Origin of the sequence: Pseudoalteromonas ulvae UL12, assembly GCF_014925405.1 — a bacterium.
GTDB classification, from domain to species: domain Bacteria; phylum Pseudomonadota; class Gammaproteobacteria; order Enterobacterales; family Alteromonadaceae; genus Pseudoalteromonas; species Pseudoalteromonas ulvae.
The window spans coordinates 1-57,671 of record NZ_AQHJ01000034.1 but is presented as its reverse complement, the minus strand read 5'-3'; the positions used below and the strand labels follow the sequence as shown (position 1 = coordinate 57,671).

The window sequence follows — 57,671 nt, the reverse complement described above, 5'->3', positions numbered from 1 at the left end:
GTTACATAAAGTTTCAACGATCAAAGTCGGTAACATTGATCAAATAACTCAAACAGTTAAAGATGCTAAACACGTTGCAATTGCAGGTATTGAGCACGCAAAAACCATTGAAAACAATGCTGATTTAGTCATCATTAAACCTTCTCAAGAGTCACAACAACTCGCATTAGCAGTCACTACAGCTAATAAATTCTCTTTGCAACATCAAGCAATTCAGCTTCTTAGCTATATTGCAGATGAAGTAAAATTACAAACAGGTGAAAGCTTAGAGCAAGTTGAAGGTTATTAACTATCAAGATGTAAATCATGTAAGAGTCAATGCTATAATCGCAGCATCAATATTATGAGCCTGACTATGTACACACCTGATTTTCCCTCTCACACTCTTGATACATTACTGGATCAAATCGAACAACATGGGTTGGCCGTTATCGATAACGCCATCCCCTGTGAGCTTACCGAAAGTTTATTAACTGAGTGCTTAACACAGCAATCGTTATTTAAACCTGCAGGCATAGGCCGAGAAGCCGACAAGCAACTTGATGCAAGTATTCGCTCCGATAAAACACGCTGGTTTGATAGTCAGACTTTAGTGCAACAGCAGTATCTATCGCTAATGGAGCAGCTCAGAAATATCATTAACCAACATTTTTATCTTGGGTTATTCGATTACGAAGCTCATTATGCTACGTATCAAGTCGGTGATTTTTATAAAAAACATCTTGATGCTTTTAAAGGCCGTTCGAACCGAGTCTTTACCACTGTATTTTACCTCAATAGCCCTGAAGGCGGAGAGTTAGTAATATACAAACCAAAAAGTAAAGAGGTGCTCACAACCATAAAACCGAAAGCAGGCACTTTGGTCTTATTTGTCAGTGAAGAGTTTGCACATGAGGTCTTACCAGCATTAGGCCCTCGTCACTCGATAGCGGGTTGGTTTAGAAAAAACACCTCATCACACAGTTATATCGACCCTGCTAATTAACTATAAGAGACAACTATCGCTAACCAGACCGCAATACCAACATAGTTATTGTGTAAAAATGCTTTAAAGCATAATTCACGTTGGCGATCTCGAATCAAATATTGTTGGTAACTAAACAGTACCACCAACACCAAAGATAAAATAACGAATAAACCGTATGACCAAGCATGCAGTGATGCGATAAATAACAACATCAAAATCGTGGCAAGTTGTAGTAAGCTCACAATAAGCTTATCAAATCGCCCAAATAAAATAGCGGTCGATTTGACCCCAATCTTAAGATCATCATCTCTATCTACCATGCCATACATGGTATCATACGCAACAGTCCAGACTAAGTTAGCGCCGTACAGTAACCAAGCTTCTGTGGGAATCGTATTTAATGTGGCCATATACGCCATTGGAATGGACCAACTAAATGCAGCGCCCAGAACGACTTGTGGTAAATGAGTATACCGCTTCATAAATGGGTAACAAAACGCGAGTCCGAGCGCAGCAAAAGACAACAGCACAGTATTAAGATTGAGATACAAAACTAGAAGAAAGGCTGCGAAAATTAATACAAAAAATAAAACCAATGCTTCTTTCGCACTAACATGCCCAGCAGCGAGTGGCCGCTGTTCAGTGCGTTTCACTTTTCCATCTACTTTTCTATCAGCGAAGTCATTGATCACACACCCTGCTGAGCGCATTACAAAGACACCTAAACTAAATATGAGCAATAAATGCCACTGAGGGAATCCATCAGCAGCTAACCAAAGCGCCCAATATGTTGGCCATAACAATAATAAAGTGCCAATAGGTTTATCAGTGCGCATTAACTGTAAATAATAGCGCCAATTTTTTTGGATTAGTTTAAGCATTCGCATCAATAAAGCACCGACTGAGGAAGAAAAACTTCACACACCATTACCTGATAACCAAATAAGCTAAAAATACTGCGACGGCCTAAGCATGGCTGTTTGGATAAATGAAGCGAGCAAGCAAGATCAATAATGGGATGAGATTCATCAAATTGAGCAACTTGTATTTCGTTTCTCATCAACTCAGGGTGACGAAACAAATACTCACCTAATGGCTTAGATCCCAATTGTGCAAGTTGCGCATCAGTCGAAAAAAGTGCATCAGGAATCCAACTTTGCGCATATATTTGCGCCTGATTGTCACAGCGTAAAATCACTTCCCTAAAGGTGTACATTCCTTGTTGATGTGGCTTCATAAAACTGGCTTGTTCAAGGGTTAACTCTTGTTTTTTTTCACTTAAGATCTCAACACTAAAATCAACAAATGATGACTTTAGCTTTGCAGTGAGTGAGCCTTCACTTAATAGCCAGTTTTGCTGCTTTAAGTTAAGCTCAAATGCTGTTTTAGGCAGCCAATTATTTGTTAAAGGGAGAGGAAATTCGAACACAACACGATACCTGAACAATAGAAGCCGTATCATAGCACTTCAAATCCAGCTGAAAAAGTCAGGTTAAGCATTGTATAATATTAAACACCCCCATTAATCAAAGTAGATAAAGTTAAAGAAAGAATGATCTTGCTATAAATGCTGGACTATAATTTGCTAAAACAGATATCATAACACTGTTAAATCACACATTTACGTCATCAAACTTTATTAAAAGAGAAATAAGCATGCGATTTTTAGCCGTTTTAATTTGCGCTATTGGGCTCCAATTTACCAGCTTAAACAGCTATGCAGCTTCAAACATAGGCTACTATGGCTTTGAGCCTGACGTCATAACTAACTATATTGGCACTTCAGCTAAAAAAATGGGTTATGTTCGTGTCACTGTAGAACTGATGATCCAAGATATGGGCAACTTAGCTGTCGTTGAGCACCATGATCCATTACTGCGTGATGCCATTGTTGAAATTTTAAGTAAAGAGCCTGAGGAAAAGGTGAAATCATTAACTGGCCGTGAAGAAATTCGCAAAAAATGCGTTGCCGAAGTAAAGAAATTACTAAAACAAGAGACCGGCAACGAAATTATTAAAGATATTTTGTTTACTAAGTATTTGTATCATTAGCCTTTAGTTTGGCTGGTTTTGTTGTCGATAGAAACCAGCCATAAAACCCACCCGAAACAAGTCCTAATAAGTGTGCCCAATTGGCCATACTAACAAATAACACATCAGCAAACCCTAATACTAACCAGACAAGCATAAAACCAACTATCGGTTTATCGACTTTAATTACCGAATCCCCAGTTAAATAGCCATAAATCCAACAAAAGCCCAACAGACCATAGACCACACCAGATAACCCACCAAAGTTATCTCCGACCATTAAAAACTGCACCCAATTACTAAATAGTGCCGTAATAATAAAAATAAACACCAATTGTGTGGCGCCTAAGCGTTTTTCGACTTTTGCACCTAAACTCATCCACCACATTAAATTAAAAATTAAGTGGATAGCAGAAAAATGGATTACTGCTGGCGTAAACCATTGAATAGGGTTGCTTGGATCAAATTTCAAAATAGCAAATAAGCTATTAAAACCACCTAGTACAAACAAACAATATAAAACAACACACACTAAACTGACCGCTTGATTAAGCCAGCTCAACGCTTTAAAGCGACTAATTAGATTGAATGATGAACCCTGATAGCTCAATGCAGAATCCGTAGTGCCCACTTGCCACGAGGCCTGCCAATACTTTTCATCATTCGGGTGTTGTTCAAATTCATGCCATAAGCGCTGTGCTTTTTCTAACTTAGCCCCATCAACCAATATTGCGACTTGATCGGCAGCTTCCACCGCTAACTGAGCTTCTATTTGCTGGTTTTTTAAATAATCAACAAACGCTTGAGCTGCACGGGGATTGTTCAAAGAGGCTAAGTTCACCATTATCTTTCAATTTCATCCATAAATTGTTTAGACCAAGCATCAAAGCCACCATCCATGCTGTAAACCTCTTCAAAGCCTTGTTCAATCAGATAATTAGCCGCACCTTGAGAACTAATTCCATGATAACAAACGACTATTATTGGCTGTTCAAAATCCCTTTCAATCATAAATTGACCAATATTTGCGTTAGATAAGTGAACAGCTTGTGGCATGTGCCCTTGCGCAAACGAGTTTTCATCTCGAATATCCGCCACCACAGTCGTGTCGCCCGCCATAAGTTCTTTCGCTTGCGCCGCTGATAAATGTTTAAATGCCATAACTACCTCAAAATGAAATGATAAAAAAAGGGGCCAATGCCCCTTAATATTAACGTGTTAACTAATCAATTAACACCAGTCTAAAATAACTTTACCTGATTGGCCCGACAACATAGTGTCAAAGCCTTGCTGGAATTCATCGATTGGGAATTGGTGCGTGATAATCGGTGATAAATCTAATCCAGATTGGATTAAACTGGCCATTTTATACCAAGTTTCGAACATTTCACGTCCGTAAATTCCTTTAATGACCAAACCTTTGAAGATCACTTGATTCCAATCGACCGCCATATCTGAAGGAGGAATACCGAGCATAGCGATTTTACCGCCATGATTCATATTACTAAGCATATTTGTAAAAGCAGATGGGACCCCAGACATCTCTAAGCCCACATCAAACCCTTCAGTCATGCCAAGCTCTTTCATCACATCTTCAAGCTTTTCATTGGCCACGTTAACAGCACGCGTAGCGCCCATTTTACGAGCAAGTTCAAGGCGATACTCATTCACATCAGTAATAACTACATAACGTGCACCCACATGTTTTGCAACCGCAGCAGCCATAATACCAATCGGACCTGCACCTGTGATAAGGACATCTTCACCCACTAAATCAAACGATAAGGCAGTGTGAACAGCATTACCAAACGGGTCAAAAATAGAGGCTAATTCATCTGAGATATTATCTGGAATCTTAAACGCGTTATAAGCGGGTATCACAAGGTATTCTGCGAAAGAGCCTTCACGATTAACACCAACACCTATGGTATTACGACACAAGTGCACACGACCTGCACGACAATTACGACAATGCCCACAAGTAATGTGTCCTTCACCAGAGACGCGGTCACCAACGTTAAATCCACGAACTTCTTGACCCATATCAACGACTTCGCCCACATATTCATGGCCGACAACCATAGGTACTGGAATGGTTTTTTGCGCCCATTCGTCCCATTTGTAAATATGCACATCTGTTCCACAGATCGCCGTTTTACGAATTTTGATTAATAAGTCATTGTGGCCAACTTCTGGTTTTGGCGCATCTGTCATCCAAATGCCTGTTTCGGCTTTTAATTTAGATAATGCTTTCATTTATTGTTCACCTTCAAAAACAGCCTCAAAAAAGAGGCTGTTTGTTCAATATCGATTAACTATAGATCAGATAATTTGCATGTCTTTACCAATGCGCGTGAAAGCATCAATTGCTTTATCTAATTGCGCTTGGGTATGAGCTGCAGAAATTTGAGTACGAATACGCGCTTGACCTTTAGGTACAACCGGGAAAGAAAAGCCAGTGACATAAATCCCTTCTGCTAACAATCTATCTGCCATTTCAGCTGCGACTTTTGCATCCCCTAACATCACAGGAATAATTGCATGGTCTTTACCCGCACAAGTAAAACCAGCGGCTTCCATTTTTTCACGGAAATACGCTACGTTACTCCACAATATATTGCGCAGTGCTTCACCCTCTGCAAGCATATCCAATACTTTTAATGAAGCCGTAACGATTGAAGGCGCCAGAGAATTCGAAAATAAATAAGGACGTGAACGTTGACGTAACCATTCAACAATTTCTGCGCGGCCTGACGTATAACCACCTGATGCACCGCCCAGCGCTTTGCCAAGTGTACCCGTAATGATATCAACACGATCCATGACATTACAATACTCAGCAGTACCACGGCCATTTTCGCCAACAAAGCCCACTGCATGAGAATCATCAACCATGACCAAAGCGTTATATTTATCGGCTAAATCACACACCGCTTCTAAATTACAAATCACGCCATCCATTGAAAAAACACCATCGGTGGCAATGAGTTTAGTTTTAACACCTGCGGCATCGGCTGCAATAAGTTGCTGTTCAAGATCGGCCATATCATTGTTTGCGTAACGAAAGCGTTTCGCTTTACATAAACGTACACCATCAATAATCGAAGCATGATTAAGTGAATCTGAGATGATTGCATCTTCAGCACCTAAAATAGTTTCAAATAACCCGGCATTGGCATCAAAGCACGACGAATACAAAATAGTGTCTTCAGTTTGTAAAAACTCACTAACTTTGGCTTCTAATTGCTTATGAATATCTTGTGTGCCACAAATAAAACGCACTGATGCCACACCAAAACCATGCTGATCTAAGCCGTTTTTTGCAGCATCAATTAACTCTGGGTGATTAGCTAAACCTAAATAGTTGTTGGCACAAAAGTTTATTACTTTATCACCTGAGGCAACTTGAATTTCAGCTTGTTGTTGTGAAGTGATAATACGCTCACTTTTATACAAACCTTCCGCTTTTACTTCATTAATTTGCTGCTTTAGCTGCTCATAAAACGCAGATGCTCTCATCTGTTTTCTCCAAAGTATTTGAACGAGTAAACCATAACCAAAAATCAAAGTTATGCTTAAAAACTGACGCGCATTGTAAAAGTTTCAACATACAATTGCACTGTTTAGTTAGCGATCGGACCACTCCAACCGTTTAAATAATTACCTTTTGAATCGCATCCGCTAATGATGGCCATATTTCAAATTCAGCCAACTCTTGCGCTGTCGCTGCACTTAAGTCTTTGATATAGACACAACGAGCCACGCCAGCGGCTTTTCCTGCTGCTATATCAGAGGGTTTGTCACCAATCATGATACTTTTGCTCGCATCAATATTAAATTGCGCAATACCTTGCAATAACATCCCTGGAGCTGGCTTACGGCAGTCGCAGTCCTGTTGGTACTGCGCTAATGCATTGGTCGGATGGTGAGGACAAAAATACACCTCAGACAGCGGCGCTCCTTGCGCTATAAATTGGGCTTTCATCCATTGGGTTAAGTGCGCAAAATCAACTTCTGTATAATATCCTCGCCCAATCCCCGATTGATTGGTAACCACTATAAGCTTGTAACCTAACTGAACAAAGTGGCGACAAGCTTCAAACACACCCGCGACAAATTCAAACTCTTCAATTTTATAAACATACGCATGGTCGACATTGATCACACCATCGCGATCGAGAAAAACGGCCTTATTCATTTAAAAGTTGCTCTTTTTGTACAACATGTTCAAACATAGATAACACCGACTCAACCGTTATTTGTTCCATTAAATCTGCACCTTTTGCTCGCTTGCCCCAAGGCAATTGGGCCGCAGGCTTGCCACACTGTTGCTCAATATTTTGATGGTACACTTCAACCACATATTCTTGATATAGGTAAGGGCCAGTTCGTTTGGGGTTAGAGTGTGCATACAACCCAATCACAGGTGTCCCAACTGTAACTGCCATATGTGCAGGACCAGTATCCGGCGCTAACACTAAATCAGCGTGTTTGAGTACACATAACAGTTGCTTAAGAGTCGTATGGCCGACCAAATTAAGAATATCAGCTTGACTATGTTCGATAATTTGCGCGGCTAACTCTTGCTCCATTTGAGTTGGCCCGCCACTGAGCACAACTTTAAACCCTTTTGTTTGGGCATAATCCGCTAAAACAGCATAACGCTCGGGTAACCAGTTACGCTCTTTTTTACTCGCAGCGGGTGCAATTACAAATACTTTTGACCATTCACTTAATTGCTGCTTAGCCCAAGCTTCATCAGTGTCTTGATAAGGCATTTGCCATTCTACAGCAGATTGTGTCACACCAAGACAATGAGCAAAGGCAAAAAAGCCATCTAATACATGAGGCTCATGCTGCGGTTTAATTTTTTTGTTAATAAATAAACTATGTGCTTCTTTTGCACGATGCCAGTCAAAACCTACCTTCACTTTTGCTGGGATACATGCTGCAGCAAAATTCGCTCTTAATGCGACTTGCATGTGTAAAAGTACATCGAATTGGCGCCCTTTAAAGCGTTGCTTAAGCTGCTGGTAGGCTAATTTACCTTGTTTCTTATCAAATATGACCAATTCAACTCCAGGTAAGTCAGCCAGTAGCATTGCTTCAACCTTACCAATAACCCAAGTAATAGCAGCTTTAGGGTGCTGACGTTGAATAGCTTGAACCGCAGCCACCGCATGGCACACATCACCAATGGCTGACAAACGAAGAATACAAATCTCTTTAAGGTTTAGTTTAGCGCTCACAACAATCCTGTAGTTGATTAACAACATAAGTCATGATCTTAATGTAAATAGACCCACAAACCAAATGTTCACTGTGGCAAACTTATTGTAAACTACGTTTTCTATTCGTTTTTGGTGCTTAAGTTTGATGATTCAAGTAAAACAATCTGAACAATCGACCCTTCTTTTAACACCATCAAGCCCGACTGACGTCTGTGAAAATTGGTTTTCCGCAGATTTTTGGCATCAGCAAAATAAGGTTTATGCACAAAAAACCGGCCGAGCCAGTACGTGGTTTTTTGAACACCACGGACTCAAAGCAGTTATTCGTCACTATTGGCGCGGTGGCCTGGTTGGCAAAATAGTGACTGATCAATACTTTAATTTGGGCCTAAAAAAATCGCGAGTGTACCAAGAGTTTGCCTTGTTGGCGCATTTATCAGAGCAAGGTTTCAATGTGCCAAAACCAATAGCTGCGCAATTTATACCAAGTGGACTGATTTATCGTGGCGATATCATCACTCAAGCGATAGAAGGAGCGCAAAGTGTGCTCGACATTTTACAAAGTCGCTCATTAACCCAGATAGAAATCGAACAAGTGGCACATGGCATCGCTAAGTTTCATAATGAAGGGGTGTTTCATGCCGATTTAAATATTAATAATATTCTGTTTGATCACCAAGGTGAGGTGTATTTAATTGATTTTGATCGCGGGCAGCTGAAAACCCCTGCACACGATTGGCAACACGCCAACATGACGCGTTTGCAACGCTCTTTCAATAAGCAGCAGGCCAAACATCCTGTATTTTATTGGCAACACAGTGATTGGCAAACACTGCATTCTCATTACCTTTGTGCCATAAAAAAAGCCTGATGCATCAGGCTTTTCATCAAAATAACCGCTTAATGTGTTTTAATTTTTTTAATCACATTCGATGTGGAACAACCATTTAAAAACTCAAGCACTTCGACCCGTCCACCTTGAGCTAATACAAACTCAGCCCCAGCGATTTGATCAACAGTATAGTCGCCGCCTTTTACCAGAATATCGGGATTTACTTGTTCTATTAGTTGCGCAGGTGTGTCATTTTGATCTTCTTGACCAAAAGGGATCACCCAATCAACTGACGACAATGCCGATAACACCATTGCACGCTCTTCAAGCGGGTTAATGGGACGCTCTGGACCTTTTAATCGCGCGATGGACTCATCATTATTAAGTCCAACCACCAACCTATGCCCCATCGCTTTGGCTTGGGCTAAATACCGTACATGGCCGGCATGTAAAATATCAAAACAACCATTGGTAAATACAATGGTTTCACCCGCATTTTTAGCCAGTTCAATATGCTGTAGCACATCAGTAAACGGTGTTTGATAATGTTCGCCAGTGTCGAGTAAGTATTGGTTTAACTTACGAGTTAACTCCTCCGGGCGAACAGTTGCAGCACCTAGCTTAGCAACAACTAAACCTGCGGCTAGATTGGCAACCTCAACAGCATCTTTAGCGGGCATACCGGCAGCTAACATCACAGTTAACGTGGCGATAACGGTATCTCCTGCGCCGGTCACATCAGATACTTCTCGAACTTGGGCTGGGAAATCATATTTTTCATCTGGCGTTATTAACGACATACCCTGCTCTGAGCGCGTCAATAACATGGCATTGATGCCACATTCATGAATTATTTTACGAGCCGAGTCTGTAATAATTTGCTCTGAACCCACTTCCCCACCTGCCGCTTTAAACTCACTTAAATTAGGGGTAATGAAATCCGCTCCTCGATAACGAGAGAGATCTTTCGCTTTTGGATCAACAAGCACTATTTTATCCGCACTTTTGACCAGAGAAATCATCTGTTCAATAAGTGCTAACGAACCTTTGTTATAATCTGAAAATAATACAAAGTCATAATCAGAAACGACATCCCGTAAACGGTCGAGTAAAAGTTGGCTGTGTGCGGCTGTAAAGTTTTCTTCTAAATCAAGACGAACAATTTGTTGGTGACGGCTAATTACCCGCATTTTTGCAATCGTTGGATGATCATTTTGGATAACTAACTCAGAGGCAATATGCTCATGATTAAGTAGTTTTTGTAATGTCTCACCACTTTCATCGTCACCAATAATACCGAGCAAGCTCACTTTTCCATCTAAATGCGCAATATTTTTGGCCACATTAGCCGCTCCACCAGCCTTATCCTCTAACTGACTGACTTTCACAACTGGCACTGGGGCTTCGGGTGAAATTCGACCTGAATCGCCATGCCAATAACGGTCCAGCATCACATCACCTACCACTAATACCTTGGCATTTGATAAATGTTTAAACAGAGATAAATCCATTATGCTTCGTCCTGCCAACTCAAATCGAGTGCTTCACATAACCAATGACCAATAAACATATGCGCTTCTTGAATGCGCGCCGTCTCATCATTGTTAATAATAATTGGCAGGTTGGCGATATTTTTAACTTCTCCACCATCTCGGCCAGTTAAAGCAACAGTAAATGCTCCTAACTGATTAGCCGCTGCCAGCGCGAGGTTGATATTTTTACTCGTTCCTGATGTGGTGAGTCCAATCACTAAATCTTGTGGTTTACACAGCGCCTGTACTTGACGCTCAAATACAGTATCAAATGTATAGTCATTAGAGTGAGCGGTTAAAATAGAGGTATCCGTGGTTAACGCAATTGACGCTAAAGGTCCGCGTTCTTTTTTATATCGCACGACAAACTCTGCAGCTAAATGCTGGGCATCAGCGGCACTACCACCATTACCAAACCAGATCACTTTTCCACCCGCTTTTAAGGTTTCAAGACACTGCGCTAATAACGTTAATGCTGCCACTTGATGATTTTCAAGGGTTGCAAATGCGGTTCTGTGGCGTGTTAAGCTAGCAGCATAACTCTTTTCGATTTCTGGGTTATTCATAATTTTTCCTATCCAGCTTAAGCTTTAAAGAGCTCAAACTATAAATTGAGCGTGGTTTTACCAAAACCAAGTCACCGATAAATGACCATATTTTTCATCAAATACATCTGTTCCGTAAGTAATTTGACTCTCTATACGATATTCTTGCCACTTACGGCTATTGCTCAACTGTAACTCTAACGAGCGTTGATAATCAGTGGCAGAATCAAGGTTATCTATGGTGGTTAATTTAACATGCCATGACGAGTTGATATCTTCGTTATACCCAATATCAATGAGATGGATATCTGATGGCGTAGCATCACTAAAGGTGCGCTGATCCCCTGCAAAATGGCCATAAATGGCACCATCATTGGTATTTCCATATTTATAAATGGAGTTCACGTACCACAATGAGTGCCAGCTAGTATATTCATAACGAATAGACCAATTTGACGTGAGTTTAGGTAAATATACTCCCCCTGCAAAAACACCGTTACCAAACTCATAGTTATTATATTCTTTGGTATCTTCGCCGCCATATTCGAAATAAAGCTCTGCAGGTGTCCCCCAGTTAAAATTAAACACATTGGTTATCGAACCGAGTTGATCTCCCAATTCCTCATCGTCACCATTTTTATTATCATTACTAGCCGGATCAAAATACGCTTTAAAAATATCTTTAACACTGACTTCTCGTGGTCCACCACCAAAATGCAATATACGGTTTAGACCTATTTTCCATCCGGAAATAGGCTCTATACTTAAATGTGTACCAGCAACCAATGGCCGACCATCATGCCACTCACCTTGATAACCAATGCCTTTTTCAACATTTTCTAATTTAGAATAATACAGTTCGAAATCAAGGTTCCACCAATCAGCAATTGGTTGAGTGAGACCTAAAGAAATCGAAGGTGATGTTTTGGCATTAGTCGAGATCATTTGCGCTGAATGCTTAAAAGGTGAAAACCAATGCTCTTTATAACCGACATCAAGTTGTAACGACTCACCCGCCAAACTAACAAAGGTGTTATACGCAACTAAATCACCTGAAGAAAACCGATAATCTAGGCCCACTTGAACCAGAGTTGATTCACTTGGGCGCCATATTCCTTCAAAAAAACCTTGTCCCCATTCATCTGACTGTAAACCGCGCTGATTTGGGATAGCAATCGTTTTTTCATATTTAGCCGTTGCTCTTATTCCTGAGCGGCTGATCTGATCTTGGCCTCGATAAGGCTTAAGAGCTACACGAATGGCATCATAAAGTGCTTTATCGACCGTACGTAATTGTCGTAATGCAATATCAATTTCATTAAATGCATACGGCTTACTCATGGGGGTGCCCGTTGTAAGCACAAACATTGTATCTACTTGCCGCTCTAAATGACTATCAATATGAATAGGTAAATATGCAGTGGGCTTGGCTAATAACGGCGAGCTGCACAGAGCGAGAAGTAACGTTGATAAATATTTTAATTTCATAAATTTGGTGCACTGATTTTAAGGCTGATTGATGGTACCAAATCTACTTTAAAGATGACACTGAGGGCTTGTTTAAAATTGTTATCTTTAATGTTTTAATCGCGGTTACAGGTGTTGTTCTGCTTGAAAAAAAGCTACCATATTGCCTATCAGACCTCATTGTTGCTATTTATGGCCCGCATTGTTTATAGCTTAATTTTATACATTCTTAGCCCTTTAATTTTTGCTCACCTTTGGCGACGCGGAAAAAAAAACCTAGGCTATCGACAGCATTTAGCCCAGCGATTCGGATTTTATCGTCAAGCAAAGCAACAAGATACTATCGTGTTCCATTGTGCTTCATTGGGTGAAGTCATCGCTGCTACGCCGTTGATAAAACGCTATCTCGCTATGTCTCATCTTCCGGTTGTGATCACCTGTAATACCCCTACAGGGAGAGAGCAAATAAAACAAACGTTTGCCGATACAGTCAGTCATGTTTATTTACCACTGGATTTACCTTTTGCTGTCAAACGCTTTTACCGTCATTTTAATCCCAAATTAGTGGTTATCTTAGAGACTGAACTTTGGCCCAATTTAATCCATTACGGGACTCACTATCACAGTCAAACTTTATTACTCAACGCTCGTTTGTCTGAAAAATCAGCACAAGGCTATCAAAAAGTAGCGTTTTTCACTGAGAGTATTTTCAAAGGATTGAGATATGTTGCAGCGCATAGTCAGCAAGATGCTGAGCGGTTCATCAAACTTGGCGTAGCGCCTGAAGATATCTGTGTTACCGGTTCAATCAAGTTTGACATCCAACTCAATGAACTGATAAAACAGAAAGCCTCAGAACTAAAAGCCTCCCTCAGTGCCCATCCATTTATTTGGATTGCGGGTTCAACTCATGAAGGAGAAGATGAACTCATTCTTCGCGCCCATCAAGCACTCTTGGCTCAGCAACCACATGCCTTACTTATTTTGGTGCCACGCCACCCTGAACGCTTTGACAGTGTTGCACAATTAATTGCGGAGCAGAAGTTAAGCTATCGTAGACGAAGCCAGCCAACTTCACCTGCTCATGATGACAAAGTTTCAGTGTTATTGGGTGATACTATGGGAGAGCTACAAACCTTGTATGGCAGTGCGGATGTCGCATTTATTGGCGGTAGTTTAATCCAGCGAGGTGGGCATAACCCACTCGAAGCTGCAGCATTTAGCTGCGCACTTATCACTGGGCTGCATACGTTTAATTTTCAACAGGTTTATCAGGGTTTATACAATCACCAAGCTTGCTTGGGATGCGAAAACGAATCAGAGCTCAGCAACCACTTAATTGAGCTGCATAATCAGCCCGAATACAGACAGCAACTCGGTGGTGCAGCACAACAATTTGTACTCGCCAATCAAGGTGCCTTGTCACATTCGGTGGATCTTATTTATAAATTTTTGGACTAATATTATGTCTCAACATCCTGCCATCATACAAACACAACTCTGGGTGAATGATGTAATTGTTAAATATAACTTTTGCCCATTTGCCCGAGCGGAAGTTGCCAGCAACAAGATTCAATACACGCTTTGTGAGCAAAATACGGCTGAAGATGCTGTTATGAGTATGCTAGATGGCTGCTTTGAACTTGAGCAACACCCAGAAATAGAAACCACCCTGCTCATATACCCTGAAGGCTTTTCGGACTTTGATGACTTTTTGGCGCTAGTCGATTTGGCGAACGTCATGTTAGCAGTGCAAGGGTTTGAAGGAACATATCAGCTTGCAAATTTTCACCCTGACTACGTCTTTGCTGACAGTGAACCCGATGATGCTGCCAACTATACCAATCGCTCTCCTTATCCGACGCTGCATCTTATCCGTGAGCACAGTATGAGTATGGCTTTAGATGACTATGACCAACCTGAATCTATTCCAGAACACAATATAAAACTCGCCAGGCGTAAAGGCCGTGATTTTTGGCAGCAGTTGCTAGAGAACTGTATCAATAAACCTACAAAACAATAATCTCTTAGTGCGCTCTATTTTGTGCTAATCCACTCATTTACATGACAAAAATATTTATATGCCAGCCTGATACACGATAAATATTTTTGTTCTTTCCGATAAAAAAATTATGTTTTACCAAATCCCAATCCTGATTCATATTTAGCTCGTAAATCAGTCTTGCGGAGAAATGTATGCGTACCGGTCAATTTGAGTTTTTTGATGATATAAACTTCCCGATGGGGTTCCGCCGTTCAGGTTCTTTTTCGATTAGCGAAGCTGAACTACTAAGTAGCTACGGTGATACCTTAATCAAATTACAAAACAAAGTATTGCAACCTGAACTACCTGACGAGTATGACTTTATGATGGTATGTGATGGCGCAAAAGATGCACAAACCAGTTTAGAAAAAGTATGGGTAAAATATAAGAAAGAGATTTCACGCAAAGACACGTTTTTTAGTGCTTTTGGCAAAAAAGAGACCACTCGCCCAACCGTTGATTTTTCTAACGCCTAATTCAAGCAATTGAACGAATGCGCTCAGTGAGTAGAATTATAATATTCTCCTTGCTGAGCGTATTTTTTATTACTCAGATTGAGCAAGCTCTTGATAATGCTGCTGTAGTTTAGCTATTTTATCTTTACCAGTCCCATAACTATATGGTTTAAAAAGCAATAAGACTTTCAGCAAGCCTTTATAAATATCTGTTTTTAATAAACTTGAATCAAACTTATGGATCTTCAAGTATGGCGTCCAAAAGCTCACCATGATCTTAATGCTGTGAGCCAAGTCTAAAATATCTTCTTCTTCGATATCGATAATTTCTGCCAATTTCATACCCCGAACAACATCTGCGATTTGCTCGAGCAAGTTTGCCTGCATGGCGTGATATTCTTTTTTAAGCGTCTCGTCTCGAGACAAAATATCGCCAAGGTTATCGTAAAAAAAGTGGAACTTCCACATCAGCTCAAATAAAGAGTCTAGATATCCAATTAATTGTTCTAGTTGATCTTTATTAGGGTTAATTGGTGTGAAATGAGTGTGTAAATGTTCACGATATAAGGCAAAAATGTGCCTTAAAATATCTTCTTTATTTTTGAAGTGATAATACAAGTTGCCAGGACTAATTCCCAAATGGGCCGCAATGTGGTTGGTGCTTACAGCACGCTCACCTTGTTCATTAAACAAAGCAATACTGGCCTGAATTATTTTATCCTTGGTCCTCATAATATTCTGATTCCATACAATAATTAAGCACGCATTATAAACAATGTTCCATTGAAGCTAAAGGCTGCTATTGAGAACAAACACTGATAAACTAAAGCTAAATCTTATATCATTACGACTCTCGAGTGAATTAAACGCATTATGAATGTAAAAGCAATTTATCCTGGCACGTTTGATCCCCTTACCAATGGCCATTCAGATTTAGTAGAGCGCGCAGCTAAAATGTTTGACCATGTCACATTTGCGATTGCTTTCAATCCCAATAAACAGCCTTTTTTTACCCTTGATGAGCGTGTCGCTTTAGCCAACACAGTGTTAGGTCATATCCCTAATGTAGACGTGATTGGTTTTTCAGGTCTGTTAGCCGATTTAGCGAAAGAGCAACACGCAAACTTGCTTGTACGTGGCCTTCGGGCTGTATCTGATTTTGAATTTGAATTGCAACTAGCTAACATGAATCGTAGTTTAAACCCCGATTTAGAAAGCATCTTCTTAACTCCCTCTGTTGAGAACTCTTTCATCTCATCCTCTTTAGTGAAAGAAGTCGCCCTGCACCAAGGTGATATCAGTCGGTTTGTTCACCCTGCAGTTGAACAAGCATTAAAGGAAAAAATTAACGGATGATGTTACGTCGTACCCTGATTGCATCTGCTCTATTGACTTGTATAAGCATAGAGGCTGAACCATGGATTGATACAACGGATCCATATTTACGCCAATCAATAGAGCAACTGGTTAGTTACGGCGTAATAAAACGCCCAATTAATAACTATCCTTTAATGTGGCAAGGCATTGCGCAAGATCTCAGTCAAGCAAAACGAAATCAATTACCCAAAGAAGCTGAATTTGCCTTTAACCATGTACGCCATGCCTTACGCTTTGCACAAAAAGGCAGCCGCTCTGGAGTGAAGGTCAAACTCAATAGCCGTCCCTCGCAGACTCAAAGTTTTGCTGAGCGTTACCAAGAAGAAGCCGCAATCCAAGGCTACAGCGTATTAATGGGCAATAACGTGACAGCTAAAGTGAGCGTTCAAGCTGCCAATAACGCAAATAATGAAAAAACGCTGTCGTATGATGATAGTTATTTAGCGGTTTTGATGGGAAATTGGGTCATTAGTGCTGAGCAAGTAAATCGTTGGTGGGGGCCGGCAAACGACAATGCACTGATGTTGTCAAACAATGCCACTCCAATGAAAGCTGTACGACTGAGTCGCTTTAACAGCGACTACTTTGGCCCTAATTTATTATCATTTGTCGGTAACTGGCAATTTACCGCCTTAATTGGCGAACAAAAACACCCCGGGCAAACACCTATCACGAATAAGTTTTGGGGTGCACGCCTTGCAGCAACGCCACTTACAGGTCTTGAAATAGCCTATAGTCAAACGGCGCAATTTGATGCCAGCAATCAAGCAGATGATTTGGGTGATTTAGGCAATGTCATGCTCGGTAAAAACAAAATCGATCCGAAGACCGGCCTCAATTATTACAACCAATTAAGTTCGCTTGATATTAAATACTCAACAGTGTTGTTTAATCACAGTGCTGCATTGTATGGGGAGTGGGCTGGTGATAAGCAAAGCAGTTTGTTACCTGAGTCAACTAACTACACACTAGGTGCTGAACTTTTTTTAGGTGATGTTGATTATGTTATCAAAAGCTACATTGAACACAGTAATACCAAGCAAACTTGCACAAGCTTAACTGAGCCGTTTCATTGTGGCTACCAACACCCAGCTTTTAGTGATGGTTATCAGCATTACCAACAAATGATTGGAGCAAGTATCGGGGCTTTTGCCACCAGCAATACGCTCGGATTACAATACCATCAAACCAACGGAATAGCCGCTTACACTAAACTTCGTCATATCGAATTTGATCTCCCTACGAGTCAACTTAACGAAACGACGGCCAGTGATCAATTGCAGCTAGAAGTTGGTTATCAACAAGGTGTGTTTAAGGGATTATTTAAAGTCTCGGCGAGTGCTTGGCGCGAAAAAAATCAGTTAGACAACCAATCCAAGAACTACAGCGCAATTAGAATGAGTTGGGAATATCGCTTTTAATCAGGCAGCCCAATATTTAAATACAAAAAAAGCGCTAGTTAAGCGCTTTTTTTGTATTTATTTGCAATTGGTTTTTTAACTTAATGAGTCCCAAAATATCACGATCCGTTATCAAAGCTACAATCATTGTAAAATCAGCGATATTTACGCCTGCAGTGTATATGTCCCATAAAATCCATTGTTCTTTATTTTCAAAAATAACGATATCTAGATGCATTAAACCAAATAAGATAGTGTTAATAGAAAGCCCTAAATATACGTAAAATACTCCGGGAGATGCCTTCGTTCTTAGTAAGAAATGAAAAAACGCAATTAAAACTAGAGTCACTATGTCATATAAAAACCAAGTTTTATAAACTTCTGTTTTGTCAAAAAGCTCGTAAAAATGATCACTGATAAAATATGATAAAAAAATTACAAACGAGCATAAAACTAGTAAGTTATCTTTTTTTACTGAAATGCATCTAAAGAAAAGATTTAAAAAAAACGACATTAGGAACCCCCAAACGATAAAGGTTCCTAAATATAAAGATAGATTACTCGTTAACATTGCATCTCTTTATTAAACTTTGATGACTCCACCGCCACGTTGTAGCTGAGCACCACCCATTTCCATGGCCTGCTGAGAAAAGGTCACTTTATCAGACTGTAGGGTGTTTGTACCAGTGCTTTGCGTTTGAGCTGGTTGAGTATTTTGGTTTTGAGTATAAGCTAGGGCTGAAACACCGCTATTTGCGTTAATTTGCATGTTAATTTCCTTGTAAATTAATTAAATAAATAGATTCAGCAGTCTGGTGGCTCATTTCACAATAGACACGAAACTGACAGGTTGAAGTATCTAATTTCAATTTTTTGACACATCACTTAAGTTGTAGCAAATTTGAGGCCAAGTTTAATTTAATTATCATTAACCCTATAAAAAATCATAAAAAAACACGCGCAAGGCGTGTTTTTCATATGTTTAGCAATAGTTTCCGCTTTAAGCTTTAAAAAGCTCACTTTACTTGGCAAAGGTAATGGCCGATTTGACCTGTTCTAGTGATGTCCCACCGAGTGCCACTCGAGCATTAATACAGGCATCAAGTTCTAATACCGGATAAACATCTTGTTCAATTACCGCACTGATCTGCTGAAATTGCGCCAGCTCTAATTGTTCTAAGCTTTTGCCTTCAGCGATCGCTATTTGCACAAGCTGACCCACAATATGATGCCCTTCTCGAAATGGAATTCCTTTTTTTACCAAGTAATCGGCCAATTCAGTCGCATTGGCATGACCGCCACGAGCAGCCTGCTCCGTTCGCTCTCCATTGACCTTCACTCCAGTAATACATGCTTGTGCCATATGAATACACGCAAGCCAAGTAGGCATCGCATCAAACAACCCTTCTTTATCTTCTTGCATATCTTTGTTGTAAGCCAAAGGTAATGCTTTTAAGGTCATCATCATTGCACTAAAAGCGCCAAATACTCGGCCTGTTTTACCACGAATTAATTCCAGTGCGTCAGGGTTTTTCTTTTGCGGCATTAAAGAAGAACCCGATGTGACATTATCTGCCAGCTCGATAAACCCAGCCTCGCCAGAATTGTAAAAAATCATATCTTCGGCAAGACGAGACAAATGCATCATGGAAATCGACGCGCAGCTGAGTAACTCGACGACAAAATCACGGTCTGATACCGCATCAAGGCTATTTCGACTGGCTGCGCTAAACCCTAAATTAACGGCAAGTTGTTGCCGATCAATCGGGTACGCGGTTCCAGCTAAGGCTCCCGAGCCTAATGGGCACACGTTTAACCGCACCAGCGCATCTTGCAAACGGCTTTCATCACGGCAGATCATTTCGTAATAAGCCATACACCAATGACTAAACAACACAGGTTGTGCACGTTGTAAATGCGTATAACCGGGCAAAATAGTACCAAGCTCACGCTCAGCAAGGATAACAAAACTCTTTTTGAGCTCCGCTAACGCCTGCAATAACTGCTCTGCAGTTTGACGGCTCCACAACCTAAAATCAGTAGCAACTTGATCATTTCGACTGCGCCCGGTGTGCAATTTTTTGCCTAAGTCACCCACTTTTTTGATCAATGCCTCTTCCACAAATGAGTGAATATCTTCCGCATCTGATTGTTGCAATAGCTCTGGTTTTGCAATGACTTCGTTTAACAACGCTTCCAATGCTGCAACCAAGTTTTGATGCTCTGTTTGAGTCAAAATATTGACTTGCAATAATGCACCAGCCCAAGCGATTGAGCCTACAATATCTTGCTCTGCTAATTGATAATCAAATGGTAATGAATCATTAAATTGCTTAAATGCTTGATCTGGCCCAGTTGAAAAACGCCCGCCCCATAATGCCATGTTTTATTCCTCATAAACCCAGTGAAAAAAGGGCCGCTAGGCCCTTTTAAAAAAAACTCGCCGTTAATTATTTCGCTTTATTTAAGGCAGAAATTCGACTCGCTAATGAATACAAACGAATAAATCCTTCGGCATGTGATTGGTCATAAACATCATCAGCACCAAACGTCGCAAAGTCCTCACTATATAAACTATTTGGTGATTGCTTTTGCACAGCCGTCACTTGGCCTTTATACATTTTTAACACCACTTCGCCTGTCGCGACAGCGCTTAGCGCTTCAGCACCCGCTAAAATAGAATCCTTAAGCGGGGTAAACCAACGGCCATCATAAACCAAGTGAGAAAACTCACCGCCCAGCGTCGCTTTCCATTTACGGCTGGCTTTATCATGAACTAATTCATCAATTGCTTGTAAAGCAGCCATCATCACCGTTCCGCCCGGCGTTTCATAACAGCCTCGAGACTTCATGCCTACTAAGCGATTTTCTACAATATCAATTCGACCGATACCATGAACCGACGCTAATGTATTTAGTTTCACTAAACAGTCATAAGGCGATAAGGTTTCACCATTTACCGCAACGACTTCACCTTGTTTTACAGATAAGGTCACTAACTCAGCGCGATCTGGTGCTTGCTCTGGTGAGTTTGTCCACGTCCACACTTGCTCACTTGGCTGGCACCAAGGATTTTCAAGCTCGCCACCTTCATGAGAAATATGCCAAGCATTAGCATCTCGGCTATAAATTTTGGTCGCTGAAGCCGAACATGGAATATCACGTTCCGCTAAATAATCAAGCAACGACTCTCGGCTGGTTAAATCCCATTCGCGCCAAGGTGCAATGACTTTAAGATCCGGGGCAAGTGCTGCAAAACAGCCTTCAAAGCGCACTTGATCGTTGCCTTTACCTGTACAACCATGTGAAAGTGCATCTGCACCAACTTTTCGGGCTATTTCTACTTGTGCTTTAGCTATTATCGGGCGTGCCATAGAAGTCCCCAGTAAATAGGTGCCTTCGTAGATAGCCCCTGTTTTAAGGGTTGGATAAATATACTCGGCAACCATCGCCTCTTTGAGATCTACGATATGACATTCTGACGCACCAGAAGCCAGCGCTTTGGCTTCAACACCTTCAAGCTCTTCGGCGCCCTGACCCACATCGGCAACAAAGGCAACTACTTCACAGCCATAATTCTCTTTTAACCAAGGCACAATGGCTGAGGTATCCAATCCACCTGAATAGGCTAAAACGACTTTTTTAATTGAACTCATGTTGATCTCTTAAACAAAATTTGGATTTAATAAAGTAACAAGCAAGGCATTTTGCGCATGCATGCGATTTTCTGCTTGTTGAATAATTTTTGATGCTGGGCCATCCATAACTTGCGAAGTGATTTCTATTTCACGATGCGCTGGTTGGCAATGAAGTACACTGCTTGCTCCAGTTAAATCAACAAGTTCTTGATTGACCTGATATGGCATGTACTTATCTTTAACCACTTTGAGTGGCGTATTATCGCCCATCGAAACCCATGTATCTGTGTACACTGCATTGGCACCTACAGCCGCTTCAATGCGATCGCTCACTTGAATAGACGCACCGTTTGCAGAAGCAATCAATTCAGCTTGTTTGACTATTTGTGCATCAGGTGAATGCCCTTTTGGACACACTGCAACAAAATCAGTTCCGAGTGTGGCCGCTAATAACATCAATGAATGCGTTACGTTATTGCCTTCACCGAAATAAGCTAACTTTAGCTCACTCACATCACCATGCACTTCTTGGAGTGTCAAAAAGTCAGCTAACGCTTGGCAAGGGTGATATAAATCACACAAGCTATTGACGACCGGTACATTGGCATATTCAGCTAAATCTTTTAATGTCACATGCTCATTCACGCGCGCAACAATACAATCTGCCCAAGTGGAAATATTTAGTGCGAAATCTTTGACAGATTCACGACTACCCATTCCACCATTTTGCTGATCAAGATACACAGCATGGCCGCCCAATTTATTAATGCCAATATCAAACGACAAACGTGTTCGTAAACTCGGCTTTTCAAACAATGTCACCACTGACTTGCCAGCGAGTGCTTGATTAAAATCTTGTGGATGCGCTTTAATTTTTTGCGCAAGGCTCAGTAAAGTTAATAATTGCTGTTTGTTCAGCTCTAATCCGTGTAAATAATGCTGTAACATATTCATTCCTATGGGACGATTTTGGTTCCTACGTGCTCTTGATTAAGCAGAGCGTTTAAGTTTTCAGGCTTTTGCCAACTCGAAATATAAACACCTCGTCGTAAATGTTGGGCAGCGAGTAAGCTAGTCTCTACTTTGACTTGCATCCCACCCTGAATCACTCCTGAATTAATTAGTTCACTAATTTGCAGCGCATCTAATTGATGTAATGGCTGTTTATTTGCATCCAGTACTGCTTCTACGTCCGTCATAAAAATAAGCTCTGCATCTAAACTTTTTGCAATCGCTGCAGCAGCTTCATCGGCATTGACGTTGTACCAAGTTCCGTCGCTATCAAAGCCAATTGAACTAATAATCGGTAACATGTTTTTTTCTAACAACGTGGGCACCAAATTAATGCAGCCTTCACTACAGGTTCCCACTAACCCAAGCGCTTTTAGCTTTTGAGTGCTCGTTATGCCCGCTTCAAATAAGCTAATCCCAATAGGTATCATTTTTGAAGCGATAGCTTGTGCCATCAATTGCTTATTTGCGCAACCAGCCAACGCACCAACAATATAAGGCATTTGCTCACGGGGGCTAATGCGCAACCCTTCGTGCTTACTGCTTACAAAACCGGCATCTTGTAACCAGGTATCAACCAACGAACCGCCGCCATGCACAATAATAAATTGTGCATCTTTCTGCTCACTCATTACCTTAAATAACGCTGCGGCTGCATCTTCACAGTTTAAGACTGCACCACCGAGTTTAATCACCCACTTAGTCATGTTGACCTCCAACTAAAGTGAAGTGTGCGGGAAGCCCCATAGCAATATTCATACACTGTAACGCCTGCCCAGCCGCACCTTTTAGGAGGTTATCTATTGCACTCATCACTATCAGCATATTGCCTTGCTGCTGCCAACCAATATCTACAAACGCTTGATTGACCACACCATTAATCGATGGGATCTTGTCACCTAATAATCTAATCAAAGGTTCTTGAGCCAAACACTGGTAAGCATCCGTCACTTGCTCAGAGCTCACCCCTTCCTTTAGATGAACATAAATAGTCTCTAAAATTCCGCGAGGAAAATTACCTAGATGCGGTGTAAACAGCACGTCATGATTTAAATAGCGAGCAATTTCTGGGCTATGCCTGTGATTAAACAAACCATAGGCTTTTAGACTGACTTCACAAAACCCAGTGGCAATGTTTGCTTTACGCCCAGCGCCACTGACACCTGATACTGCGTTAATAATAATCGGAAAATCACTCACTAACCCAGCATTCACTAGAGGCTTTAAAGCATTAAGTGCCGCGGTTGGATAACACCCAGCAACAGCAACTAACTGTGCTTTTGCAATGGCATGCGCATTCCATTCTGCTAAACCATAAGCCGCCTGTGCTAATAACTCTGGTTGTGAATGACTAAAACCATAATAACGTTGATAATCTTCATCACTGCTTAAACGAAATCCGCCTGATAGATCAAAGACTCGTTTTCCCATTTCAAGAAACTGTGGAGCTAAATCAACACTGACTTTATGCTCTGTGCATAAACAAACATAATCTGCGTGCTGTGCAATAAACTGCAAAGCACTTGAATTTAATGGCTGAAGTGGTAAGTCAATCAAGCCGGTATATTGAGGATATAAATCACTGAGCGCTTTGCCTTGATCTAAGCTTTGCTCAGACACAAATAGACCCGCTAAGATTAATTTAGGATGACTTGCGACTAACCTCGCCAACTCAGCCCCACTATAACCACTTGCACCAACAATAATGACGTTCATGACACCTCAAAAAAACAGCTCTCACTGCACTAATTTTACTTTGCTAATAATAGAAAACTGCTATCGTCACAGTGCATAAAATTTATGACAAAAAAACGATGCTGCTTACTAAAATGAATTGATATGCAGCATAAATAGATTTAAATTAATATGCAACAATCTTGCATAATTATTTTGGGGTTTTTATGGCTCAGCCAACGTTTCTTGATATGTACCAACAACTCATTGCATCACCCTCGATCAGCGCCACTGTCGAGCATCTCAATTTAAGCAATCGTGGTGTCATTGACTTAATTGCGACTTGGGCTGAATCGCTAGGATTCCAGTGCGAGATATCAGAACTCAGTGATGCTCCTGGAAAATTCAATCTGATCGCTAAGTTAGGTGATGGTGATGGCGGTTTAATGCTCGCAGGCCACACAGATACTGTGCCTTTTGATGACAGCCGCTGGCAAGTCGACCCATTTCAGTTAACGTTAAGGGAAGATAAACTTTACGGTTTAGGCAGCATCGATATGAAAGGTTTTTTTGCTTTTATTTTTGATGCACTTCAATCAATTGATTTAACGAAACAAAAAAAGCCTTTAATCATTCTTGCAACCGCAGATGAAGAAACCACTATGGCTGGGGCACAGCAAATAGCCAAGCACGACAACTTAAAACCTGAGCGGTGCATTATTGGCGAACCGACTGATATGGTTCCCGTTTTTATGCACAAGGGCCATATGTCTGCAGCCATTAGAGTGATAGGTAAAGCGGGTCATAGCTCCGATCCTGATGCAGGGCTCAACGCGATTGAAATCATGCATCTAGTCACCGCAAACTTGCTCAAGCTTAAAGAGCAATTAAAGAATAACTATTCAATTAGTCACTTTGCAGTTCCATATCCAACGCTCAACTTAGGTCACATTCATGGTGGTGACAATGCCAATAGAATTTGTGGCTGCTGCGAGCTGCATATTGATATCCGCCCACTCCCTGGCATTAGCATCCCAGAACTACAGGCTTTGCTTCTTAATGCCGTACAAAGTATTAATGAGCGCTATCCAAATTCTGTTGAGGTGATTGATTTACATGATCCTATCCCAGCATTCACTGGCACAACCGACAGTAGTTTAGTGAAACTCGCTGAAGCTATTTCGGGGCAGCCTGCACAGGCCGTTAATTACTGTACTGAAGCGCCTTTTATTCAGCAGTTAGGATGTCAAACTATTGTGATGGGACCAGGATCTATTCGACAAGCTCACCAGCCTGATGAGTTTTTAGCTGTCGAAAAAATAAAGCCTACTCAGGCAATGATTAAAGAGTTAATTTTACAAAGCTGTTTTTAATTAAACGGAAAGATTAAGAATTGCTGCAGGCAACATTCAATACACTCAAGTGGATTTTGCCTGCTTAGCTCAAGTTTTTATTCAGCATCACTACTAAGCGCAATCAGCGTCCCTTCGATTGAGCGAACATACGCAACTGTTTGCCCCCATGGTTTTTCTACAGGAGGCGCAAGTGGCTCAGCTCCCGCTTGAATGGCTTTGTCGTATGCTGCAATAACATTGTCACTTTGGAACACAATTTCAAATCCTAATGCGGGTTGTTTTGGCTGCGCCCGAATATAACTTTGTTTGAAATGAGATTGCGCTAAGGGATGAGCAGCAAAGCCTAATTTCACTGCGCCAGTATCTAGCTCACCATATTGACCGGATTCATCAAGCACCAGTGCAACAATGCCAAATGCTTGATAATAAAAGTCGAGGGTTTCTTCGACATCATCAACGTAAATGATTGTTTTTAAATACTCCATTTGCACCTCAGCTCATCACACCATAATGTTAATAAAGCATAAATAACAGACAATTTCTAGCCATGATTAGCTAAGTTGTTATTCAAATGCACAGGTGAGATAAGCAGACGAAATAGACGAATAACGCGACAAAGAAATAAACTACCTCGACACATTTATTCTCGATATAAATAATCAACTCTGGGGGTAATATTACACAGCAGTTCATACGGGATCGTTCCTGCATGCTGCGCAACGATTTCGACCGGCAATTCAGGTCCCCATAAAATCGCTTCGTCCCCTATTTTAGCCTCGGTAACGGGGCCTAAATCGACAGTAATCATATCCATAGAGACTCGACCAACCAAAGGTACTTGCTGGCCATTCACTATTATTGGTGTGCCTGTTGGCGCATGACGAGGGTACCCATCACCGTAGCCGATGGCGATGACGCCAATAGTGGTGTCTCGTGGACTTTGCCAAGTCGAACCATAGCCTATCGCATCGCCTTTTTTAATTTGACGTATTGAGATAACTCGGGTTTTTAAACGCATAACAGGTTGTAATTGATGATCCGCGCCAACACAGTTCAGCATCGGAGATACGCCATACACCATCAAACCAGGACGCACCCACTCACCGTGGCTATCAGGCCAGCCCACAATAGCGGCAGAGTTCGCTAAGCAATGCTGCTGAGCTTTCCCCTGTACTAATTGTTTGAAAAGTTCGAGTTGCTGTTGAGTTTTACTGTTATTCAAATCATCCGCACACGCAAAGTGAGTCATTAAACGAATCGCGGGATGCACATTCTGACACGCCAATAAATCCTGATACACATCATCAAATTCTTCGGGGGTCACACCTAAACGATGCATCCCCGTATCGACTTTGAGCCAAGTAATAAGCTGGCCATCGAGCTCACTAGCCAAAAGAGCTTCTAGTTGTGAGCGATCATGAATAATCGTTTGAAAGTTATTGGCCAATAATATAGGTAAGTCTTGAGGCTCAAAAAAACCTTCGAGTAACACGATAGGCTTAACCAAGCCACCTGCTCGCAGTGCAAGTGCTTCATCAATACGAGCGACCGCAAATGCATCAGCTTGATCTAAACGCTGTGCGATACGCACTAAGCCATGACCATACGCATTAGCCTTTAAAACGGCCATGATCTGACTATTGGGAGCAAATTGCTTTACTTTATTAAAGTTGTGCGCCAAGGCGCTAAAGCTGATTTCGGCTGTCGCCAAACGCATTATTTAGTACTCATCGTCGATGGCTGGGCCAGTATAATTATCAAAGCGCGAAAATTGACCTTGGAACGTTAAGCGTATTTTTCCGATCGGGCCATTACGCTGTTTACCAATGATAATCTCAGCCACCCCTTTATCCATGCTGTCTTCGTTATAGACTTCATCACGATAAATAAACATGATTAAATCCGCATCCTGCTCGATAGATCCTGACTCACGTAAATCGGAGTTGATTGGACGTTTATCGGCACGTTGCTCAAGGGTACGATTGAGCTGAGACAGCGCAATCACCGGACACTCTAATTCTTTAGCAAGGGCTTTTAAGGAGCGAGATATTTCAGCAATCTCTAAAGTACGATTATCGGATAAACTCGGCACACGCATCAACTGCAAGTAATCGACCATGATCATACTAATGCCACCATTGTCTCGGGCAATCCGGCGTGCACGTGAGCGTAACTCTGTCGGGGTCAGGCCTGACGAATCATCGACGAACATTTTACCTTTTTCAATCAATAACCCCATAGTCGACGATAATCGAGCCCAATCATCATCATCAAGTTGCCCTGTTCTGACTTTGGTTTGATTAATGCGTCCTAATGATGCAAGCATACGCATCATGATTTGTTCTGAGGGCATCTCAAGTGAAAAAATCACCACAGGTTTATCTTGTGTCATGGCAGCATGTTCTGCCAAGTTCATTGCAAACGTGGTTTTACCCATCGATGGTCGCGCTGCAACAATAATTAAATCAGACGGTTGCATCCCAGCGGTCATTTTATCTAAATCAGAATAACCAGAGCTCACCCCGGTAATACCATCTTGTGGTGATTGATATAACTCTTCAATCTTATCAATGGTTTTTTCTAAAATGGTATGAATATTTTGCGGACCTTCCGAGCTCTTGGTACGTTTTTCGGCAATTTTAAACACTTTGCTTTCAGCTAAATCGAGCAACTCGTGACTAGCCCGACCTTCTGGGTTGAAGCCCGCTTCGGCGATTTCATTGGCCACTGAGATCATTTCTCGTACCACAGCTCGTTCACGCACTATCTCGGCATAAGCGTTGATATTGGCCGCACTCGGGGTGTTTTTCGCTATTTCACCTAGATACGAAAACCCACCAATACTGTCGAGCTGATTGTTTTTTTCGAGGGTTTCAGAAATAGTAATTAAATCGATGGGCTGACCTTGCTCGGCCAACTTTTCCATCGCTTCAAAAATAAAACGGTGTGTACGAGTGTAAAAATCTTGCGCAACAACACGTTCCGCAACCCGATCCCATGCTTCATTATCGAGCATAAGCCCGCCTAAAACAGACTGCTCCGCTTCAATTGAATGGGGAGCCATTTTAATGGTATCAACTTGTTTATCTGGTTTAGCCATGAGGTTTCTAATTACACGAACAATGGCTCTATTCTATCGGCTCTGTTCAGGTGTGGAAACACTAATTAGAAAAAGATTTCACCTTATCGGCAAGGCAACAAGGTGAGGAAGAGAGTGAAAAAACGCGTTACTTAGTTCTTTTTCAGACGGATATGACCATTAATAGTGTCAATTTCAATATCAGCTTGTGCCGAACCCATATCAAATTTTAAGCTGCTCGATGGGCCGTATTTTGCTTTTTTCACTTTGTCGGTGGTTAAGCTATTGCTAATTTTCCCTCCGGCATGTGCTTGTACTTCAACTTTCGCTGATAACGACTCAGGTAAACTTAATGTCACACTGCCACTCACTGTTTCGATCTCTATTTGCGCATCAGGTAACAGAGCCCCGACCTCTACATTCGCTTGTCCATTCACTGTGTTAATTTGCACTCGTTGAGTATTGGCTAAGGTAAAGTTGATTTCTCCGTTAACGCTCTCTGCACGCAACGATGATGCCTCGGTATCAGTGGTTAAATCACCATTGACGGCTTCAAAACGCAGTGCGCCCCTTGAATCTCGATCATCAATATTACCGTTTACTGCACTGTAACGAATATCCCCATTGAGCTTTGAGCCTTTAATCCGTCCATTAACAGTATTAAGACGAATATCGCCGCTTAGATCACTGGCTTCAATCGCACCATTAACGGTTTCAATATCACTGCCGCCTTGCACGCCCGATATCACCACTTCGGTATTAATCCCTCCGAAATGAACTTGGCTGTTTGTTGGCACAAAAAATGTGAGTTGTGATCCGTTACGATTTTGGCTGTTTGAGCGCCTTGGCATTTTCACTTCAAACACAACCTCGCCATCGTGCACGACAAGCTCATAACTGAGCGCTTCATCATCTAATTCGCCTTGAACTGAAAACTCATTTTTTTCCCACGTTTTAATTTCAGATAAACCCGTCGGACTTTCTATTTTAATTTGCGCATCACCTTGGATTACGCGGGTTTGATTAATCGGCTCACCAGCCAATAAATTCAATGGCAATAACGCCAATACAGACAAACTTCTTAGTAACTTATACATCTCATTCAACCTTAAATATGCTGTAAACTCGGTTTGTGAACACGGTTAATTAAATCTAATTGCTGCTGATAGACTTGCGATAACATACGTAGCAACGTCGGGTTTTTCGAATCATTTTCCAGTGCGAGCTTAATTGCCGCTTCTGCACTTTCTAATTCGGCTAATTGGACCTGCCAATCTTCAGTCAATGCAGGTTGAGTTTGGTACTGCACTAACAAAGCCGACTTTTCTGCTTCATATAGATTTGTCATGGCGACAATAGGATCAACCTGAGCGCTGCTTTTAAGAGAGATATTGACCAATAAAGCGAATGCACAAACACTAGCTGCAACAGCTAAATATTTCACTTTTGAATGTTTGATAGTGCTCACAGAAACAGTTTGTTGCTGGCCTTGCCCATCTATCGCTCGCTCTATCCCTCGCCACAAATCCGCTTTTGGCGCAATCTCATGATTAAGCTCACCCAATGATTGAGTTAAATACGCATCAAAATCTTTATTTTTCGACTGATTACTGTTGCTCATTCTGATACCACTCCTGTAATAACTGCCTTGCGCGGTGATACTGTGACTTACTAGAACCCACCGCCATGTTAAGCATGCTACCAATTTCTTCATGGCGGTAGCCTTCTACCGCGTGCAATACAAACACTAAGCGAGCACGCTCGGGTAAACGTACAATGAGTTTATCCAACCCTTCTATACCATGACATTGCTCAACTGCTTGTTCAGGCATGCCATCGGTTTCAAAGCTGACCACTTTTTGTAACCAACTGGTTTGTTTGCGCATATAACTAATTGCCACGTTGGCTGTGACACTATGTAACCATGTCGAAAACTTTGCTTTGCCATCAAAGCTACTAATTTTTTGCCATAACTGCACAAACACTTCTTGTGCCGCCTCTTGTGCAAAGGCTTCATTAGCCGTTAAGCGCAGGCATAAGCCATAGACTTTATTTACATGCAACTGATATAAACCCGCAAAAGCTGTTTGGCAACCTTGCTGAGTTTGCATGATCAGTCGCTCTTCATCGTCAGAGCTGTCATGTAAGTCATTGGCAAAACGCTGTTTTGCATCAATCAACATCCGTATCCCAGTTTAATTTTATTTTGTAATACTCTATTAGACGCAAAGGGTCATTGAAAAGGTTTAAATCAAAAGACATAAATTTAATTTGGTTATTTGGGTTTAAGTTTCACACTATTGACGGCACATTGTTATACGCCTTCCCTGCAGATAAAAATGCGTTTAGTCGCCAGAGTTTGCAGTAAATGACTTCTCTATACTTTTTTGAAAATACAAACGGCGCTTAATGCGCCGTTTGTATTATTAATTGTGATTGCTTTTATTTTGATAACGGCTCTTCTTGCGCCTCTGATTCAGCATGATAACGCCAGCCTTTGAAAACAAGCTGGGGAGTGGTCGCTTTGCTGTTATCATTGCCTACTTTTGCGTTTTTCAGTGCTGAATCATAATGGAACGCACCTGCTCCAGTAATGGCCACTTTTTTGCCCACTAATGCCCCTTTAAAATCAGAGCTAGAAGCGATTTCAACATCGGTTAAAGGCGCATAAACAACGGCATATATTTCTTCTGTGCCACCCGTTATTTTTATACCAGTTCCACTATAAGAACTATAAATGCTGAATATTGGAACACCTTCATCAGTCAGTCCTTTTGCTGGAGTGTATATTTGCGCTCCCGCTCCAATATCGAGCGCTCCTTTCATAATGAGCGTTAAGCTGCTTGTATCAGGAATAGTTAGGCTTGAACTGCCTGACATCTTAAAGTTTCCTTTAACATACATGACGACATCACTATTTTCTGCAATTTTTAGCGTCCCTTTTATTTCTAGATTATCGAACATTAAAATATCCGCGCTGTTACCTAAAAAGCTACTTTTTGTCGCCACTAAAGTCTTTACAGGACTACTGTCACTGCCATTACTATTTGTAAATAAGCTCGTTGTTTCGCCAAAAGAATAAGTAGAATTACTGTGAACAAACAAATCCTTCACATCTATTGCTTTAATATCAACAGTTTCGATTTCAGTTTTGATATTTAAAGGATCGCAGGTTCTATCTTGTGGGTTACTAGGGTCGAGTAATCCATCATCTTCAGGTAATTTTTCAATGATTTCAGCTTCTGGGATCGATACAAAATTCACTTTAAATGGCGCTGTATTAAAGCGTGCAGTGTTACTGTTTGAGTGAAAAGCCCCCATATACCGCAAGCTATCATTAGCAAACGTTTTATCTCCATGCCAACTGCTCATATCGACATTTCCTTTCACCTTGGTAGCGCCTAAGTTACCTGCTAAAAATGTCAGATTACCATGCGTTGAAACTGTGCCAGTAACATTAGATGCCTGTATATACAAATCACTTCCAGCAAGAACATTTCCACCAACTGGGCTGACACCAGTTAGGCTAATTGTATCTCGAGTGAGAATATCACCTCCAACTGACATGTTGAGCAATTTAATGTATCCATTTGATTTAATTGAACCGCCGATTTGATTGTTTTTCTTATAGATATATTCATAGGCGATTAAATCACCACCTATTTTGATATCACTGGAATTATAAAAATACCCATTTGTATGAACTGTGCCTGATACGCTAGCGCCACCATTAAACTCAATTTGACCCGGAGTGATTAAATCGCCTTCAATCTGCGCCGATCCTCTTACAATGACTTTACTCCCCCCAGTTAAAGTGCGGACAGTAACAACGTCACCTTTATTAATCAGTGTTTGGCCATTTTGAATGTAACTGGCGCCATACTCACCCAAGCTGGAATCATAGCTATCGGCCTTACCACTACCTGTTAAAGTGACGCCTTCACAGCCAATTAAACCATCATGATAAGGTGACTTTAAAGATTGCCCCGTTCCTGGCACTAACTCATATAATGCTCTGACTTTCTTTTCACCTTCATGGCGTTTACCGCCGCTGGCCACACTGAGTAACCCATCACTGGTTTTTGATAACTCTATATTAGCCAGCATGCCTTCAAGCGAGTTGTTTGCAACGTAAGTTTTTAAGCCGCCTTCACCAATATTATTGATTAAATCTTCTAACGTAGATGTAGGGAGCTCAGCCAGCTGCCCTTGAAGGTAAGTATGTGTAGAAAAGAGCCCCGATTCTGCAGCTAAACGTGCATTGGTTTGCTTTTCAAAGTTACCACTTAGGCGTTCTTGCATAGTGGTATCTTTTAGCGAACTAATCACCACGACACTTGCCATCATACTCAAAAGCAACACCACTACGATGGTGAAACCTTGCTGTTTTTTCATCTGTTTCATCATCTCAGCCTTAATTAAGAATATCTGCAGTCAAAGAAGTATCGATTGCCACACCGTTTCCTAAATAATCAGGTAAACCAATTGGCTTTACTGTGGTAGTCACAAGTTGGCCATTGAGCGCAAAACTTAAACTTTCTACTCCTGTAATCAACGTCTGAGCGGCACCCGCATTAATAGCGCAAACTAAATTTGGCGAGGTAAAGGTATATACTTCGGTATAACCTGCAGCAGCTAGTTGACCTAAGCAATTAATAGTATTGGCATCTTGAGTGATTGTCAGTGTATCCGCCACGGTTGTCGTGGTTGTTACAGCAGGCACAACTAAGGTTTGTTTGAGCGCCCGAGTCATGACATCTGCAGTAGATCGGATCACTTCTTGCGAATTTTCTAATGCTTCTGTACTACTGATAGTGGTTTTAATGGACACAAATGCCATTGAAACACCGCTTAATAAAAACATGCTCGCGGCAAGTGCCACCATCAATTCAATCAGTGTATAACCATTTTGGGAAAGATTACTCGGGCGCATTATAAACGACACCCCGCATTTAAATTCGGATACTCAGGACTTAGGGTCACGGAGTTGGCTAGTTGATCGGTCATTCTGTCATCGTTCCAACTCACATTAACTGATAGATTATTATTAAATGCTGCCGGTGCTGCTGGCGTAATGGTCAGATCATAACGCGCCAGCGCAGGATCAAGTTGCGCTTCAAACGCAGCATCATAAGCCACAACGCCATGTTGCAACCCACATAAATTCGCCCATACCCGCTCAACTGCGTTATTTGCTTGTATAATTGAAACTGTATAATCGAGGCTATTCGATGCAAATTGCAATGACTTTGCCTGACCGGAGGCCAGTCCTAGTAATGCAATACTCGCCACCAACATAGCGATTACAACTTCTAGCAAACTAAAGCCTTGTTGTGTTTTGTTTATTTTTAAGGGCATGCGGCATCCTTACTGAGCATACTTTGACCACTGACATAAGTGCAGAGTAAATAATCTTGTGTGGTTGAATCACCATCTCTGACTGTAAATTGTTTCGCAAGGGTACTGCCGTATTGGCTGATGGTTAAATCTTCTAATCCAGTCACTGACACACTACTATGGGTAGAGTTGAATTCAGCGAGCACTTCAATCGGCGCGATAGTCGTTTTCACTTGCCATTTACCTGATTCAACTTTGAGTAAAATAGGTTTTTCACGCTTAACAGCCTCAGCACGTGCGTATTTGTAAACGCTGTGTAGCTGGTTGGCATTGGTCACTAAACGGTCTTGCTTTATCTGTTGATAGAAATTAGGCAAGGCAACCAATGCTAAAATAGCGATAATACTGACCACCACCATTAACTCAAGTAACGTAAACCCCTGATTACGCTGAATCATTTCCAACACCCTGATGTATTAGGTGTTTTGACTCCTTGATGGTTAATCGTCAGAGTCCCACAGCTATCCGAACTTTGGTCGCCAGTCGGGGCTGCAGTAAGTGTAAAGGCACTATTTGACCCTTTACTGTAACTAAATCGATAAAACTCTAACGCCGTGACATTAAATGCAGCTGGATACTGCCCTTGGCGAGAATATTGACGCTCTAATAACGCCGCATTTTGCAGTAACATTTGCTGAGCATCCGCTCGGCGGGCTTTTTTTACATGATCGGAATAAGCAGGCAGTGCAATCGCACTTAAAATGCCAATAATACTGACCACTATCATCATTTCTATGAGTGTAAAACCCAGTTTTAAACGCGATGCTTTCAATGTAATACCTTGAGTAATGTAAACAAATGAAAATGACAGCGATGTCATTTGTTACATAGATATTACCGAAAAAAGTATGGGACAGTAAAGCTGGTGAGTATATTTAACTGAGTAATACTAGAATATTTTTTAAGCAATCATACTTTTTTTGAATATGCTTATTTTTCCTAGTCTTAGGACCCTATTGGGGTAAATAAATCGTAAGCAGATGTTGAGGTATTACAGCATATATGTATGAAATTTGTACTCAAGTTGTGAAACTGTAAAGTTTACAAAACAAAAAACCGCGCAAAGCGCGGTTTTTATAGTTAATTAATACAAGTATTAATTAAGCTTCAGCAATAACAACAACAGTGATAGTCGTTGTAACTTCTGCGTGTAATTGAATTGCAACTTCAAATTCACCTAATTCACGGATAGTACCGTTAGGTAGACGAACTTCTGATTTAGCAACTTCAATACCAACTGCTGAGATAGCATCAGCGATATCGCGAGTACCGATAGAACCGAATAATTTACCTTCGTCACCAGCTTTAGATACTAAAGTAACTTCAGCTAATGCAGTTAGTTTGTCAGCGCGCGCTTGAGCTGCAGTTAAACCTTCAGCGATTTTCGCTTCAAGTTCTGCACGGCGTGCGTCGAATGATTCAATGTTAGCAGCTGTTGCAGGAACGGCTTTACCTTTAGGGAAAAGGAAGTTACGCGCGTAACCTGATTTTACTGCAACTTGATCACCTAGAGTACCTAGGTTAGCGATCTTGTCTAGTAGAATAACTTGCATGTCTCTACACCTTTTAAAAACTGTTAGTCCGCTGCTTACTTATGTAAGTCAGTGTATGGAAGAAGGGCTAAGTAGCGAGCGCGTTTGATTGCTGCTGCTAATTGACGCTGATATTTAGCGCTAGTACCTGTGATACGGCTAGGTACGATTTTGCCACTTTCTGTAACGTAGTTTCTAAGAGTAGCTAGATCTTTATAATCAATTTGTTGTACGCCTTCCGCTTTGAAGCGGCAGAACTTACGACGTCTGAAGTAACGTGCCATGAGATAAATCTCCTAAAATAATTCTTTCTATTTGATGGGCATGTAATACCAATTGACTTAAACCATTTCGGCCTTCGTGACGATTTAAAAAACCATACACAGTCAATTGTGACCCAATCTGTAAGCCTTGAGTAGCCTCTTGTATTGCTTCGCCACTGGCAACAACTTGCATCCGAACATAACTATTACGGTTTAATCCGGCTTCAATTTGTTGTGAACGGTGTTCCAACACAAATATACAGTGAGGAATGCCCGCAGGGCTTTGACTAAACTTAGGTGTTTTACACACCGTGCCAGATAAAACAAGCTGGTTATTAGTCATACAAGTACTCAAAACGATTAAGCTTCAGTAGCTTCTCTTTTCTCTTCTCTTACAAGAGGAGATGCTTCAGTTACAGCCGTTTTAGTACGCATAACTAAGTTACGTAGTACTGCATCGTTATAACGGAAAGAAGTTTCAAGCTCGTTGATTACTTCAGATGTAGCTTCAACGTTCATTAGAACATAGTGGGCTTTATGAAGTTTATCGATTGGGTATGCCAATTGACGACGACCCCAGTCTTCTAAACGGTGGATAGTGCCACCAGCTTCAGTGATAGAACCAGTATAACGCTCGATCATGCCTGGTACTTGCTCACTTTGATCTGGATGAACCATGAATACGATTTCGTAATGACGCATGGGTATTCCTTACGGTTAGTTAGCCTTTTACCGTTTCAGCCGGTCGGTTTAAGGCAAGGAACTGATATTTGTTTGGCTGAAAAGAGCGCGTATTTTACGTCTTCATTAATGATTAAGCAATAAACAAATCAAAAAATAACGAGGTTAAGTCAAAATCAAAAAAGGCGACCTTAAGTCGCCTTTTAACACAATGATTTAACTATCATTTTCTTTGGCGTAAAATCTCAAATAAACAAATACCAGTTGCCACAGAGACATTCAAACTAGAGACAGTACCTACCATTGGGATTTTGACTAACTCATCACAATGTTCACGCGTTAAACGGCGCATTCCTGTGCCTTCTGCCCCCATCACCAACGCAACAGGGCCGGTCAGTTTAGCATCAAAGACATGGGTATCTGTTTCACCTGCTGTGCCCACGACCCAGACTCCTGCTTCTTTGATTTCACGTAATGTCCGCGCTAAATTAGTCACCTGCACTAAAGGAACCGTTTCTGCTGCACCACACGCAACTTTTCGAGCCACACCATTTAATTTGGCAGAGTTATCTTTAGGAACGATAACTGCATGCACACCGGCGGCATCTGCACTGCGTAAACAGGCGCCTAAATTATGTGGATCGGTCACGCCGTCAAGCACTAAGAAAAACGGCATATCATGACGCGCGATGATTTCATCGAGATCTTTTTCGCTGTAGCTTTTACCCGCTTTCACTTTGGCAATTAAACCTTGATGTTGCTCGCCTTGTGCTTTTTCATCTAAGGTTTTACGGTGCATATATTGTACGGAAACACCAAACTGCTGTGCTAACTCAAGCACTGGCGCTAAACGTTTATCTTCACGCCCTTTTAAGACATAAATTTCAATAAAACGCTCTGGTTCTTTGGCCAAAATAGCTTCCACAGAATGGAAACCAAAAATTAATTCATTACTCACTGATTATTTTGCTCCTAAATCACGGCCTGTACCGTTGCGTTTACGGGCATTTTTGCCTGGTCGTTTACGCTTAACCACTTTCTTTTTTGCCTTCTTCTTTTTCGCACTATCTTGCAGTGATTTTACTTCTGCTTTTACAGCTGACTTCGTTGAAGACTTAGACTTTTTACCTGACACTCCAGCTTTTGCTGAGGACTTTTCTCCCTTAGCTTTACCAGCATGACCGGGCTTGTCTTGATGTTTATCTTTTCCTGGAATTTTGCCTGATTGAAGTTGCTGACGAACGCTAATTTTATCTTCGATGGCTTTATTATTTCGGCGTCTTGAATAACGGTCATTAGCATGTTCAGATTGCAACCCCAAATGGATACGGCGCTCATCTAAACTGACTGATATCACAGTGACTGAGATTTTATCGCCTAAACGATAGACTTGTTTGGTGTTTTCACCCACTAAACAATGACGCGCCCCATCAAAATGGAAATAGTCATTACCGAGCGCAGTCACATGCACCAACCCGTCAATAAACAAATCATCCAAACGCACAAATAAACCAAAGTTTGTCACCGAAGAAATTACACCAGTAAAATGCTGCCCAACGCGATCTTGCATAAACTCACACTTGAGCCAATCTGCAACTTCTCTAGTCGCATCATCTGCACGGCGCTCGGTGGTCGAACACTGCTCACCTAACTGATCAACTTCATCTGGTGTGTAGACATATTCGCCTGATGTTTTTTGGCCTTGCGCTTGGATCACCCCTTTAATTGCTCGGTGAACAACTAAATCAGGGTAACGTCTAATGGGTGATGTAAAGTGCGCATAAGCGGGTAATGAGAGCCCAAAATGACCTATGTTATCAGCTTGATAAATTGCTTGTTTCATCGAACGCAGTAACATTGTTTGAATTAATTCAATTTCTGGTCGTTGGCCTAAACGGCTTAAACTATCGGTAATATCTTTAGGTGTCGGCTCTGCTGGAATAGTATTTTCAATCCCGAGTTCGCTTAAAAACGCCCTAAAGTGAGTGAGCTTTTCATTATCGGGTTCGTCATGGACACGATATAAGGCACTTGCTTCGTGTTTTTCGAGTAGCCGTGCTGCCGATACATTGGCGAGGATCATGCACTCTTCAATCAGTTTATGTGCATCATTGCGCTGTAAGGTTGTAATCGTCTCTATTTTTCGGTGAGCATCAAAAATAAATTTAGCTTCGAGAGTTTCAAATTCAATAGCACCGCGCTCTAGACGCGCGCCTTTGAGAGCCATGTACATTTGATACAAATCTTGTAAATGTGGCACCAGAGCTTGATGTTCGGGCTCTGCGGTTTCGCCCGCTAAAATTGCGGCGACTTGAGTGTAAGTGAAACGAGCATGAGAATTCATCACCGCTTCGTAAAAACGATAGCCAGATAAACGTCCGGCATCAGATACCGTCATCTCTGCAACCATACACAAGCGGTCAACTTTTGGATTGAGCGAACACAACCCATTTGAGAGTACTTTTGGCAACATCGGAATAACTTGTTCAGGAAAGTACACTGAGTTACCACGATTTATTGCTTCTTGATCAAGCGCTGTATTTTTACCGACATAATGTGCAACGTCTGCAATGGCCACCCATAAACGCCAACCACCACTTTTCTTTCGCTCGCAATAAACCGCATCATCAAAATCTCGCGCATCTTCACCATCAATAGTGACAAGCGGCAACTGACGTAGGTCAACTCGTCCTTCTTTGTCTTTCTCTAATACATTGGTAGTTAAATGAGCGACTTGCTCAGTGACAGCATCGGGCCAAACATGGGGGATATCGTGATTACGCAGTGCAACCTCAATTTCCATACCAGGAGCCAGATGCTCACCTAAAACATCCAATACTTTACCAACGGCATTCATACGCTGGCTTGGACGTTGCGTAATTTCTATTTGCACCATCTGATTATGGCGAGCGCCATTTTCGTTGCCGGGTAAAACGATGATATCTTGATTAATACGTGGATCTTCAGGCACCACAACTGCCATACCATGCTCAACAAAGTAACGCCCAATAATTGGCGCGCGTTCACCTTCTAGTACTCGGACAATGCGCGCATCACACTTGCCACCTTTTCCTCGTGAGGCTGGTTTTGCTAGCACACGATCGCCATGGAGCACACCCGCCATTTGATGCTTTGGAATAAACCAATCTTTTCCGCCTTCATCGAGCACTAAAAAGCCAAACCCATCTCGATGGCCAATAACTTTACCTTTTACAAGACCAACTTTGTCAGGAATGCAATAACACTTCAGTTTATTAAATAACACCTGACCATCACGTTCCATGGCTCGTAAGCGACGTTTTAACGCAATAATGCGCTCTTCGTCGAGTACCAATAACTCAGCACATAGATCATCAAAAGAGGCTGGTTTCTGTCGGGTTTGTAGGTGAGTGAGAATAAATTCTCGGCTGGGAACTGGGTTATCGTACTTGTCTTGCTCGCGGCTTAAAAAGGGGTCTTGATTAGACATTAAGTGGCTTTATAAATTATTTATGCTGTTATTTTAAACCAAAAGCCACTAATGAAACAGGTTAAATTATTTTTACAGTGATTCAATCATATTAAATGGGCTTTCTCGCCCGTTCAATAACACTTGCTGGCATTTTTTGTGCTAATAATGCCAGTGCAGTTTGAGCTTGTTGATGCACTTTTTTATCTGCAATGATCGAATGAAACAACCAACGGTAAGCATCTTCGTAATCAGCCGGGCTGCCAATTCCTTGATTAAATAAATCAACGAGTCTGAGCTGGGCATTTAAATTGCCAAGTGCTGCTGCTTCTCTTAAAAACACAATGGCTTGCGTTAAATCTCTTTGCACAAATCGCCCAAGGTGATAATAACGTCCCATTTGCTCAAGGGCTTCTGCCAAACCTTGTTCAGCAGCCAAGCGCATGTAATAAATACCGCGCTCAGCATCTTTATCGATACAGACGCCAAAAGCTAACATATCACCAAATAAAAATTGATATGCCGGAATGCCCATTTTTATTGCGCGCGCTTCAATATCCTGAACCAATTGGCAATCATCTAGTTTTACACGGCTCAGATGCGCATTTTTTTTGATCAGTGCCAGCAATTCATCTTGAGTATAAAGCTGAACGGCTTCAAGGGGCGCAGCTGCTTTTGCGAACAACGGCCATAAACAGCAAAATAATAAAGCAAATTTTTTCATAGTCAGTTTTACGTCTTATTGATTCCACATTCGATGCACACGAAATATTATTCAAGAAATGAGCCAGCCTGCAGTTTATTTATGTATGAACATCAAAATCCAACCGATAGAAGTTCTAACACGCTTATTTACAATATGACAGGCAATAAAAAAGCTGCCAAAAGGCAGCTTTTTTTACAACATAAAACCTATTAGCTATTATGCACTAAATGGATTACGTAAAATCATTGTTTCAACACGATCTGGACCTGTTGAAATGATATCAACTGGAACACCAGTGATTTCTTCAATACGCTTGATGTAATCAATCGCCGCTTTTGGCAATTGTTCAACCGTTGTTGCACCAAAAGTGTTTTCAGTCCAGCCAGGCATCTCTTCATATACTGGTGTTACTTTCTCATAACCTTCAGCAGCAAGAGGAGTTACATCTGTAACTGTGCCATCTTCTAACTGATAACCTGTACAGATCTTAATTGTTTCTAAGCCATCTAACACATCTAACTTAGTTAAACAAAACCCTGACACACTGTTGATTTGTACTGCACGACGCATTGCAACAGCATCGAACCAACCTGTACGACGTAAACGCCCAGTTGTTGCACCAAATTCATGGCCTTTTTCACCTAAGTGCTTACCGACTGGATCTTGCTTATCAAGGCCATCATAAAGCTCTGTAGGAAATGGGCCAGAACCAACACGAGTCGCATAAGCTTTAGCAATACCTAACACATAATCTAAGTGCAACGGTCCAAAACCAGCACCTGTAGCAACACCGCCAGCAGTTGTATTTGAAGACGTTACATATGGATATGTACCGTGATCGATGTCAAGTAATGTACCTTGCGCACCTTCAAATAAAATACTTTCGCCTGCTTTACGCGTTTGATCAAGCAACTCAGTAACATCAACAACCATAGCTTTTAAGATGTCAGCAACGGCCATCGCATCGTCATACGTTTTTTGGAAATCAACAGGCTCAACTTTGTAATAATGCTCAAGCGTAAAGTTATGGTATTCCAAAACTTCTTTAAGCTTGTCAGAAAATTGTTGAGGGTTGAATAAATCACCAACACGTAAGCCACGACGAGCAACTTTATCTTCGTACGCAGGACCAATACCACGACCTGTTGTGCCGATTGGCTTATCACCACGCGCTTTCTCACGAGCAACATCAAGCGCTACATGGAAAGGAAGAATTAATGGGCAAGCTTCACTGATTAGCAAGCGTTCACGAACTGGAACACCACGCTCTTCTAACATGCCGATTTCTTTCATTAACGCATCAGGTGCTAATACAACACCATTACCGATAACACATTTCACGTTATCGCGTAAAACACCTGATGGAATTAGATGTAATACTGTTTTTTCACCGTTAATTACCAGTGTGTGACCTGCATTGTGACCACCTTGATAACGAACAACCAAAGATGCTTTGTCTGTCAGTAAGTCTACAACCTTACCTTTACCTTCATCACCCCATTGGGTGCCTAATACAACGACGTTTTTACCCATTGTAAATTCACTTAGAAAAAATTAGGGGCAGATTTTACCAGAAATCATAGGTAAAGATCACCCTGTTTTGGCGCTTTTTTCATCTTTAAGCTAAAAACTATTGATTCAAGGGCAATTTAAAAAAATCATCTCTTTTTATCAGACTGATTTGTTCATTTTTTCACAAAGAGGAATATCAATTCTTTATTTGCAAAACAAAAAACAATCAACCGCTCGAGGATTTATCTACACAAAAAATCCGACCTCATCGTAAAACATTCTGCTCTTACAATAATTCAGGATTGATTAACCTACCCCTTGATCAACAAAGCCACAAATACATTGATTTAATAACATAACAATTGAAAAGCTCTTCAGTCGAAGAGTTTTAGAGAAAACAAGGCAAGCTTCACGTCAATTCAACATATCTATCGTTTCGTTGTAAAAGCCAATGTAAATAGATTTATTATCTTGAGTTCAGGTTGATGAGCATTATCTGCTCAAAAAAAAGCCCCGCTAATGCGAGGCTCTAATTTGTTATCTGCGACTACTGAGTTTTAGTGCTCTTCATTGCATCGAAGAATTCACTTTCAGTGCCAAGCACCATCACATCATTCTTACTATTGAATGTTGCTTTGTATGCATCGAGGCTTCGTAAGAAGCTATAAAATTCAGCATCTTTAGAGTATGCAGAAGCATAAATATTCGCGGCTTCAGCATCACCTTCACCACGAACAATACGCGCATTACGCTCAGCTTCAGCAAGTAAAACGGTCACTCTGCGATCTACGCCTGCACGGATAGTCTCAGCTTTCTCTTTACCTTCAGAGCGATGCTCTTTTGCCACAGCAGTACGTTCAGCACGCATACGTTGGTAAATCGAGTTACTGACTTCTGTCGGTAAGTTGATTTGCTTCACTCGCACATCGAGCACTTCAATACCCAACTCACTGGCACTTTCAGACGCTTGAACCAATGCATCTTTCATTAATGCACTGCGCTCTCCAGAGACAATTTCTTTAATAGTACGCGAACCAAAATTAGTTCTTAAACCATTATTTACTTTTTGCTTTAGGAGTGTTTCTGCGTACTGCAAGTCACCACGTGTTCTTAAGTAAAAAGAGCTAAAATCATTAATGCGCCACTTAACAAATGAATCAACGATTAAGTCTTTTTTCTCGCTGGTCACGAAACGATCAGGTGCACCATCTAACGTTTGAATACGCGCATCTAATTTTCTCACTTCAGTAATAAAAGGAACTTTGAAGTGCAGACCAGGACCATAAACCACGGCCGTATCATCACTGTCTTTCTTCACTTTACTGAACTGAAGTACAATCGCTTGTTGGCCTTCAAACACCACGAAAACAGCAGAAAAAGACAGAATAACGCACGTAAATAATGCAACTAAGCTAAAATTTTTCATCTATTCTTATCTCCCATTTGAATAGCGATCAGATTTAAAACGATCGATAGTGCTATTCACTTGGCTGTTACCTAACGTGTTATTCATTTGTGTTCTCAAATTTTGAATATCCGTTGAACTAGGCAACTGCGCTGGCGTATTTGTTGAGCTTTGAGTTTGCTGCATGATTTTATCTAGTGGCAAATACATCATGTTATTGCCTCCTTCAACATCAATAAGCACTTTTGAGCTGTTGCCTAAAACAGATTCCATCGCTTCGATATATAAACGTTTACGAGTGACTTCTTTAGCAGCTTGATACTGAGGCAATAATTTCTCAAAACGAGCTATTTCACCTTGTGCTTCGAGTGTCACACGCTCTTTATAACCTTCAGCTTCTTGAGTCATACGAGTCACCTGACCGCGCGCACGTGGTTCGATTTCTCTTGCATAAGCCTCAGCTTCACGGATAAAGCGCTGTTCATCTTCTTGCGCCGCAATTGCATCATCAAATGCATCTTTCACTTCAAGAGGTGGACGAGCATCTTTAAAGTTAACGTCAGTAAGTACGAGACCTAAATTATAAGGCTCGATAATCTTATTAAGCTCATCCCACGTTTGTTGACGAATCACTTCACGACCGCGCGTTAGAATTTGATCCATGCGGGCATGACCAACAACATAACGTAGCGCACTATCAAGTGCTTGCTGAAGACTATGATCGGCATCGGTTACACTGAACAAGTAATTGCGCGGTTCGGTCACTCGGTACTGCACCACAAACTCGACACTCACCACATTTTCATCTTCAGTTAACATGAAACCAGAGGCAGATAAAGAGCGCACAGCTTCAACATCAACAGGAATAATGCGGTCGATAAAAGTCATTTTCCAACGTAAACCAGGCAGTGCTACATCATGGAATTGACCAAAACGAAGGACAACACCACGCTCTGCTTCCTTGACGGTATAAATACCACTTAAAGCCCACACTACAATCGCAATAATCAGTACAAACCCAATTGCGGCACCACTTAAGTTACCATTTGAGTTGCTTGATTTCTTGCCACCACCAAATAAACCGTTGAACTTATCACCATATTTACGAAATACTTCATCTAAATCTGGTGGTCCTTGATCTTTGCCCCCTTTGTTCTTCCAAGGGTCTTTCTCGTTGCCATTGTTACCCGGCTCGTTCCAGGCCATAGCCATACTCCATTGTTATTAAAATGAATTCAGTTAAACTTATCAAACTAACGCCCATTATCATACCTAAATGCGTTAAAATTATGCTAATGAGTCAGTCATAATAAAGCTCTCTATCTCAGTGCCATTATCTTTAAGTAAACGATTCCAATCTGTCATCGGTAATCGAATTTGTAATAAACAATTACCCAAATCATCATATTGTTCATCGTGAATACAATTCAATTTATATAATGCACCCCGTAAAGAACCAAATCGAGCAGGGACTCGTAATCGGCACTTTAACATTTTTTCAGCTAAACATTCACTAACTGCTTGTAAAAGAAGCTCACACCCTTGCCCTGACTGTGCAGAAAGCCAAACACTGACAGGCTGCCCTTCGTCATTACGAACAATACGCGGAACGAGTTCTTCAACTAAATCAATTTTGTTATAAACGAGTAACTGCGGGACTTCATCAGCGTCTATTTCATGTAAGACATCATTGACTTGGTCAATATTTTCTTCGCGGCGCTCATCTGCAACATCAATAACATGTATTTGCAGATCCGCTTCTCGCGTTTCGACCAAAGTCGCTTTAAATGCAGCAACCAAGTCATGAGGTAGATGACGAATAAAACCAACGGTATCAGCCATAATGACTTTACCCACATCCACAACATCAATTTTTCGTAGTGTCGGGTCTAATGTCGCAAAGAGTTGATCTGCAGCATAAACATCTGAATTAGTCACTCGATTAAACAAGGTTGATTTACCCGCATTGGTATACCCGACAAGCGAAACCGTCGGCACTTCATTGCGACTGCGCGCTCTTCGGCCCTGTTCTCGTTGCTTTGATACTTTATCTAAGCGCTTTAAAATACTTTTGATTTTTTCTCGAATCAAACGACGGTCGGTTTCAAGTTGGGTTTCACCAGGGCCACGTAAGCCAATCCCGCCTTTCTGACGCTCTAAATGCGTCCAGCCACGAATCAAACGAGTCGAAATATGACGCAACTGTGCCAATTCAACTTGAAGTTTACCTTCATGGGTTCGAGCTCGTTGAGCAAAAATATCCAAAATAAGTGTTGTTCTGTCGAGTACACGACACTGACAAATTCGCTCTAAATTTCGTTCTTGAGAGGGTGAAAGTTCGTGATTAAATATTACAACATCAGCTTGGTTGATTTGGACAATCTCAGCAATCTCTTCAGCTTTACCTGTTCCGACAAAAAACTTCGGATGAGGCGATTGACGGCTGCCTTGCACAACCGCCAAACTACTTACACCTGCAGAAGAAACTAACATTTCGAGTTCTTGAAGATCTTCACGATCTCCTTCTTTTGGAAACTCTATATGGACTAAGACAGCCTGCTCACCAGTTTCATAACGGTCAAACAAGCATTATGCTCCTAAATTAAAAATTGCCGTCATCTTCACTATCAGTTGACGCAGCATCCTCAGGTTGAGCGTGAAAATTAATCGCTCGAGCTGGTACAACTGTAGAGATGGCATGTTTGTAAACCATTTGGTTTACCGTGTTTTCAAGCAAAATTACAAACTGATCAAAAGACTGAATTTTACCTTGTAGTTTAATACCATTAACTAAGTAAATTGAGACAGGAATACGCTCGCGACGTAGCGCATTCAAAAATGGGTCTTGTAGAGATTGGCCCTTTGCCATTGTTATTTTCCTTCGATTTAGGTGTTTTTATATAATTATTAATCTGTAAAGATTTCAACTAGTTTTACTACAATCTCTTTATTAGCTTAGCGAACTTAACACACGTTGCAAGTTTTCTTCAGCTCCAGAATCAAGCCAAGTTACGTCTTGCCAACTGCGTAACCAAGTTAGCTGTCTTTTTGCTAATTGACGGGTCGCTGCGATGCCACGAAATACCATATCATCGTACTCAACTAAGCCGTCTAGGTAATCCCACATTTGACGATAACCAACACAACGAATTGATGGCAAAGTAGTTGTCAGGTCACCTCTTTGATATAAGGCTTTTACTTCAGATTCAAAGCCCTGATCGAGCATCATTTTAAATCTTTTTTCAATTCGCTGATGCAATACACTGCGATCTTTAGGGGCTATCGCAAATTGGAAAACATCAAAAGGCAGAGGCGCAGACTTCACTTTTTGTAACTCAGTCATTGGCTTACCCGTTATACGATACACTTCTAAAGCGCGATTAATTCGCTGTGAATCATTAGGCTTAATTCGCTCAGCAGCCACAGGGTCAATTTCTTGTAATTGCTGATGCAGCGCAGGCCAGCCTTCTTTTTGGGCTTCTTGCTCCAGCTGGGCACGAATCTCAGGATCTGCTTCAGGTAACGGTGAAATTCCCTCTAATAAAGCCTTAAAGTACATCATAGTGCCGCCCACCAACACTGGGATTTTTCCTTGTTGGTGCAATTGTTCTATATGATTCAGAGCATCTTGCCTAAAGTCAGCCACCGAATAGCTTTCTTTCGCATCTAAAATATCAATTAAGCGGTGTGGCGCTACAGCAAGTTCTTGCTGAGTTGGCTTAGCTGTACCGATATCCATGTTACGGTAAATCAACGCAGAATCAACACTGATGATTTCAGTATTTAAATGTTGACATAAACTAATGGCTAAATCAGTTTTTCCTGCGGCCGTTGGGCCCATTAAAAAAATGACTGGTAAACGCTTCAATTGATGCTGTTCCGCTCTAATTGCTCTATAAAATCAGTAAGATCTATTTTAACGGCTTTTTCAAAAAGAAGCGCGTTCATTTGTGGTTTATTAATAAGAAATTGGTATAAGGAAGCATTTTGCTGCCCATTAAAGAACCTTGGGTGACACCAGCTTGCTTGCCACGTTAACCACTGTTCGATATTTGTTAACTTTTGTTGGCAAATAAGAATCAATTTATCAGCGACTTGGTTAACATCCACTGAATATACGCAAGGTGGTAATTTTTTGATCATCACATAGTGCGTTTGAATAATGAGTTCATAGCCTAAAATTGTCAGCCAAGATAAATTATTAGCTAATAACGTAGCGTTATCTTCAGACACGCTCACGCGAACGGGAAGCAGCAGCGACTTCCCCTCCAACTCTCCTTTTTGCTCTAACTCAGCCTGCCAATAATCAGGCAAAATATTTCTTAAATGAGACAAGTACACATCACCTTGGTGCTTCAAAACACATCGGCCCTGCTCCAAAGTTAAATATTGCACTTCTTTACTCGAGCAAGGAGCCTCAGGCGAATCTTCATTTGTCACCACGATTGGTTGATCAAAATGTTGGGCGCGTTGCTCTGCCACCCCTTGATAAAAAGCATTCGCAGTATACTGCTGAACTTTTGCATCTTGTGAGATGCTTCTCGGTTGATAACTTGCACCCGAAGATTGTGGGCGTGGCTGGTAGGAGCCTTGACTCACTTGATGATTAGGCTCACAAAGCGCAAGGCTGTCAGAATGACTCTGTCGGTATTCATCAATAGCCACATCATCAGGTAGCGCAATATTCAGTCCAGTTATTGTTGGCTCTGCAGCTTGTTTGACTGCTTGTAAAATAAAATCGTGAATCAACCTTGCTTGATGAAAACGCACTTCATGCTTTGCCGGATGAACATTCACATCCACTTGACGCGGATCGATTGTCAGGTATAAAACAAAAGCTGGTATAGATTGATTGGGGCATACTTCTTCAAAAGCTTGTCGGATTGCGTGCAAAATAAGCTTATCACGCATCATTCGTCCATTTACGTATGTGTACTGTGGCTCAGTCGCCATCCCTGAGGGTAAAATCCAACCGTGAATATTTAATTGCTCATCACCAGATTCAAGAAAAGATGCATGCGCTAAAAAGTCTTTCCCCGCTACTTGTGCAACACGTTTTATCGTATCGTTTTCATTCTGTACGGGTCGATACTGGCGAACCATTTTGCCATTATGTTTCAAGCTAATTGACACATCAAAACGACTCAATGCAATTCGTTTTAATAATTCATCAATATGATTAAATTCTGTTTTTTCAGTTCTTAAAAACTTTCGTCGAGCTGGGGTATTAAAAAAGAGATCCACCACTTCAATGGTTGTGCCATTCGGATGCGCGACAGGTTTGACTGTGACAGCCATATCTCGACCTTCAGCTTGCGCTTGCCACGCATCTTCTTGATGCGCTGGTTTTGAGCTTAAACTTAAACGTGATACTGAACTAATCGAAGCTAACGCCTCACCACGAAATCCTAAAGAACAAATGTTTTCAAGGTCATCAAGGGTTTTTAGTTTACTCGTTGCATGACGTGATAACGCCAAAGTAAGTTCATCTTTATCGATACCAGAGCCATTATCACGAATACGGATGAGCTTATGCCCTCCCCGCTCAATATCAATTTGGATACGAGTCGCACCGGCATCTAAACTATTTTCAACCAACTCTTTGACAACCGAAGCTGGTCGCTCAACCACTTCACCCGCAGCGATTTGGTTTGCCAAGCGTGCGGGTAATATTTGAATGCTCATTTTAATTAATTTAGCTTCTTGGAATAGTGAGAGTTTGGCCGATTAACAGGCGGTTCGTTTTCAAGTTATTCGCTTGCTTAATTTGCGCCACAGAAACACCATATTGATTGGCAAGCACGCTAAGAGATTCTCCTGAACGTACTTTGTGAACACTGTTTTCTCTAGGTTTTTGCGCTTTGAGTTTTGCAAACAATGAATCATCTGGAGGATTTTTCTCAAAGTGAGAGCGCACCGCTTTAAACACGGCTTTGGCTAATTTATCTTGATGCTCTCGCGTCTTCAACAGCCGCTCTTCTTGAGGGTTAGAAATAAACCCAGTCTCAACCAAAATAGAGGGGATATCGGGAGACTTAAGCACCGCAAGGCTTGCTGCTTGTGGCCTTTTTTTATGCATTTTAGTGACTTTAGCAAGCTCTTTGGTCACTTCATCAGCGACTTGCATCCCAGTTCTCATGGAGTGATCCATCGACATATCAAGCAAGGCTTGCGCTAAATACTTTTCATTTTGAGTATCTTTTATTACATCAGCTGCACCACCGAGTAACTCAGATTGTTTTTCGCTATCCTCAATCCATTTCGCTGTTTCAGTATTAGCCCGACGAAGAGATAATACGAACACTGACGCACCACTTGGCTGAGGCGTCACAAATGCATCAGCGTGGATAGAAATTAAAAAATCAGCTTTGTGCTGCCTAGCACGCTCAGAACGAGTATTGAGTTTGACATAATAATCACCGGTTCGAGGCAACACCGCTTTCATACCGGGTTGTTTGTCGATAAGCGCAGCCAACCGCTTTGCTATTTGTAAGGTAATGGTTTTCTCATACGTGCCAGACGGACCGATAGAACCCGGATCTTCACCACCATGGCCAGCAACAACAGCAATAACAATGTCACGATCGCCACTAATATCACGATTTTTAGCTATTGCTGGTGTGGTTTTTTTCTCTGGGTTTTTACCATATAAATCAACAACCAATCTGTCGGTATACGGCTCTGTTGGCGCGAGGGCAAATAAGACTGGTTTTACCGACTGATTGAGCTCTAATACAATCCGCACCCAACCCTTTTTCTTCGGTTTACTATATCTAATTTTTGAAATGACCGAGTGCTCCCCCGTTACCTGAGGCAATACTTGGTCTTGTTTTGTTTCTTTAAAATCGACAACCAACCGTAACGGGTTTTTTAGCATGAAATAGCTAAATTCAGGCTTTTGTTGAAGATCAAAGACAACTCGGGTACTTTGTGGAGAAGGCCAGACTCGAACACTGGTGATCTCATTTTGTTTTGTTGCATGCGCAGGAAAACTGCAAACAAACAGTAAGCAAAGGCACGAAATAATTATTTTTAGTATGTTAACTTGCATATGTTTTTAGTTTAGCAACAATAGATTGACCTTTCTCTGTACTACCCATGATACTGATTTTTCGTTGTTCATCAACATACTCAAGGGTGATCTGTAAATCAGGTTCAGCAAGCAATAAGCCACCTTTTTCAGGCCATTCAATCAAACATATAGCTGAGCTTGCAAAATAATCTCTAATTCCCATGAATTCGAGCTCTTCCGGATCCGCTAATCGATACAAATCAAAGTGATAAATATTATGCTCTGCTAACTCGTAAGGCTCAACAATCGTATATGTTGGACTTTTAACTTTTCCCTGATGCCCAAAGCCTTGAATAATGCCACGGGTTAGCGTTGTTTTTCCGGCACCTAAATCACCATGTAAGAACACAACCGCACCATCACCCAACACATTGGCAAGCATTGCGCCCATAGCAACAGTGGCTTCTTCGTTTTTGAGGCCACATTCAAATTTATACATGTTCATCTCTCTAGCCAATCAGGCGTCTAATCTCAGGAAATAAGTCACTCGCCAACAAACCGCGCGAACCTAAGTGTTCAATATTCTGAGCTGCCGCCCCATGAATTGCAACAGCCAACTGAGTGGCTTCAAACGCATTCATTTTTTGAGCAATTAATCCGGCAATAATACCAGATAACACATCACCCATCCCAGCACTCGCTAACGCAGCAGAACCTGTTTGATTGATATTTATACGATCTTGTTCACAAACCAAGGTCCCTGGGCCTTTGTAAATCGCAACAGCCTGATACATTTTGGCCAATGTCCGTACGCAATCAAAGCGATCTTCACACCATTGATTTTTTGTTGCACTCAAAAGACGCTTCATTTCCCCTTGGTGCGGAGTCAAAACAGACCCTTTTGGTAATGACGTTGACTGCAATGATGCAAGTAAGTTCAAACCATCAGCATCAATAATAACCGGCACTGAGGCTTTGTTAAGTACTATTTTAAACAATGCTCGCGACCACTCATCTTGTCCTAATCCAGGCCCTATAACTATCACTGAAGCTTTTGCAATCAACTGAGTTATTTCATTGGGTGAACGCATGCCATGAACCATTAATTCATAGCGGCCTTGTTGAACTAGCGCGCAATTTTCAGGGTGTGTCGCTACACTTACCAGCCCAGCCCCACTGCGTAATGCAGCTTCTGCAGATAAACGAATTGCACCGGCCATCCCAAGATTTCCACCAATACATAACACATGACCTAACTGGTTTTTGTACGTGCTGAGGCTTCTTTTTGCCAAAGCCTCTTTAAGGTATGAGAGGCGTTTAAAGGTAATCGCTGTGGGTATGGTTATTGAAAAAGTATCATCGATACCTAAACCAGCAAACAATAACTGCCCAACATGTTCTTTTGCCAAACCAGTCAGCAAACCTTGTTTTAAGGCGATAAAACTAACTGTAACGTCAGCGAAAATAGCCTGCTCACATACCTGACTAGAATTGGCATTAACGCCTGTAGGCACATCAACAGCAATAACAGGTATGTTATGTTGTTTATTAACCCAAGCGCATGCATTACTGAAAGAGTCTTTGAGAGGTCCCGAAAAGCCAGTTCCCAACATTGCATCAATGACAACATCATAATCCGCAGCAGAATCATTAATAAACGCGTGCCAACTTATCGGCGCGTGCTGATGACGAGAAAATAATTCAAATGCACGTTTTGCGTCTCCTGTTAAACATTCAGGAGCTTTAAGTGCCACAACCGTGACTTGGTAATTATCCATCAACGCCAAGTCAGCAACAATGTAGCCATCACCGGCATTATTTCCTGCACCAGTAAAAATTAAGATCCGTGATGCATTTGGGTAAACGTCACCGATAACCTGATAAACAGCCAACCCTGCTTGCTTCATTAAATCAAACATCGCAATGCCGCATGTATTGGCAACTTGAGCTTCATGCTGCTGAACTTGTTCCGCTGCATAGGCGATTTGTGGTAAATTATCAGTGTACATTTTTTTCATATGGCTCATCTGTGACTGCACCGAATATTAACTATCCTGAACTAGCTCTACAAATTAAGCAATGGGGCACCGAGCTTGGCTTTGATCAAGTTGCCATCAGTGATATCAACTTAAGTGAGCACGAAAGCCAACTTAAGCGCTGGTTAGCACTTGGTTACCATGGTGAAATGGAGTATATGGCCGCGCATGGTATGAAGCGCGCACGACCAGCTGAACTAGTTCCAGGCACACAACGAGTGATTTGCGTTAGAATGAACTACCTGCCACCCGATGCCAGTTTTGCAAAAAATCTCAAAAATACAGACAAAGCCTACATTAGCCGATACGCCCTTGGGCGCGACTACCATAAACTTATGCGCAATCGTCTTAAGAAACTAGGAGAACGCATTGAACAGCAAGTTGGGCAATTTGGTTTTCGTCCATTCGTTGATTCCGCTCCGGTTTTAGAAAGACAATTAGCAGAAAAATCAGGATTAGGTTGGACAGGTAAGCACAGCTTAATTTTGAATCAAGAAGCCGGCTCGTGGTTTTTCTTAGGAGAGTTATTCATTGATCTGCCTTTACCAATCGATGGACCTGTCGAAGAAAAGTGCGGCAGCTGTGTCGCTTGTATAAAGCTATGCCCAACTAACGCAATTGTTGAGCCATATGTTGTGGATGCGAGGCGATGCATATCTTATTTAACTATCGAGTTACAAGGAGCCATTCCAATTGAGTTTCGTCCTTTGATTGGTAATCGTGTTTATGGCTGTGATGATTGCCAACTTATTTGTCCATGGAATCGCTATGGGCAACTGACTGCTGAAGATGATTTTCATGCTCGTAAACAATTAAAAGATAAAGAGTTAATTGAGCTTTTTTCATGGGATGAAGCCACATTTTTAAAAAATACCGAAGGCAGTGCTATTCGCAGAATTGGTCATCAACGTTGGTTAAGAAATCTAGCGGTTGGTTTAGGTAATGCCTCTTTCAATGAACACATCATCTCTACACTTAAAGAGGCCAATCTTAATGCATCACCGTTAGTGAGCGAACATATTGAATGGGCCATTTCCGAGCAATTAAGAAAACGCGAGCAAAATAAAAAAACACAGCGTTTAATCAAAGCGATTGAAAAAGGCTTACCCAGAGATGCTTAACTGAGCGTTATTCAAGCATCTGCTGTAAGTCTTGTTCGATGTCAAAAAAAGCGCGCTTAACATCTGTCAATAAATCTTCCCGAGCCACTGAACGTAGAATAGTGTCATCGACTTTTTTATAAATGTATTGCTCTTGATCGTCATCCAACCCCATATGAGGGATCCGCATTTCAAATTCATCCTGCAGATCTCTAAAAATCGCTTCATTCATTTCATGGCTGAGATTCAGAACCCCCACTAAGTCTTCGAATTTATCACGCACAAGAGAAAATGCGCGTTGTAACTGCATTTTTTGATACTGTAATTTACGCTTAGTTAAAATAGCATCTAGCTGTTGCTCAGTGACACTGACAATAAAACAAATATGATCACGGATTCGACCTAATTTTTCAGGATCATTCATCGGTAGATTTAAGATTAATAAACTAATTTTTGGATAATTCACTAATATTCTTGGGGGAAACTCGTATAAGCGCCCTTTACAGTACAACAGCTCAAATAGCTCTATTACCATGGGTGAACAAGCACCTTCCGAGCTAAAGTGAGTCACTTTATCGTTGTAACGAAAGGCAATACAAGACTTAAGGGAAAACCCTTTAATACACTGAATTAATGCTTTAGCTAAATCAGCAGGATCTTCAAGGTGGCCAATATTTTCAATGTATTGAACAATATTACCCATCTCACTGCTGTTGGTCATGGCGTTGAAAGCAGTTTCTGTTGCATCTTCAACCTGACGTTCTAATTGTTTGCGCTCTTCAATCACCTTAAATAAAGAGTTGAGCTTGGCTTTGATTTCTTCTTTTGCAAATGGCTTAACAATATAATCTTCAGCACCAACATTATACCCTTCAATCCGCTCTTCAATGGTGCCGCGAGCAGATACAAACATCACCATGATATCAGCGGTTGCTGGATTACTTTTGAGTTGTCGACAGACCTCATACCCATCCATATCTGGCATACTGACATCAAGCAAAATCACTTCGGGGGCAATACCTTCAACAACGCTTAAACATTCAGGTCCATTTGATGCAAAATGGAGTTGGTAATCATCTTCTAAAATTTCTTCAATAATCTCTAAATTAAAAGGCTCATCATCTACTGCTAAAATTATGTGTTTTGACATACTTCCCCCACAGGTTCCTTGTATCAAATAATCGAGTTAACAAAATAAAGCCTTTTGTTACCTTTTGCTCTTAACACGCAGTCTTTTTATAAGCGTAGTCAAGACATTAAGATTTCACTACTTAATGTTTGATTTGTTGTATTGATTGGTAAAGAGATAAAAATAGAGGCCCCTTTATCAGAATTATTTTGCGCCCAAATTTTGCCATGGTGCAAGCTAACAAACTCACGACAAATTGCTAAGCCTAAACCGGTTCCCCCTGCTCCTTTATTCGTGGTGGAGCTTTGCGCAAATTTATCAAAAATATGCTCAAGCTCACTATCAGGGATCCCAATACCGCTATCCTTTATTTGCACTAATACACTGTTTTGCTCTTTACGCAGAATCACATCGATAAAACTATTTGCGTCACTGAACTTAATGGCGTTGCCCAATAAGTTCCGAATAATCTGATTAATATGTGATGCATCACACTCTAAATAGCACGATGAGAAATCACTTTCATTTAACCTAATTTGAATACTTTTAGACAAGGCGCTACCAGAGACATCTTCGATACCCGTTCTGATAATGCTGAGGATTTCTTGTTTACTCGGATTAAAGGGGAATTGACCTGCATCCAATTTAGAGAGATCGAGTAAGTTATTAAGCAAAGAAAGTAATCGCTGACCACTGGTCTCAATCCGAGACAAGTACTTTTCTAGTTTGTCGACAGGAATAGGCTCTTTCGATAGTTTTTCCAAGCCAAACTGAGAAAAACTCAAAATAGAATGCATCGGCGTTCTGAGTTCATGGGACATATTAGCTAAAAATTCAGACTTACTTTGATTAGCCATTTCGGCCTGTTCTTTTGCGGCTTGTAGTTCTGCGGTACGGCTTTGAACCTTATGCTCAAGTAAAGCTTTCGCTTCACGCAACAGATCTTCTTTATGTTTAAGGTGGGAAACATCCTTAAGAACAGCAGCAAATGCTGACTCGCCATGAAAATCTATTTCACTAAAGGAACCAGCCAAAGGGATAACTGTCCCTAAATTATTTGTGACACTTAAATCACAATGAAATTGTTTATTATGCAAAGCCATTGCTATTGCATCTTGGATCTCATTAACTGAATCTCGATCAATCAGATCATACATTGAATGGCCGACTAACTTATCTCGCTCTACCGAAAATAGTGAGCTACAAGAATCATTCGCTTCTAAAACTTTTCCTGATTTTTGAAATAAAATAATTCCATCAGGGGTATTTTTATAAATAACACGTAACAAACTATCTTTTTCAATTAATGCGTCAACGGTATCTTGGAGGCGCTCAACAAGCTCAGTGTTATTGCGTTTTAGTAATTCAGTTTGCCACATTTTATGGACAGACTGCAGCAACAAGCTCTGATCCAGCGGTTTCTCTAAAACATCATCAACACCAATACGGATTGCCTCAATCAAAGTACTTTGAAGAGCTTCAGAGGTAATCAATAGACACCGACAGTCAGGATTAATCCCTTTCACTTTTCGATAAACATCAATACCGCTGCAATGAGGCAAATTAAAGTCAGAAATTAATATATCTATCTTATAAGCAATCGATTGCTCTATTGCTTCTTTCAGTGAGGTCGCTGTAACAACATCTATATGCGCTCCCTTTAATGCAGTTTCTAACTCAGCTAATTTATCTAACTCACTATCGACCAATAAAATCCGAGGAAGCAAAATTTCAACCTCATCTTCATTCATCATTAACTGCCCTTCTAAAATACCAATTAACTCTTTGTTATCATAAAAGGGATAGATCACTTGAGAGTCAGGTAAAAGCCGATAAATATCCGAGAAAGAATCTATCACAGTTCCCCCTTGGCTATTAGGCGCAATTAATAGCGTTGGAACTGATTTTAAAAAAGGTTTAATTTGCTCGATTAAAGTAATCGGAATACCGTGAGCAATGGCAATCATCTCAAAAGATTGCTCTAAGAGAATTTTTTCTACCTCACTAAAGTGGCATAACACTGCCTCGCAACCAATCAATTCTAACAATGCCTTAACTCTCATGGCTAACACACTCGAGTTATCGACTATTAATATCCTTTTTAACATATTCGCTTTGTTCCACTTTGCGCTGATTGCATAGTATTAGCGTAGCCTGTTTTTCCTGATCGCTCATGGCTCGCCAGGCTAAAATTTCACAAAGCGTACGAAAGCAACCCAAACACCTATCATTGGGATCTAAGCAACAGTTTTGAATACAAGGATTTTTTATGGCCATCGATTCAAGAATAAGGAGGAAATATGTAAAGTATAGTGCGAGAAGCGATAAATTGAGATGGGGTGATAAAATCAATAAGGTGGTTATATCAAGGAATAAAAGACAAAGAGATTGGAGCGGCACACGAGGCTCGAACTCGTGACCTCAACCTTGGCAAGGTTGCGCTCTACCAACTGAGCTAGTGCCGCGTCATAGATAGTCAGTGATTTTACCGTTGGAGCACAACCTTAGGTTGCGTCTAACATTCTGGCAACTGAACTAGTGCCGTTTTGTAAAATAGTCAGTAGTTTTTATTCTTACTTAGAACTTGGAGCGGCACACGAGGCTCGAACTCGTGACCTCAACCTTGGCAAGGTTGCGCTCTACCAACTGAGCTAGTGCCGCGTCACAAAATAGCCAGTTATTTTACCGTTGGAGCACAACCTTAGGTTGCGTCTAACATTCCGGCAACTGAGCTAGTGCCGCTTCATAAAATAGTTAGTAATTTCAATTCTTACTTAGAACCTTAGGTTGCGTCTAACATTCTGGCAACTGA

At 41.2% G+C, this 57,671-nt stretch carries 60 protein-coding genes, 2 tRNA genes and 1 pseudogene (1 of these 63 running past the window's edge); 11 read left to right on the top strand and 52 right to left on the bottom strand.

Features of this window, described 5'->3' with window-relative positions; translation table 11 throughout:
• Together PULV_RS16965 and PULV_RS16960 are read left to right on the top strand one after the other, a co-directional pair.
• A protein-coding gene (locus PULV_RS16965; RefSeq protein WP_193332319.1) for a LysR family transcriptional regulator crosses the window boundary here: on the top strand, positions 1-289 show its 3' portion. The gene continues 626 nt to the left of window position 1, outside the view; only the last 289 of its 915 coding nucleotides appear in the window; its start codon lies off the left edge, out of view; its stop codon occupies positions 287-289.
• A gap of 66 nt (positions 290-355) precedes the next feature.
• Complete coding sequence (locus PULV_RS16960) at positions 356-985, top strand: 2OG-Fe(II) oxygenase (RefSeq protein ID WP_086744306.1); 630 nt, start codon at positions 356-358, stop codon at positions 983-985.
• Here the strand turns inward: PULV_RS16960 and ubiA are convergent.
• Together ubiA and PULV_RS16950 are read right to left on the bottom strand one after the other, a co-directional pair.
• A complete protein-coding gene (gene ubiA, locus PULV_RS16955) occupies positions 982-1,854 on the bottom strand; it encodes a 4-hydroxybenzoate octaprenyltransferase (protein WP_193332318.1) in 873 nt (290 codons plus the stop codon). The genes PULV_RS16960 and ubiA overlap by 4 nt on opposite strands.
• Complete coding sequence (locus PULV_RS16950; RefSeq protein WP_193332317.1) at positions 1,854-2,396, bottom strand: chorismate--pyruvate lyase family protein; 543 nt, start codon at positions 2,394-2,396, stop codon at positions 1,854-1,856. Before PULV_RS16950 ends, ubiA begins: the two co-directional genes overlap by 1 nt.
• A 227-nt stretch (positions 2,397-2,623) precedes the next feature.
• On the opposite strand from PULV_RS16950, the gene PULV_RS16945 reads away from it, so the two are divergent.
• On the top strand, positions 2,624-3,019 hold the full coding sequence (locus PULV_RS16945; RefSeq protein WP_086744303.1) for a flagellar basal body-associated protein FliL: 396 nt from the start codon (positions 2,624-2,626) through the stop codon (positions 3,017-3,019).
• On the opposite strand, the gene glpG is transcribed toward PULV_RS16945, so the two are convergent.
• From glpG to PULV_RS16915, 6 genes are all read right to left on the bottom strand, one after another.
• Complete coding sequence (gene glpG, locus PULV_RS16940; protein WP_193332316.1) at positions 3,000-3,842, bottom strand: rhomboid family intramembrane serine protease GlpG; 843 nt, start codon at positions 3,840-3,842, stop codon at positions 3,000-3,002. The two genes, PULV_RS16945 and glpG, sit on opposite strands and share 20 nt — an antisense overlap.
• Positions 3,842-4,159 (bottom strand): thiosulfate sulfurtransferase GlpE, encoded by a 318-nt coding sequence (glpE, locus tag PULV_RS16935; RefSeq protein WP_193332315.1) that lies wholly within the window; start codon positions 4,157-4,159, stop codon positions 3,842-3,844. Before glpE ends, glpG begins: the two co-directional genes overlap by 1 nt.
• A gap of 69 nt (positions 4,160-4,228) precedes the next feature.
• Positions 4,229-5,254, bottom strand: coding sequence for an L-threonine 3-dehydrogenase (tdh, locus tag PULV_RS16930; RefSeq protein ID WP_193332314.1), 1,026 nt, complete (start codon positions 5,252-5,254; stop codon positions 4,229-4,231).
• A 66-nt stretch (positions 5,255-5,320) separates the two neighbouring features.
• Complete coding sequence (locus tag PULV_RS16925; RefSeq protein WP_193332313.1) at positions 5,321-6,517, bottom strand: glycine C-acetyltransferase; 1,197 nt, start codon at positions 6,515-6,517, stop codon at positions 5,321-5,323.
• 133 nt (positions 6,518-6,650) lie between these two features.
• A complete protein-coding gene (gene gmhB / locus PULV_RS16920; RefSeq protein WP_193332312.1) occupies positions 6,651-7,196 on the bottom strand; it encodes a D-glycero-beta-D-manno-heptose 1,7-bisphosphate 7-phosphatase in 546 nt (181 codons plus the stop codon).
• Positions 7,189-8,247 carry a glycosyltransferase family 9 protein gene (locus PULV_RS16915; protein ID WP_227009432.1) on the bottom strand — a complete coding sequence of 353 codons (1,059 nt, stop codon included), beginning with the start codon at positions 8,245-8,247 and terminating at the stop codon, positions 7,189-7,191. The genes gmhB and PULV_RS16915 overlap by 8 nt, the downstream gene beginning before the upstream one ends.
• A 127-nt stretch (positions 8,248-8,374) precedes the next feature.
• On the opposite strand from PULV_RS16915, the gene PULV_RS16910 reads away from it, so the two are divergent.
• A complete protein-coding gene (locus PULV_RS16910) occupies positions 8,375-9,100 on the top strand; it encodes a 3-deoxy-D-manno-octulosonic acid kinase (RefSeq protein WP_193332310.1) in 726 nt (241 codons plus the stop codon).
• A gap of 29 nt (positions 9,101-9,129) precedes the next feature.
• Here PULV_RS16910 and hldE read toward each other — a convergent pair whose 3' ends face one another.
• The 3 genes from hldE to PULV_RS16895 are packed head-to-tail and all read right to left on the bottom strand — an operon-like array spanning position 9,130 to position 12,626.
• Entirely contained in the window at positions 9,130-10,572 is a 1,443-nt protein-coding gene (hldE, locus tag PULV_RS16905; RefSeq protein WP_086744295.1) for a bifunctional D-glycero-beta-D-manno-heptose-7-phosphate kinase/D-glycero-beta-D-manno-heptose 1-phosphate adenylyltransferase HldE, read from the bottom strand.
• A complete protein-coding gene (locus tag PULV_RS16900) occupies positions 10,572-11,159 on the bottom strand; it encodes an SIS domain-containing protein (protein WP_086744294.1) in 588 nt (195 codons plus the stop codon). The genes hldE and PULV_RS16900 overlap by 1 nt, the downstream gene beginning before the upstream one ends.
• Before the next feature lie 57 nt (positions 11,160-11,216).
• The gene (locus PULV_RS16895) at positions 11,217-12,626 is read right to left on the bottom strand and encodes a capsule assembly Wzi family protein (RefSeq protein WP_193332309.1); all 1,410 of its coding nucleotides are present in this window, start codon (positions 12,624-12,626) and stop codon (positions 11,217-11,219) included.
• A gap of 123 nt (positions 12,627-12,749) precedes the next feature.
• Between PULV_RS16895 and waaA the strand changes: the two genes are divergently transcribed.
• From waaA to maoP, 3 genes are all read left to right on the top strand, one after another.
• Positions 12,750-14,066 carry a lipid IV(A) 3-deoxy-D-manno-octulosonic acid transferase gene (gene waaA / locus PULV_RS16890; RefSeq protein ID WP_319609023.1) on the top strand — a complete coding sequence of 439 codons (1,317 nt, stop codon included), beginning with the start codon at positions 12,750-12,752 and terminating at the stop codon, positions 14,064-14,066.
• A gap of 4 nt (positions 14,067-14,070) precedes the next feature.
• Positions 14,071-14,628 (top strand): DUF1415 domain-containing protein, encoded by a 558-nt coding sequence (locus tag PULV_RS16885; protein WP_086744292.1) that lies wholly within the window; start codon positions 14,071-14,073, stop codon positions 14,626-14,628.
• 173 nt (positions 14,629-14,801) lie between these two features.
• Positions 14,802-15,125, top strand: coding sequence for a DUF413 domain-containing protein (gene maoP / locus PULV_RS16880; protein ID WP_086744291.1), 324 nt, complete (start codon positions 14,802-14,804; stop codon positions 15,123-15,125).
• A gap of 69 nt (positions 15,126-15,194) precedes the next feature.
• Here maoP and PULV_RS16875 read toward each other — a convergent pair whose 3' ends face one another.
• A complete protein-coding gene (locus tag PULV_RS16875; RefSeq protein WP_193332308.1) occupies positions 15,195-15,836 on the bottom strand; it encodes a TetR/AcrR family transcriptional regulator in 642 nt (213 codons plus the stop codon).
• 141 nt (positions 15,837-15,977) lie between these two features.
• On the opposite strand from PULV_RS16875, the gene coaD reads away from it, so the two are divergent.
• Together coaD and PULV_RS16865 are read left to right on the top strand one after the other, a co-directional pair.
• Entirely contained in the window at positions 15,978-16,460 is a 483-nt protein-coding gene (coaD, locus tag PULV_RS16870) for a pantetheine-phosphate adenylyltransferase (RefSeq protein WP_086744289.1), read from the top strand.
• Positions 16,457-17,902 (top strand): capsule assembly Wzi family protein, encoded by a 1,446-nt coding sequence (locus tag PULV_RS16865; protein ID WP_193332307.1) that lies wholly within the window; start codon positions 16,457-16,459, stop codon positions 17,900-17,902. Before coaD ends, PULV_RS16865 begins: the two co-directional genes overlap by 4 nt.
• 34 nt (positions 17,903-17,936) lie before the next feature.
• Here the strand turns inward: PULV_RS16865 and PULV_RS16860 are convergent, their stop codons facing one another.
• From PULV_RS16860 to argC, 7 genes and pseudogenes are all read right to left on the bottom strand, one after another.
• Positions 17,937-18,395: a hypothetical protein gene (locus tag PULV_RS16860; RefSeq protein ID WP_086744287.1), complete on the bottom strand. Its 459-nt coding sequence runs from the start codon at positions 18,393-18,395 to the stop codon at positions 17,937-17,939.
• Between the two features lie 69 nt (positions 18,396-18,464).
• Positions 18,465-18,650, bottom strand: coding sequence for a hypothetical protein (locus PULV_RS16855; protein ID WP_086744286.1), 186 nt, complete (start codon positions 18,648-18,650; stop codon positions 18,465-18,467).
• Between the two features lie 255 nt (positions 18,651-18,905).
• Positions 18,906-20,264 (bottom strand): annotated as a pseudogene (gene argH, locus PULV_RS16850) (argininosuccinate lyase); the annotation flags it as partial.
• A gap of 67 nt (positions 20,265-20,331) precedes the next feature.
• On the bottom strand, positions 20,332-21,537 hold the full coding sequence (locus tag PULV_RS16845) for an argininosuccinate synthase (protein ID WP_086744284.1): 1,206 nt from the start codon (positions 21,535-21,537) through the stop codon (positions 20,332-20,334).
• 9 nt (positions 21,538-21,546) lie between these two features.
• A complete protein-coding gene (locus PULV_RS16840; protein ID WP_086744283.1) occupies positions 21,547-22,467 on the bottom strand; it encodes an ornithine carbamoyltransferase in 921 nt (306 codons plus the stop codon).
• Positions 22,468-22,475: 8 nt separating this feature from the next.
• On the bottom strand, positions 22,476-23,237 hold the full coding sequence (gene argB / locus PULV_RS16835; RefSeq protein WP_086744282.1) for an acetylglutamate kinase: 762 nt from the start codon (positions 23,235-23,237) through the stop codon (positions 22,476-22,478).
• Entirely contained in the window at positions 23,230-24,246 is a 1,017-nt protein-coding gene (gene argC / locus PULV_RS16830; RefSeq protein WP_193332306.1) for an N-acetyl-gamma-glutamyl-phosphate reductase, read from the bottom strand. Before argC ends, argB begins: the two co-directional genes overlap by 8 nt.
• Before the next feature lie 185 nt (positions 24,247-24,431).
• On the opposite strand from argC, the gene argE reads away from it, so the two are divergent.
• Positions 24,432-25,577, top strand: coding sequence for an acetylornithine deacetylase (gene argE, locus PULV_RS16825; protein ID WP_086744280.1), 1,146 nt, complete (start codon positions 24,432-24,434; stop codon positions 25,575-25,577).
• Positions 25,578-25,654: 77 nt separating this feature from the next.
• On the opposite strand, the gene PULV_RS16820 is transcribed toward argE, so the two are convergent.
• The 28 genes from PULV_RS16820 to PULV_RS16685 form a co-directional block, all read right to left on the bottom strand.
• Complete coding sequence (locus PULV_RS16820; RefSeq protein ID WP_086744279.1) at positions 25,655-26,044, bottom strand: VOC family protein; 390 nt, start codon at positions 26,042-26,044, stop codon at positions 25,655-25,657.
• 155 nt (positions 26,045-26,199) lie between these two features.
• Positions 26,200-27,276 carry an alanine racemase gene (alr, locus tag PULV_RS16815; protein WP_193332305.1) on the bottom strand — a complete coding sequence of 359 codons (1,077 nt, stop codon included), beginning with the start codon at positions 27,274-27,276 and terminating at the stop codon, positions 26,200-26,202.
• 3 nt (positions 27,277-27,279) lie between these two features.
• On the bottom strand, positions 27,280-28,659 hold the full coding sequence (gene dnaB / locus PULV_RS16810; RefSeq protein WP_086744277.1) for a replicative DNA helicase: 1,380 nt from the start codon (positions 28,657-28,659) through the stop codon (positions 27,280-27,282).
• A 131-nt stretch (positions 28,660-28,790) separates the two neighbouring features.
• Positions 28,791-29,735, bottom strand: coding sequence for a DUF4097 family beta strand repeat-containing protein (locus tag PULV_RS16805; RefSeq protein WP_193332304.1), 945 nt, complete (start codon positions 29,733-29,735; stop codon positions 28,791-28,793).
• 11 nt (positions 29,736-29,746) lie between these two features.
• Positions 29,747-30,259 carry a hypothetical protein gene (locus tag PULV_RS16800; protein ID WP_193332303.1) on the bottom strand — a complete coding sequence of 171 codons (513 nt, stop codon included), beginning with the start codon at positions 30,257-30,259 and terminating at the stop codon, positions 29,747-29,749.
• On the bottom strand, positions 30,246-30,821 hold the full coding sequence (locus PULV_RS16795) for an RNA polymerase sigma factor (protein WP_193332302.1): 576 nt from the start codon (positions 30,819-30,821) through the stop codon (positions 30,246-30,248). Before PULV_RS16795 ends, PULV_RS16800 begins: the two co-directional genes overlap by 14 nt.
• 259 nt (positions 30,822-31,080) lie before the next feature.
• Positions 31,081-33,042: a pilus assembly PilX family protein gene (locus PULV_RS16790; protein WP_086744273.1), complete on the bottom strand. Its 1,962-nt coding sequence runs from the start codon at positions 33,040-33,042 to the stop codon at positions 31,081-31,083.
• Positions 33,043-33,052: 10 nt separating this feature from the next.
• The gene (locus PULV_RS16785; protein WP_086744272.1) at positions 33,053-33,571 is read right to left on the bottom strand and encodes a PilW family protein; all 519 of its coding nucleotides are present in this window, start codon (positions 33,569-33,571) and stop codon (positions 33,053-33,055) included.
• Positions 33,571-33,996 (bottom strand): type IV pilus modification PilV family protein, encoded by a 426-nt coding sequence (locus tag PULV_RS16780; RefSeq protein ID WP_086744271.1) that lies wholly within the window; start codon positions 33,994-33,996, stop codon positions 33,571-33,573. Before PULV_RS16780 ends, PULV_RS16785 begins: the two co-directional genes overlap by 1 nt.
• The gene (locus tag PULV_RS16775; protein WP_176365188.1) at positions 33,987-34,433 is read right to left on the bottom strand and encodes a pilus assembly FimT family protein; all 447 of its coding nucleotides are present in this window, start codon (positions 34,431-34,433) and stop codon (positions 33,987-33,989) included. Before PULV_RS16775 ends, PULV_RS16780 begins: the two co-directional genes overlap by 10 nt.
• Entirely contained in the window at positions 34,430-34,855 is a 426-nt protein-coding gene (locus PULV_RS16770; protein ID WP_086744270.1) for a type IV pilin protein, read from the bottom strand. Before PULV_RS16770 ends, PULV_RS16775 begins: the two co-directional genes overlap by 4 nt.
• Positions 34,856-35,135: 280 nt before the next feature.
• Complete coding sequence (gene rplI, locus PULV_RS16765) at positions 35,136-35,588, bottom strand: 50S ribosomal protein L9 (RefSeq protein ID WP_086744269.1); 453 nt, start codon at positions 35,586-35,588, stop codon at positions 35,136-35,138.
• Between the two features lie 35 nt (positions 35,589-35,623).
• Positions 35,624-35,851, bottom strand: a complete 228-nt coding sequence (gene rpsR / locus PULV_RS16760) for a 30S ribosomal protein S18 (RefSeq protein WP_086744268.1) — start codon at positions 35,849-35,851, stop codon at positions 35,624-35,626.
• The gene (gene priB, locus PULV_RS16755) at positions 35,826-36,173 is read right to left on the bottom strand and encodes a primosomal replication protein N (protein WP_193332301.1); all 348 of its coding nucleotides are present in this window, start codon (positions 36,171-36,173) and stop codon (positions 35,826-35,828) included. Before priB ends, rpsR begins: the two co-directional genes overlap by 26 nt.
• 17 nt (positions 36,174-36,190) lie before the next feature.
• Positions 36,191-36,532, bottom strand: coding sequence for a 30S ribosomal protein S6 (rpsF, locus tag PULV_RS16750; protein ID WP_086744266.1), 342 nt, complete (start codon positions 36,530-36,532; stop codon positions 36,191-36,193).
• Positions 36,533-36,734: 202 nt separating this feature from the next.
• Positions 36,735-37,469, bottom strand: coding sequence for a 23S rRNA (guanosine(2251)-2'-O)-methyltransferase RlmB (gene rlmB, locus PULV_RS16745; RefSeq protein WP_086744265.1), 735 nt, complete (start codon positions 37,467-37,469; stop codon positions 36,735-36,737).
• Positions 37,470-37,472: 3 nt separating this feature from the next.
• Positions 37,473-39,980, bottom strand: a complete 2,508-nt coding sequence (gene rnr, locus PULV_RS16740) for a ribonuclease R (protein WP_193332300.1) — start codon at positions 39,978-39,980, stop codon at positions 37,473-37,475.
• 91 nt (positions 39,981-40,071) lie between these two features.
• Positions 40,072-40,683: a tetratricopeptide repeat protein gene (locus PULV_RS16735; protein WP_193332299.1), complete on the bottom strand. Its 612-nt coding sequence runs from the start codon at positions 40,681-40,683 to the stop codon at positions 40,072-40,074.
• A gap of 198 nt (positions 40,684-40,881) precedes the next feature.
• Positions 40,882-42,198, bottom strand: a complete 1,317-nt coding sequence (locus PULV_RS16730) for an adenylosuccinate synthase (RefSeq protein WP_086744262.1) — start codon at positions 42,196-42,198, stop codon at positions 40,882-40,884.
• Positions 42,199-42,724: 526 nt separating this feature from the next.
• Complete coding sequence (hflC, locus tag PULV_RS16725; RefSeq protein WP_086744261.1) at positions 42,725-43,603, bottom strand: protease modulator HflC; 879 nt, start codon at positions 43,601-43,603, stop codon at positions 42,725-42,727.
• Between the two features lie 6 nt (positions 43,604-43,609).
• Positions 43,610-44,788 carry an FtsH protease activity modulator HflK gene (gene hflK, locus PULV_RS16720; RefSeq protein WP_086744260.1) on the bottom strand — a complete coding sequence of 393 codons (1,179 nt, stop codon included), beginning with the start codon at positions 44,786-44,788 and terminating at the stop codon, positions 43,610-43,612.
• Positions 44,789-44,869: 81 nt separating this feature from the next.
• Complete coding sequence (gene hflX, locus PULV_RS16715; RefSeq protein ID WP_193332298.1) at positions 44,870-46,168, bottom strand: ribosome rescue GTPase HflX; 1,299 nt, start codon at positions 46,166-46,168, stop codon at positions 44,870-44,872.
• A gap of 16 nt (positions 46,169-46,184) precedes the next feature.
• Positions 46,185-46,451, bottom strand: coding sequence for an RNA chaperone Hfq (hfq, locus tag PULV_RS16710; RefSeq protein WP_086744258.1), 267 nt, complete (start codon positions 46,449-46,451; stop codon positions 46,185-46,187).
• An 81-nt stretch (positions 46,452-46,532) separates the two neighbouring features.
• Positions 46,533-47,450 carry a tRNA (adenosine(37)-N6)-dimethylallyltransferase MiaA gene (gene miaA / locus PULV_RS16705; RefSeq protein ID WP_193332297.1) on the bottom strand — a complete coding sequence of 306 codons (918 nt, stop codon included), beginning with the start codon at positions 47,448-47,450 and terminating at the stop codon, positions 46,533-46,535.
• Complete coding sequence (gene mutL / locus PULV_RS16700) at positions 47,447-49,267, bottom strand: DNA mismatch repair endonuclease MutL (RefSeq protein ID WP_193332296.1); 1,821 nt, start codon at positions 49,265-49,267, stop codon at positions 47,447-47,449. Before mutL ends, miaA begins: the two co-directional genes overlap by 4 nt.
• A 10-nt stretch (positions 49,268-49,277) precedes the next feature.
• Positions 49,278-50,633, bottom strand: coding sequence for an N-acetylmuramoyl-L-alanine amidase (locus PULV_RS16695; RefSeq protein WP_193332295.1), 1,356 nt, complete (start codon positions 50,631-50,633; stop codon positions 49,278-49,280).
• A complete protein-coding gene (tsaE, locus tag PULV_RS16690; RefSeq protein WP_086744254.1) occupies positions 50,623-51,093 on the bottom strand; it encodes a tRNA (adenosine(37)-N6)-threonylcarbamoyltransferase complex ATPase subunit type 1 TsaE in 471 nt (156 codons plus the stop codon). Before tsaE ends, PULV_RS16695 begins: the two co-directional genes overlap by 11 nt.
• A gap of 10 nt (positions 51,094-51,103) precedes the next feature.
• Positions 51,104-52,612 (bottom strand): NAD(P)H-hydrate dehydratase, encoded by a 1,509-nt coding sequence (locus PULV_RS16685; RefSeq protein WP_193332294.1) that lies wholly within the window; start codon positions 52,610-52,612, stop codon positions 51,104-51,106.
• Positions 52,613-52,623: 11 nt separating this feature from the next.
• Here PULV_RS16685 and queG point away from each other — a divergent pair, with 11 nt between their 5' ends.
• A complete protein-coding gene (gene queG, locus PULV_RS16680; RefSeq protein ID WP_193332293.1) occupies positions 52,624-53,751 on the top strand; it encodes a tRNA epoxyqueuosine(34) reductase QueG in 1,128 nt (375 codons plus the stop codon).
• Between the two features lie 7 nt (positions 53,752-53,758).
• On the opposite strand, the gene PULV_RS16675 is transcribed toward queG, so the two are convergent.
• From PULV_RS16675 to PULV_RS16655, 5 genes are all read right to left on the bottom strand, one after another.
• Positions 53,759-54,880, bottom strand: a complete 1,122-nt coding sequence (locus PULV_RS16675; RefSeq protein WP_086744251.1) for a response regulator — start codon at positions 54,878-54,880, stop codon at positions 53,759-53,761.
• Between the two features lie 98 nt (positions 54,881-54,978).
• Complete coding sequence (locus PULV_RS16670) at positions 54,979-56,967, bottom strand: hybrid sensor histidine kinase/response regulator (protein WP_193332292.1); 1,989 nt, start codon at positions 56,965-56,967, stop codon at positions 54,979-54,981.
• Positions 56,939-57,136 carry a DUF1289 domain-containing protein gene (locus PULV_RS16665; RefSeq protein ID WP_086744495.1) on the bottom strand — a complete coding sequence of 66 codons (198 nt, stop codon included), beginning with the start codon at positions 57,134-57,136 and terminating at the stop codon, positions 56,939-56,941. The genes PULV_RS16670 and PULV_RS16665 overlap by 29 nt, the downstream gene beginning before the upstream one ends.
• Positions 57,137-57,248: 112 nt before the next feature.
• A tRNA-Gly gene (locus PULV_RS16660) sits at positions 57,249-57,324 on the bottom strand.
• A gap of 120 nt (positions 57,325-57,444) precedes the next feature.
• A tRNA-Gly gene (locus PULV_RS16655) sits at positions 57,445-57,520 on the bottom strand.
• Positions 57,521-57,671 lie beyond the last annotated feature (151 nt).

Excerpts from the sequence above, each read along its gene's own strand:
- PULV_RS16960 (WP_086744306.1), top strand. The coding sequence starts at position 356 with ATGTACACACCTGATTTTCCCTCTCACACTCTTGATACATTACTGGAT.
- ubiA (WP_193332318.1), bottom strand. The coding sequence starts at position 1,854 with ATGCGAATGCTTAAACTAATCCAAAAAAATTGGCGCTATTATTTACAG.
- PULV_RS16945 (WP_086744303.1), top strand. The coding sequence starts at position 2,624 with ATGCGATTTTTAGCCGTTTTAATTTGCGCTATTGGGCTCCAATTTACC.
- glpG (WP_193332316.1), bottom strand. The coding sequence starts at position 3,842 with ATGGTGAACTTAGCCTCTTTGAACAATCCCCGTGCAGCTCAAGCGTTT.
- glpE (WP_193332315.1), bottom strand. The coding sequence starts at position 4,159 with ATGGCATTTAAACATTTATCAGCGGCGCAAGCGAAAGAACTTATGGCG.
- tdh (WP_193332314.1), bottom strand. The coding sequence starts at position 5,254 with ATGAAAGCATTATCTAAATTAAAAGCCGAAACAGGCATTTGGATGACA.
- PULV_RS16925 (WP_193332313.1), bottom strand. The coding sequence starts at position 6,517 with ATGAGAGCATCTGCGTTTTATGAGCAGCTAAAGCAGCAAATTAATGAA.
- gmhB (WP_193332312.1), bottom strand. The coding sequence starts at position 7,196 with ATGAATAAGGCCGTTTTTCTCGATCGCGATGGTGTGATCAATGTCGAC.
- PULV_RS16910 (WP_193332310.1), top strand. The coding sequence starts at position 8,375 with ATGATTCAAGTAAAACAATCTGAACAATCGACCCTTCTTTTAACACCA.
- hldE (WP_086744295.1), bottom strand. The coding sequence starts at position 10,572 with ATGGATTTATCTCTGTTTAAACATTTATCAAATGCCAAGGTATTAGTG.
- PULV_RS16900 (WP_086744294.1), bottom strand. The coding sequence starts at position 11,159 with ATGAATAACCCAGAAATCGAAAAGAGTTATGCTGCTAGCTTAACACGC.
- PULV_RS16895 (WP_193332309.1), bottom strand. The coding sequence starts at position 12,626 with ATGAAATTAAAATATTTATCAACGTTACTTCTCGCTCTGTGCAGCTCG.
- PULV_RS16885 (WP_086744292.1), top strand. The coding sequence starts at position 14,071 with ATGTCTCAACATCCTGCCATCATACAAACACAACTCTGGGTGAATGAT.
- maoP (WP_086744291.1), top strand. The coding sequence starts at position 14,802 with ATGCGTACCGGTCAATTTGAGTTTTTTGATGATATAAACTTCCCGATG.
- PULV_RS16875 (WP_193332308.1), bottom strand. The coding sequence starts at position 15,836 with ATGAGGACCAAGGATAAAATAATTCAGGCCAGTATTGCTTTGTTTAAT.
- coaD (WP_086744289.1), top strand. The coding sequence starts at position 15,978 with ATGAATGTAAAAGCAATTTATCCTGGCACGTTTGATCCCCTTACCAAT.
- PULV_RS16865 (WP_193332307.1), top strand. The coding sequence starts at position 16,457 with ATGATGTTACGTCGTACCCTGATTGCATCTGCTCTATTGACTTGTATA.
- PULV_RS16860 (WP_086744287.1), bottom strand. The coding sequence starts at position 18,395 with ATGTCGTTTTTTTTAAATCTTTTCTTTAGATGCATTTCAGTAAAAAAA.
- PULV_RS16855 (WP_086744286.1), bottom strand. The coding sequence starts at position 18,650 with ATGCAAATTAACGCAAATAGCGGTGTTTCAGCCCTAGCTTATACTCAA.
- PULV_RS16845 (WP_086744284.1), bottom strand. The coding sequence starts at position 21,537 with ATGAGTTCAATTAAAAAAGTCGTTTTAGCCTATTCAGGTGGATTGGAT.
- PULV_RS16840 (WP_086744283.1), bottom strand. The coding sequence starts at position 22,467 with ATGTTACAGCATTATTTACACGGATTAGAGCTGAACAAACAGCAATTA.
- argB (WP_086744282.1), bottom strand. The coding sequence starts at position 23,237 with ATGACTAAGTGGGTGATTAAACTCGGTGGTGCAGTCTTAAACTGTGAA.
- argC (WP_193332306.1), bottom strand. The coding sequence starts at position 24,246 with ATGAACGTCATTATTGTTGGTGCAAGTGGTTATAGTGGGGCTGAGTTG.
- argE (WP_086744280.1), top strand. The coding sequence starts at position 24,432 with ATGGCTCAGCCAACGTTTCTTGATATGTACCAACAACTCATTGCATCA.
- PULV_RS16820 (WP_086744279.1), bottom strand. The coding sequence starts at position 26,044 with ATGGAGTATTTAAAAACAATCATTTACGTTGATGATGTCGAAGAAACC.
- alr (WP_193332305.1), bottom strand. The coding sequence starts at position 27,276 with ATGCGTTTGGCGACAGCCGAAATCAGCTTTAGCGCCTTGGCGCACAAC.
- dnaB (WP_086744277.1), bottom strand. The coding sequence starts at position 28,659 with ATGGCTAAACCAGATAAACAAGTTGATACCATTAAAATGGCTCCCCAT.
- PULV_RS16805 (WP_193332304.1), bottom strand. The coding sequence starts at position 29,735 with ATGTATAAGTTACTAAGAAGTTTGTCTGTATTGGCGTTATTGCCATTG.
- PULV_RS16800 (WP_193332303.1), bottom strand. The coding sequence starts at position 30,259 with ATGAGCAACAGTAATCAGTCGAAAAATAAAGATTTTGATGCGTATTTA.
- PULV_RS16795 (WP_193332302.1), bottom strand. The coding sequence starts at position 30,821 with ATGTTGATTGATGCAAAACAGCGTTTTGCCAATGACTTACATGACAGC.
- PULV_RS16790 (WP_086744273.1), bottom strand. The coding sequence starts at position 33,042 with ATGAAACAGATGAAAAAACAGCAAGGTTTCACCATCGTAGTGGTGTTG.
- PULV_RS16785 (WP_086744272.1), bottom strand. The coding sequence starts at position 33,571 with ATGCGCCCGAGTAATCTTTCCCAAAATGGTTATACACTGATTGAATTG.
- PULV_RS16780 (WP_086744271.1), bottom strand. The coding sequence starts at position 33,996 with ATGCCCTTAAAAATAAACAAAACACAACAAGGCTTTAGTTTGCTAGAA.
- PULV_RS16775 (WP_176365188.1), bottom strand. The coding sequence starts at position 34,433 with ATGATTCAGCGTAATCAGGGGTTTACGTTACTTGAGTTAATGGTGGTG.
- PULV_RS16770 (WP_086744270.1), bottom strand. The coding sequence starts at position 34,855 with ATGACATCGCTGTCATTTTCATTTGTTTACATTACTCAAGGTATTACA.
- rplI (WP_086744269.1), bottom strand. The coding sequence starts at position 35,588 with ATGCAAGTTATTCTACTAGACAAGATCGCTAACCTAGGTACTCTAGGT.
- rpsR (WP_086744268.1), bottom strand. The coding sequence starts at position 35,851 with ATGGCACGTTACTTCAGACGTCGTAAGTTCTGCCGCTTCAAAGCGGAA.
- priB (WP_193332301.1), bottom strand. The coding sequence starts at position 36,173 with ATGACTAATAACCAGCTTGTTTTATCTGGCACGGTGTGTAAAACACCT.
- rpsF (WP_086744266.1), bottom strand. The coding sequence starts at position 36,532 with ATGCGTCATTACGAAATCGTATTCATGGTTCATCCAGATCAAAGTGAG.
- rnr (WP_193332300.1), bottom strand. The coding sequence starts at position 39,980 with ATGTCTAATCAAGACCCCTTTTTAAGCCGCGAGCAAGACAAGTACGAT.
- PULV_RS16735 (WP_193332299.1), bottom strand. The coding sequence starts at position 40,683 with ATGAAAAAATTTGCTTTATTATTTTGCTGTTTATGGCCGTTGTTCGCA.
- PULV_RS16730 (WP_086744262.1), bottom strand. The coding sequence starts at position 42,198 with ATGGGTAAAAACGTCGTTGTATTAGGCACCCAATGGGGTGATGAAGGT.
- hflC (WP_086744261.1), bottom strand. The coding sequence starts at position 43,603 with ATGAAAAATTTTAGCTTAGTTGCATTATTTACGTGCGTTATTCTGTCT.
- hflK (WP_086744260.1), bottom strand. The coding sequence starts at position 44,788 with ATGGCCTGGAACGAGCCGGGTAACAATGGCAACGAGAAAGACCCTTGG.
- hfq (WP_086744258.1), bottom strand. The coding sequence starts at position 46,451 with ATGGCAAAGGGCCAATCTCTACAAGACCCATTTTTGAATGCGCTACGT.
- mutL (WP_193332296.1), bottom strand. The coding sequence starts at position 49,267 with ATGAGCATTCAAATATTACCCGCACGCTTGGCAAACCAAATCGCTGCG.
- PULV_RS16695 (WP_193332295.1), bottom strand. The coding sequence starts at position 50,633 with ATGCAAGTTAACATACTAAAAATAATTATTTCGTGCCTTTGCTTACTG.
- tsaE (WP_086744254.1), bottom strand. The coding sequence starts at position 51,093 with ATGTATAAATTTGAATGTGGCCTCAAAAACGAAGAAGCCACTGTTGCT.
- PULV_RS16685 (WP_193332294.1), bottom strand. The coding sequence starts at position 52,612 with ATGAAAAAAATGTACACTGATAATTTACCACAAATCGCCTATGCAGCG.
- PULV_RS16675 (WP_086744251.1), bottom strand. The coding sequence starts at position 54,880 with ATGTCAAAACACATAATTTTAGCAGTAGATGATGAGCCTTTTAATTTA.
- PULV_RS16670 (WP_193332292.1), bottom strand. The coding sequence starts at position 56,967 with ATGTTAAAAAGGATATTAATAGTCGATAACTCGAGTGTGTTAGCCATG.
- PULV_RS16665 (WP_086744495.1), bottom strand. The coding sequence starts at position 57,136 with ATGGCCATAAAAAATCCTTGTATTCAAAACTGTTGCTTAGATCCCAAT.